We start from the raw sequence: 57,671 nt of genomic DNA, 5'->3' as shown, positions 1-57,671 counted from the left end.
CAGAAAGTCGCTGCCGATAGCCTGGCGGCGCGACTGAAACGCCATATCGGCAATATCCGCCGGCGCAAGTTGCTGGGGAAGGTCGTGAAGCTTGCGCAGTCCCTCTATGTCGGGAACGGTCTCGATATCAAAAACCAGTATGGGAGTCACGCGTGGGATTTCAAAGAAATTGGTAAGCTGGCGTTTGCCGGGGCTGCAGGATTAAAGCCTTATTTCTTATTTTCTGACCCAGGAACCGCTTGCGTTCTGATACCACCATCCTGGCCGAGCCAACTGTATCCAGCGCTGGCCAAAAGTGGAACGTATATCCCCTTCCCATTCTGGATGGCTATTGGCGCGGGCGATTTCCCGGTAAAGAGCATTCCTGTCCTGGTTTTCAGCCGCAATCAAGGTGTTGACCGGTTGGCGTGCCGACAATGGCAGGGCATTGGCGTCATGCATGGCAATAAGGCCGTCATGTGTAAGCCCTACAGCGCCTCTCGAATAATATGGCTCGAGCTGCTTATGGCGCTGCTGCATGCTTTGCTTGAGGCTTGCAATCGCCGGAGTGTCAATTTCGATATTTGCCTGGGTGTAGCCGGAAAGCGGCATCATCGATAGCAGCATCAGCAGTATCAAACGGAAAAGAAAGACCGGATTAGCCATGATATTCGCCTCTACTGTTGCGGTGGCAGCGGTTGCTGCGACTGTGTGGAAGGTTGCGGCGCGATGTCGGAAGGAGTGGATTTATCCCCACCCTCCTGCCCACCTCCCTCCGGCTTCTTGAGTTGCCATACTTCTTCTATTATCTTGTCTGCTGCTTTCTCGGTAGCGGCAGCGGGGAAATAAATATTAATGGTGACACATCCCGATAGCAGTGTGCTCGCCGATATCAACAGCCACGCGTGAAAACTTGTGTTTTTCATATCCATCCTAATTAATGATGGGTTTGGGGCTAACCTGAGTTATTCGCTGCAGCCGGCTCACCAATTCCCACCAATCGACCTCGCGATTATAGCCTATCACTGTAATAGCCGGGATTCCGCCGCCCTTGACGATAAGATAACCGTTCGGCATGGGCTCCGACGCTATCCCGTCCATGTGGCAAATCCCATTGCGTAATGAACAGCTCCAGCCAATTTTTGAATAGCCGAAATCATCAAAAAAATGCAGGAAACTGCGCTGAATTGCAGCTGCGGCACCCATCCCGCCTAAAGAGGAGATATTCTGTACGGCGGCCTGGCTGATGCGGCGCGGATAATTGCCGGGGCTGCTTGTGAGGCTCGCGTCAAACTTTACCGGTTTCCAGTTAAAAAGCTCAAGATCATGCATTGCCACATCCAGGCGGCCCTGCATATTACCGAATGAGAACGTACCCGTGAGCAGGTTGAGATCGAGATTGCGCATATCCACGTCCGCCATAAGTGTTGCGGCAGGCCCCATGGGGTCGAGCGCCTTCAGATTCCATATCAACACTGTGCCGTCGAACACCCTGACAAGCAAGGCGCCCTCCACTTCGACGGTTGAGCCATTGTAGCTGACCCTTGGTATCTCGCCGGATAAAGTACCGTGCATCGGCTGGACTCCCAGCGCTTCGGTCAGCTTCTGCATGGAGATGGGTGAGAGCCCTCCGCTGAATTGCCATTGCCACTCCTGAGCCTGGCCTTCTTTCCTCGACGCGCTGAAGTTCTCAAGCGTCAGCGTGCCGTCGAGCACGGGTACCGTCAATCGCGGGATGCTGAGATTCCACCCTTCCATTTTCAGCGGAATATGCAGCTCGCCAATCGGTATCCGGCCTAACTGACTACTTTGGATGTGGATATCCGCAGTGGTTGGCTCGTGCTTTCCATTTGCGCCTTGCATCTGCCAGGGAATGCGGGCATTGACGCCGCTAAATGCGAAGCGCCCGCGCTCATCCTCCACCGATACATCGCGCAAGTTGACGTCAAGCGATTCGTGGGCGCTGTTCCGGTAACGCCATCTTATTCCGGCCTGCCCGGCAGCTTTCAGATCGGCAAAAGGGGTATTCGCGAGAAACGGTTTCAGCACCTGACTGAACAGCATGGATAATTCGAGATTGTCGGCACTCAAATCGAAATCCCGCAACGTGTTCGCTGGTCGCTCGATCACACCTGATAAATCCATCTCGCCGATACCAGAAAGGACAAGTTTACCCTCGACAATGCGGACGATATTCTCATTCAATTCGCCACTGGCGGTAAGACGCTGGCCCTGCGCGGAGAAATAAAGTGGCTGCCAGAACACTTCACCGCTCGGCCAGTTCACATCAGCATTCCACTTCCATAAGTGGCCCTGCCCGTCCCCTTTACGCACTGCCTTTGCGTTGATTTCGCCACTGATATTTTCGCCAGCATGCAAACCAGTCGCGTCACTAAACCCCAGCCCATCCAACGCCAAGTCCGCATCAATTCCGGCGAGTCCGTCGCCGTCACCGTGCAGCTTGATCGAGCCATTGATTGTTCCTTTTCCCTGAATCGGCGTGGGTAAAATTTCGTTTTCGCCAACCGGTAAAAATTCCGCAATCCGTGAAATATCCCCGTTTGTAACGGTCAGCATACCCCCCCAGGAAGGCTTTCCCCAGTGTGCTGATAGCGTCCAGCTTTCCCTACCCTCACTGGATGAGGTTTGGATTGTTACGTCGAGAATCTTATGGCGGGAAGAAAATTGGAATGATATGAGTAACGGCGCTGACCTTGCCGACGTCAGCACGCCCTCATCACAGCGGACCAAGCCATTATCAATCTGAAATTTATGGCAGGAAAAACGCAGGCCACGCCAGACTTTTCCCTGTATCGCGACTTCATCAAGTTGTATGTCCAGCAATGATTCTTTTGAACCGGTCAGGCTGGCTTGAACCCCTGCGGTATTTAGAAGGGGACTGCGAACATCATCGATCGACAGGGTAATTACAGGATCCGCGTATGCAAACGAAGTAACAGCAAAGAATACTGGCAATATTATGACGAACAGCCTTACCATATAGCCCAAGGTCCACCGTATTAACGCTCCCCTACAGAACCGGGCATTGCTCATGCAATGACGGATGACGTCACGCCATTTCGCCAACCGAATGCATGAGATGCGTCGAAACGCTACGTTCAGGCCGGAAAAACACCTGTGGAAAGGTAACGATCGCCGCGGTCGCATACGATTGAGACTATGGTCGCGTTTTCTATTTCCGTGGAAATCTTGAGCGCCGCCGCCATTGCGCCTCCTGAGGAAATCCCGGCAAAGATTCCTTCCTCGCTCGCCAACCGCCGTGTCATCTCCTCGGCTTCAGCCTGCGAAACGAGCACAATGGCATCTACCTTGCTCGCATCATAGATTTTTGGCAGATAGGCTTCCGGCCATTTTCGGATACCGGGAATTTGCGCCCCTTCTTCCGGCTGAACACCGATAATCTGAACTCCCGGGTTTTTTTCCTTGAAGTACCTGGAGCAGCCCATAATGGTTCCGGTCGTGCCCATGCTACTCACCAGATGGGTAATTCTTCCTTTAGTATCCCGCCAGATCTCGGGCGCAGTGCCCTCGTAATGTGCCCGCGGATTATCAGGGCTGGCAAATTGATCAAGAATGATGCCTCGTCCCTCATCGCGCATGCGGTCGGCCACATCCCGCGCTTCTTCCATGCTGCCCTCTTTTGAGGTCAGTATGATTTCCGCACCGAAAGCCTTCATCGATTGTCGCCGTTCTATGCTCAGGTGCTCAGGCATTATCAGCACAATGCGATAACCCATCACCGCCGCTGCCATCGCCAGCGCGATACCGGTATTGCCGCTGGTAGCCTCGATCAGCGTATCGCCCGGCTTGATATCACCACGCTCTTGCGCACGCGTAATCATCGACAGCGCCGGACGATCCTTTACCGAACCCGCCGGATTGTTACCCTCCAGCTTGGCGAGGACGGCATTGCTGGTATTACCCGGCAAGTGCTTGAGTTTTACCAGCGGCGTATTGCCTACAAAATCTTCCAGGGCTTTGTACATGACGATGTAATTTGCAGAAGGATATGCGGGATTATCGCACACGTTCCGGCTCGCGCGACGACGGGATGGCAGGATGGGGGGGTGCAAGCTGCAACCCATCGCATCAACTGATGGGTTGCGCTCTGCTCCACCCATCCTACCGATACATTTGGTCGTTACCGGATAGCGGACCTGCTTTCCTTCTTGAGCGTTGTCGTGCCGCCAACAGTAATATCCTTGCGAAGCCGTTTCATCGTTGCCGGGCCAATGCCTTTGACATCTTCCAGATTGCCTGGTGACTTGAACGACCCTTTTTTCTTGCGATGATGAATAATGGCTTTAGCCTTAGCCGGGCCGATCCCCTGAAGTGTTTCAAGCTCGGCTTGAGTTGCAGTATTGATGTTGACAACCGCATAAGCTGGGCCGGTAAAGGCGAAGAACATGACAAGAAGCAGGAATACTTTGTTCATGTCTTTTTTACAGTTGGGTAGGATGTATTCAGAGAGATGATTTAACTTCGAGTGCTTCCCCGCCCCGCAAAGGAAGCATCAGAGTGAAAAATAGCATCAGCAACTTCTACTTCTCTCCCAGATCTATCGTTAGAGTAAATTACGGGATAAATGCAGAGTTAAGTGAATTATTCGTCTTGGTTAAAATGATGGAGTTTAAACGTCGTCGATCCCCGTTACAGTTGGTGGCTTTTGACTAATATTTTTACCGGGGAATCGCAGGTAACCTTCAAAACGGAATATCGTCATCCATATCATCAAACCCGCTGCTGCTTCTGGCCGGGGCTTTACTACCAGAAGATGGACTCGGCGCAAAACTGCCCTCATCCCTGTCCGCTCCTTCATAACTGCTGCTCCCCGGCTTGCTGCCCAGCATTTTCATGTCAGTGGCAATAACGTCGGTGGTGTATCGCTCAACCCCTGCCTTATCAGTCCATTTGCGCGTTTCCAGCCTTCCCTCGACATAAACCGGCCGGCCTTTCTTCAAGTATTCCCCAGCAATCTCGGCTAGTTTGCGATAAAAGGTGACGCGGTGCCATTCGGTTTTTTCCTGCTTTTCGCCGTTTTTGTCTTTCCACGTTTCCGTGGTAGCCAGCGTGATGTTCGTCACTGCGTCGCCATTGGGCATGTAACGAGTCTCTGGGTCTTTGCCGAGATTGCCGATGAGTATTACCTTGTTGACTGATGCCATTTAAGCTTCTCCCCCCAATAATTGAACAACGCCTTGCTCGTCAAAACCGCTCATATCCACTTTCAGGTATGCCACGCCTTCGCTCGCCAGCACCAGCGCCTCATGCACACCGGGAAGTGCGGCCAATTGGCGTGATAGCCCGCTAGCTTTGCCTGTATCCATTTCCTGCACATGATACATTCTGGTACGCACGGCGGCAGGCGCTTTCATGGTGGCTGCAAACACCAGCCATAATGCCAGGAGGATACCGCAGAATGCAAACAGCGCAGAACTGCCGTGGTGCTGGTATAGATAGCCGCCGGCAGTTGCGCCTACAAAAGCGCCGAGAAACTGGACACTACTATAGATGCCGATAGCCGTGCCTTTTGCGCCAACTGGCGCAATCTTCGAGATGAGCGAAGGCAGCGTGGCTTCCAGCAGGTTGAATGCGGCGAAGAACACCAGCAATGCAGTGGCGGTGCCCCATAATGAATCGGACGTATACGCCAGCAATACCTGGCTCACCAGCAGGACGGCAATTGAAATGACGAATATTTGCTTGAGCTTTGCCTTTTTCTCGCCATAAATGATGGCCGGAATGATCATGATCATGGAAACAAGCAATACGGGCAGATATACCTGCCAGTGATGGTCTGCCGCCAGCCCGGCGGTGCGCAACGATAAGGGCACAACCAGCCACAGCGCCATCAACACCGCGTGCAGTGCAAAGACGCCGAAGTCCAGGCGCAGCAGTTGCGGATCACGCAATACGTTACCAAAACGTCCGACGGATGCCTCGGTGTCGGAATGAAAACGGCTGATTACCGGATCGGGAACGATTCTTGAAACCACCGTCATCGCCACCAGCGCCAGCACGCCGGTCATGACGAAAATGCCCGGCACGCCAATCAGGCGATTTAATGCGGGCGCGATAATCAGGGAAAGCGCAAAGGTTGCGCCTATCGTCATGCCGATTGCCGCCATTGCCTTGGTGCGATGTTCTTCACGGGTCAAATCGGCGGCAAGGGCCATTACCGCTGCGGAAATCGCGCCCGCGCCCTGAATGATGCGGCCAAAGATAACGCCGTAAATATCGGTGGCGGAGGCTGCGATAAAACTGCCGACAGCGAACAGGATCAGTCCGACGTAAATGACGGGTTTGCGCCCGAACCGGTCTGATAACCAGCCGAAAGGAATCTGCAGTACCGCCTGGGTCAGTCCATATGCGCCGAGCGCAATACCCACCAGGGTATAGTTGCTGCCACCGGGTAGATGCTCGGCATAAAACGCGAATACAGGCAGAATGATGAACATCCCCAGCATGCGCAAGCCATAGATGCCGGCGAGCCCGGCGGTCGCGCGCAACTCTATCGGTGACATTTTCTCGTGGGGGGATGAGGACGACATGAATCAGATTGGGAAAACGCGGAAAGTTGCGTATATTAACAGGTTTGACCGGCACTCAGATAGCCCAGCCTCAGGTTGTTCCGGCTGCCTCTTGTTTCTAGGGCAGCCTGGCTAAAAGTAGTATGTAGCCTTGAGTAACCCATGAGCAGCAACTGGAAGCAATAGATGGAATTCATAAAAATTCGCGGTGCACGCACGCACAACCTCAAAAACATCAGTCTTGATTTGCCGCGAAACAGCTTGATAGTAATCACCGGTTTATCAGGGTCCGGCAAGTCTTCGCTCGCGTTCGACACGCTTTATGCGGAAGGTCAGCGGCGCTATGTCGAGTCGCTCTCCGCCTATGCGCGCCAGTTCCTGCAATTGATGGAGAAGCCCGACGTCGACCTGATCGAGGGCTTATCCCCTGCCATCGCGATCGAGCAAAAAGCCACTTCGCACAATCCGCGTTCCACCGTCGGCACCGTCACTGAAATACACGATTACATGCGGCTGTTGTTCGCGCGGGTAGGCGATCCACAATGCCCCGAGCATGGCATTACGTTGACAGCACAAAGCGTCTCGCAAATGGTCGATCATGTACAACAGTTGCCGCCGGATACCCGCCTGATGATACTCGCGCCGCTCGTCGTGGGGCGCAAGGGCGAACAGATGGATCTGATCGATGAATTGCGTGCGCAGGGTTTCGTACGGCTGCGGGTCGACGGTGAGGTATATGAAATCGATGCGCTGCCCAAATTGCAAAAAAACAAGAAGCATACGGTGGAAGTGGTGGTGGACCGGCTTAAAGTCTCGCCTGAATCGAAGCAGCGGCTGGCGGAGTCTTTTGAAACTGCGCTGCGCCACGCCGATGGACGCGCCTTGGCGGTGGAAATGGATTCGGACAAGGAACATCTTTTTTCAGCCAAGTTCAGTTGCCCGATATGCAGCTACTCGTTGCCGGAACTCGAACCGCGCTTATTCTCATTCAACAACCCCATGGGCGCCTGCCCCAAGTGCGACGGCTTGGGAAAGATCACTTTTTTCGATCCCAAGCGCGTTGTTGCCTTCCCGCATTTGTCGCTGGCATCCGGCGCGATCAAAGGCTGGGATCGGCGCAACCAGTTCTATTACCAGTTGCTGGCCAGCCTTTCCAGTCACTACGGGTTTGATCTGGAAATACCTTTTGAGCAACTGCCTGCGGATATCCAGGACATCGTCCTGAACGGGTCGGGCAAGGAAAAAATCGTATTTTCGTATCTGAATGAGAGCGGTACGCGGAACCAACGGAAACACTCGTTCGAAGGAATCGTTCCCAACCTGGAGCGGCGCTACAAGGAAACCGAGTCGCTCGCCGTGCGTGAGGAATTATCAAAATACCTCAACTCCCAGGCCTGCCCGGAATGTGCGGGCACCCGGTTGCGGCGCGAAGCGCGCCACGTCCATGTAGGCGGCCAGGCGATTTATGAAATCAACGCCCTGCCCCTGAGGGAGGCAAAAGCGTTTTTTGACCAGGTAACACTAACGGGGCATAAATTCGCCATCGCCGAGAAGATCGTCAAGGAAATTTCCAGCCGGATATTATTCCTCAATAACGTCGGGCTGGATTATTTGTCGCTGGATCGTTCCGCCGATACCCTGTCGGGTGGTGAATCCCAGCGCATTCGCCTCGCCAGCCAGATAGGGTCAGGACTGACCGGCGTGATGTATGTGCTGGATGAGCCTTCCATCGGCCTGCATCAGCGTGACAATGCGCGCCTGCTGGAAACACTCAAGAACCTGCGCGATCTCGGCAATAGCGTCATTGTAGTGGAACACGACCAGGACGCCATACTTAGCGCGGATCACGTGGTGGACATGGGCCCGGGCGCAGGCGAGCACGGCGGCTCGGTCATCGCCCAGGGAACGCCCGAGGCCATTCAGAAGAATCCCGGCTCTCTCACCGGGAAGTACCTTTCCCGTGAATTGGCTATCGCCCTGCCTGAAAAGCGCACGCAACCGAAGAACGATCGGTGGCTCAGAATTGAAGGCGCAACTGGCAATAACCTGAAGAACGCCAATCTCTGCCTCCCTGTGGGATTGTTCGTTTGCATAACAGGCGTATCGGGCTCCGGCAAATCTACGCTCATCAACGAAACGCTCTACCACGCCACGGCGCGTCATCTATATGGCAGCGCGGCGGAGCCCGCGCCGTATCAGAGCCTGGATGGGCTGGCCTTTTTTGATAAGGTCATCAACATGGACCAGAGCCCTATCGGGCGAACGCCGCGTTCGAATCCGGCTACCTATACCGGCCTGTTCACGCCGGTCCGGGAATTGTTTTCGGGTGTGCCGCAGGCGCGCGAGCGCGGTTATGGTCCCGGCCGTTTCTCCTTTAACGTCAAGGGCGGCCGCTGCGAAGCCTGCCAGGGCGATGGCATGATCAAGGTCGAAATGCATTTTCTACCTGATATTTATGTCTCATGCGATGTCTGCCATGGCAAGCGCTATAACCGTGAAACCCTGGAGATTCACTACAAGGGAAAGAACATCAACGAAATTCTGCAAATGACGGTAGAACAGGCGCACGAGTTTTTCAACCCTGTGCCGGTCGTGGCGCGCAAGCTGCAAACCCTGCTGGATGTCGGCCTGGGCTACATCACCCTGGGCCAGTCAGCCACCACGCTTTCCGGTGGGGAGGCACAGAGGGTAAAACTGTCCCTCGAACTTTCCAAGCGCGATACCGGCCGCACCCTTTATATTCTCGATGAGCCCACTACCGGCCTTCATTTCCAGGACATCGATCTACTGTTGAAAGTGCTGCATCGGCTGCGTGACCACGGCAACACGGTGGTGGTAATCGAACATAACCTGGACGTGATCAAGACTGCGGACTGGATTATCGACCTCGGCCCGGAAGGTGGCGAAGGCGGAGGGGAGATCATTGCCGAAGGTACGCCGGAGGAAATAGCTGCGAATGAAAGGAGCTTTACCGGCCATTACCTGAAAACCATACTCGTTTCATGACGGGCAGAAGGGATATGAATGCCCATGAGTATGCCCGCCAGCTCCTGGTCGGCAGCTTCAGCGACGCACTCGCCGCAGCCGACCCACTACATATCATGCCCCGCCATCTGCCGGACAGTTTGCTTCCTGCTGGCCGCACGCTGGTAGCCGGCGCAGGCAAAGCAGCTGCCGCAATGGGGCTGGCGGTAGAAAATCATTGGCCGAAAAATGCAGCATTGGATGGAATTGTTCTTACCCGCTACGGTCATGGCCTGCCTCTCGAAAAAATTACGGTAGTTGAAGCAGGGCATCCCCTGCCCGATGAACAGGGCGAGAGCGCTGCGCGAACCCTTCTCGCCGAGGTTAAAAAACTCGGCCCCGATGATTTGCTCTTGTGCCTGCTGAGTGGTGGCGGTTCAAGCCTGCTATCATTGCCGGTAGCCGGCATATCGCTGAGCCAGCTGAGAGTTGTCACTCGGGAACTGCTCGGCTGCGGCGCGACAATTCAGGAAATCAATACCGTGCGCAAGCATCTTTCCGCAGTTCAAGGCGGAAGGCTCGCAGCTTCATGTCGCGCTCCGATACTCGCGCTGATCATTTCCGACGTGACCGGCGATGACCCCACCCATATCGCCTCCGGGCCATGCGCGCCTGATCCCACAACATACCTGGATGCGCTGGCAATAATAGAAGGTTATGAGATACATCCAGCTGGTGCCATCATGGACACGCTGGTGGCGGGTGCTCGGGGCCAGCTAAAGGAGACGCCTAAACCGGGCGATGCCGTTTTCAATCGGGTAGAAAATCGCGTGATCGCGACCGCGCATGTTTCCCTGCTGGCGGCAGCGGAATATTTTCACACTCAAGACATTCCTGCCGTGATATTGGGTGATTCCGTTACCGGCGAAGCGCGCGAAGTTGCCAAGGTATATGCTGCCTTGGTGAAAGAGGTGCGTCAATATGGACATCCCTGGAAACCGCCGGTCGCGCTTATTTCAGGTGGCGAGACGACAGTAACCCTGCGTGCAGAGGAGCCAAATGGACAAGGTGAAAGGGGCGCTGACTGGAACGGACATGGCGGCCGCAATACTGAGTTCCTGCTCTCGCTCGGCATCGAACTCGACGGCGCGGAGGGAGTTTATGCTCTCGCCTGCGATACCGATGGCATAGACGGTACGGAAAACAACGCCGGCGCAATCATCACGCCTGATTCGTTACGACGCGCAAAGGAGGGCGGCGCTCATGCTTCAGCTTTTCTTGCCACCAATAACACCTATACTTTCTTTCAGCAGCTCGATGATCTGATCGTTACCGGTCCCACCCGCACTAACGTCAACGATTACCGGGCGATTCTGGTCTTGTAAGGCAAGGCTTCCCCGTTCTACAGAATCAGTATGATGCGGACTCCATCCTCCCCTTTCAAGCAGATGCTTATAAATGTCACAAAACAGCAATACTATTTACATATCATGGCAATATTAAGGAAAGTCAATACCGAAATCTTACGGGTGGAAGGAAAAGCCGATGGCAGCAACAATTCTGGTAGTGGAAGACGAACCGGCAATCCAGGAATTGATCTCGTATAGCCTGCGGCAGGCCAGACATGTGGTTTGTTCCGCAAGAAATGCAGAAGAAGCGATGGAAATCGTCAATGACGCCCTGCCCGACCTGGTGCTTCTTGACTGGATGCTGCCGGGAATGAGCGGTGTCGAGTTCGCCCGTGTGTTACGGCGAACAACGCGTACCAAAACCATTCCCATTATCATGCTTACAGCTCGCGCTGAAGAAAGCGACAAGGTATCAGGGCTGGAAATCGGGGCCGATGATTACATTACCAAGCCTTTTTCGCCGCGTGAACTGCTCGCGCGGATCAAAGCGGTACTACGGCGGCGCTCCCCGGAAGCTGCTGACGACGTCGTCGAGATCGGGGGGTTGCGGCTCGACTCGGCTGCGCACCGGGTGACGGCAAATGACCGCGAAGTGGTGCTTGGCCCTACCGAATTCCGATTGCTGCATTTTCTGATGACTCACTCCGAGCGGGTATACACCCGCTCGCAACTGCTCGACCAGGTATGGGGAGACCACGTATTCGTTGAGGACCGTACTGTGGATGTGCATATTCGCAGACTGCGCAAGGCCTTGGAACCAGTCAGCAAGGATGGGTTGGTGCAAACGGTGAGAGGATCGGGCTATCGCCTCTCCGCCGGTCTGGCGGCAAGCATGGAATAACATGAAAACAACGATTCAGCTTTATTCTTCGAAATAACTCACGTGTCCGGTTTCTGGGAGCACGTCTGGGAACGAGCGGCCGCCCTTATCCTGATTACTATTGTAAGCGGGATACTCCTGGCGGCCCTGGGCATTGTCACGACGTTGGCATTTTACAGCCTTGCGCTGCTGCTGCTGGTCATTTATCAGTGGCGCCAGCTGAACAGGCTGGACAGATGGCTGCAAACCGAAGAATCCCCGCTACCGGATAGTTTCGGCAAATGGGGCGACGTGTTTGCGCGGCTGAATCGCCTTATGCGCGACCAGCGCCAGAGTCACCAGCATATAAGTTCTGCCCTGGAACATTTGCGCCGCGCCACATCGGCCATGCCCGAGGGCGTGATCATCATAGATGAAATGGATCGTATCGAATGGTGTAATCCTGTGGCCGAAAAACATCTGGCCATAAACTCCACCCTGGACGCCGGCCAGCATATCACCAATCTTGTGCGTCAAACCCAGTTCGCCAAATACCTGGCGGACCAGGATTACACCGAACCCCTGGTAATCAAGCAATCACGGCACCAGGGGTTGACGCTTTCGCTACAGTTCGTGCCCTACGGCAATAAACAAAAACTCCTCCTAACCCGCGACGTGACGCGTTTTGAAAGAATTCAGGCCATGCGCCGCGATTTTGTCGCCAATGTCTCGCATGAACTGCGTACTCCACTAACCGTGATAGGTGGATTTCTGGAAACACTGTCGGACGAAAGCCATTCTGATCCTGAAACGCGTAAGTGGGCGCTAATGCTCATGACAGATCAGACAATGCGTATGCAGCATCTCGTGGAAGACCTGTTGGCTCTATCACAGCTGGAGGATACGGAAAATCTGGTCCGCCAGGAAAACGTGGACGTCCCGGAAATGTTGCGTCAGCTATATGATGAAGCCCAGTCCCTGAGCGCCGGCCGTCATCGTATCAAGCTCGGTATCGATGCCGCCGCAAAATTGCTGGGTAATACGGCAGAGCTTCGAAGCGCATTCAGCAACCTTATCAGCAATGCCATACGCTATACCACCTGCGGCGGCGATATCACGCTTAACTGGACGGTGCGTGATGGGCAAGGGGTATTTTCCGTGCAGGACAGCGGCATAGGGATTGAGCCCGAACACATCCCGCGCCTCACGGAAAGATTCTACCGCGTAGACCGCGGGCGTTCACGTGAAACCGGAGGTACAGGCCTGGGGCTCGCCATCGTCAAGCACGTGCTCACCTGCCATCAGGCGAGGCTGGAGATCAGCAGCGAACCCGGCAAAGGCAGCTGTTTCAGTGCATGGTTTCCCCCCGCACGGCTGATTGTAGGGAAAGATGGCTGAATGCCCGTCTGCTTTGCGCGTGTATAATCCAAATGCAGTGAAATCGTACTGAAACGCAGATAACCGTCGGATGCCTACGCAGAATAAACGGCATCGCTTCGGGAAATCGTGAATTCGCGCTATTGAAAAGCCCCTTTCTCATGTCCAAGCCAGTTCTCGACCTCACGGAAACAACCGTCAGCAGCCAGGATGTCTACGATGGCGAGCTTCTGCATGTGCGCGCCGACCAGGCCCGCCTGCCTGATGGCAAAGTAGCAGTGCGCGAGTACATCATCCACCCTGGCGCGGTCGTTATCATACCGCTGCTCGACAATGGAGAGCTGGTGCTGGAGCGCCAGCATCGCTATCCCCTGCATCGTGATTTCTATGAACTGCCCGCCGGAAAAATTGATCAGGGCGAAGATCCCTTGCTGTGCGCACAGCGGGAACTGCTGGAGGAAACCGGCTACACGGCGAAAAGCTGGCGTTATATCACTACCCTGCATCCCTGCATCGGCTATTCAGATGAAAAGTTGATTTATTACTTCGCCAAAGAACTGGCGTTCGAGGGCGCCAGCCTGGATGACGGGGAACATCTGGAGGTATTTACGCTTACTCTGCCAGCAGCGCTCGACTGGGTAAGGGAAGGAAAAATTACGGATAATAAAACCGTTTCCGGCCTGTTCTGGGCGGAAAAGCTGTTGCGTGGCGAATGGTAGCAAATTGCCTCCCCTAGCGATTTTGACTCGTTTACATTTCCTCAAGCTGTGGTATTCCCACTCCAGCGCACTGCGTCATCCGCCAATGAGGCCGCTCCTTCGCCAAGTGCAGGGATATTCAAGCGATCAGGCCCTGGTATTATCGTATTCTGATTACAATTGCTTCCGAATTAGTCCCGGGAAAACGTGGGTCTGCCATAACAATGTGTTCTACTACCGTCCCCAATGACAAGAGAGTATTCCTGAACCTGGCCACGTCCCCGCAAAAGGTGAGACGGCACGCCGGCTGAGCGATACGAAGAATTTCGTTCTTGCCTTTTTCGACAGAACCATCTTTTGAAATAGGAGCATCCCTCAAACAGATGTCGCTCGCACATCGGTGAGGAAGGCTGGATGTCAAAGGCCGGAAAGGCCCTGGGAAAAAATTAGGCAGGAAATCTTCAAATCCAAGATATTTGGTCTCGCCCTCGCCGCCAAGATTAATTTTCCTCCCACCGCCCCTGGGATTCACGGGTGTTCCGAAGTGATTCACCAGGAAAGAAACCGTACCGCCGGCCCCTTGCCGGAACGCGCCGATCGGACACTTGCTGTGATCGTGAGGGGCGCCTGCAAGGGTTGTCGAAACGAATCTATCTTGCGCAGGGCTCTCATTTTCAAGGACGTCCATCTCTGTATCCAGACTCTGGATCGTCCTCTTCCCGACGATATCGTCTGCGCTCGTTTGCCAAGGCTGAAGAATTCGTCGAGACGGATTATTTTTGTATGCCTTGACCGCGGCAGCAGTTTTAGGGCCATATAAACCATCTACTTCCAAATTGAAGTTTTCTCTGCCCGGGCCTCTGCTCAGTTCATTTAGTGCGGTTTGAATTTTCTTGACGTGCTCACCGCGGGCGCCCGGTGTGAGATGAGCTGCGTCACTAATCAAGCAAGCTTCAAGCTTGGGATCCGCTGTTGGTGTTGTGAACAGTTTGGATATCAGTGCCATTCGGTTTACTCTCTTCCTCTTTCCGTGTGGCAACTTGATTAAGGCCGCACAAATTTATTATGGGTGAAAATTACCATTTGTCTATCCTACTTCGCAAAGGTTGCCAGTAAAGCCGCTGGGCAAGCAAAAAGTGGGGGCGGACACAGGGCTGGACGCGATTATTTCACTCTGGAATACGATACTGAGAATAGCCGCTCACCAGTCGTTTACGGTATAGTCATTCCGATTTGAAAAACCGGCAGCATGCGACGGCCCCATGAAAATAGTAAGCCGAAGCTGTTCCATCCAGAGTAATTGGCAGTGATGAAAACAAGTAGCGCGGCGCGCCAGGATTTTTCTACGCTCCCTCCCGACCGCGTGTTGAACGCGCTGGAAAGCGTGGGCTTCCGCAGCGATGGCCGCCTGCTGGCGCTCAACAGCTACGAGAACCGCGTCTACCAGGTCGGCCTGGAAGAGGGCGCGCCGCTGGTCGCAAAATTCTATCGCCCCGCACGCTGGACGGATGCGGCGATATTGGAAGAACACGCCTTCGTTCAGGAGTTGGCCGAGCGTGAAATTCCTGTCGTGCCCGCGTTGGTGCTGGATGGAAAAACCCTGCACGCTTTCGAGGGATTCCGCTTCGCTGTTTTCCCAAAACACGGCGGCCGTGCGCCCGAGCTGGAAGACCGCCACACGCTGGAATGGATGGGGCGCTTTCTCGGACGCATCCACGCCATTGGCGCATTAAAGCCATTTCGCGAACGTCCCTTGCTGGATATCGCCAGCTTCGGCGAACAACCGCGCGACTACCTCCTAGCGCATGAATTCATTCCAGCGGATCTCATTGCGGCCTATCGCAGTGCCGTGAATCAGGCGCTGGATGGCGTACGCCACTGCTTTGAGCGCGCCGGTGAAGTGCACGCCTTGCGCCTGCACGGCGACTGCCATGCGGGAAACGTGCTTTGGACGGACGACGGTCCCCACTTCGTGGATTTTGATGACAGCCGCATGGGGCCGGCGGTGCAGGACTTGTGGATGTTATTGTCGGGGGACCGCTCCGACATGGTACGGCAACTGGCCGATGTGCTGGCGGGATATGAGGATTTTTGCGATTTCGACGAACGCGAATTGCACCTGATCGAGGCGCTGCGCACGCTGCGCCTGATCCATTACGCTGCATGGCTGGCGCAGCGCTGGGATGATCCCGCTTTCAAGCAGGCGTTCCCGTGGTTCAACACTCAACGCTACTGGCAGGATCGCGTCCTTGAGTTGCGCGAACAGATCGCACTCATGGATGAGCCGCCGCTGTGGCATGCGTAAAATTCCCGGGGGTGTTCGTGTTGTGTCTCCGAAAAATCCACCTAAAACGTTCAGCTGAGTCTTGCAGCTTCTATATATGGATATAAACGCGGAAACGATGCGCTGTCCGTGTGGCTGTGCGGAAGAAACGGCGAAACAACGAGGAACCGGGCGGCGCGCCCTTTTATCGGACCGCAGCAAGAAATATCCCGACTGCTGTGGCCGTTACCTGGATGACGGCGAAGCAGCGCCCACTGCAGAAGCACTGATGCGCTCGCGCTATACCGCCTATGCCCTTGGCCGTGAAGATTATCTGCTAGGAACCTGGCATCACAGCACACGTCCCGCTTCACTTGAACTTGCGAGCAAATCCCGCAACAAGTGGCTGGGGCTGGAAGTGAGGCGTCATGAACAGCTAGAGCCGGATAACGCCTTGGTAGAATTTGTGGCGAGGTACAAGGTGGACGGCCGGGCGCATCGTTTGCATGAAATCAGCCGCTTTATGCGCGAGGCCGGGAAGTGGTTCTATATTGATGGCGAAATCTTATGAGGTTCTGTGAGCAAGCTACCCGCTCCTTAAGCGTTGCAAATGCTGCAGGCATGTCATTGTGCTGAACGCAGTAAACGATAAAGTCGCCGCGCTTCTTCTTCCTTGAGCGTGTCGTTGATTTCACGCATGATACTATTCATGTCGACCGGGCTCTCGATTTGCTTAAAGCAACCTGTCAGGACACTCTCCGGGTGGAGTTTGCTGCTTTGGTAGAGCGCCCATATCTCCCTGCCATAATCGGTGGCCAACAACTCAGGCGCAAAGCGGCCGAAGTAAGCAGCCAGATTTTCGGCATCCCGCAGCAGCATTTTCAAAGCCTGGTTAGTGGCCGCGGCGTCAATAGCCTGGGGAAGATCGATAATGACGGGACCGGTGCTGTCGACCAGCACGTTGTATTCGGACAAATCGCCGTGAATGATTCCCGCGCAGAGCATGCGCACCACCTGCCTGATCAATATGAGGTGATATTCACGCGCCAGCTCCGCGGTGAGCGTCAGATCGTTGAGCCGCGGGGCGGCGTTGCCCTCAAGGTCCATCAACAGTTCCATCAGCAGTACACCTTCATGGAAGTTGTACGGCTTGGGCACGCGGACACCCGCAGCCGCCAGTCGGTACAAGGCGTCTACCTCGGCATTTTGCCAAGCCTCTTCCTGCGCTTTGCGCCCATAGCGGGTACCCTTTTCCATGGCACGCGCACGACGGCTGTTTTTTACCTTACGACCTTCGGTGTAGTTCACGCTCTGGCGAAAACTGCGCTTATGGGCTTCTTTGTAAACTTTCGCACAGCGTATCTCTTCTCCGCAGCGCACGACGTAGACCGCGGCTTCCTTGCCACTCATCAGCTGACGGATGACCTCATCGACCAGGCCATCCTGAATCAGCGGTTCAATTCTTTTCGGGGTTTTCATTGATAGCGAACGGTCTTCCGGGTTAATTCCGGGCTGCCATCCAACTCAACTTCTGAAATCGGCCTACTCCGCAAAGAATTCCCGGACCTTATCCATCCATGATTTGGCACGGGGGCTGTGGCGAGAACCGTCTTCCTGATTGAGCATTTCCAACTCCTGCAGCAGCTCCTTCTGACGGGCGGTAAGTTTGACCGGGGTTTCCACCACGACATGGCACAGCAGGTCTCCCTGCGTATTGCTGCGCACGCCCTTGATACCCTTGCCGCGCAGCCGGAATATTTTTCCACTCTGGGTTTCCGCCGGTATTCTGATTTTGGCATGGCCATCCAGCGTGGGAATCTCGATTTCACCCCCCAGTGCGGCGGTGGTGAAACTGACCGGCATTTCACAGTGCAAGTCGTTGTGGTCGCGTTGAAAGACGGCATGAGGCGATAGATGGATAACCACATACAAATCCCCCGGAGGACCATTGTTGACCCCGGCTTCGCCCTCGCCGGACAAACGGATGCGGTCGCCTTCATCCACGCCGGCAGGAATTTTTACCGATAGGGTCTTATGGTGTTTGACTCTTCCCGAACCGCTGCACGTGGCACAAGGGCTTGAAATAAATTTGCCGCTGCCATGGCATTTTGGGCAGGTTTGCTGAATGGAAAAAAACCCCTGCTGCATTCTTACCTGACCATGGCCATTGCAGGTAGGGCATGTAACGGGCGACGTACCCGGCTTTGCGCCGCTGCCATGGCAAGTGCCACAAGCGTCCATCGTCGGTATGCGGATTTTGGTTTCCGTTCCGCGTGCTGCCTGCTCCAGCGAGATTTCGAGGTTGTAGCGCAAGTCCGCGCCACGATAGACATTAGCATGTCCTCCGCGTCCCCCGAAGAGGTCGCCGAATATGTCGCCGAATGCGTCGGCAAACCCTTGCGCACCCGCTCCACCCATGTTGGGGTCTACACCAGCATGCCCATGCTGGTCGTATGCAGCCCGCTTCTTCGGGTCCGCAAGTATTTCGTACGCTTCTTTGGCCTCTTTGAAGTACTCCTCGGATTTTGGATTATCCGGATTCCGGTCCGGATGATGTTTCATCGCAAGCTTGCGATAGGCTTTTTTTATATCCTCTTCGCTGCTGTCGCGGTTGAGGCCCAGCACTTCATAGTAATCGCGTTTGCTCATATGGATTTTCTTGGAAATTGGAAGCGTAGAGGATTATTCAACGCCTGGTACCTTGCTTCTCCAGATAAATGCCAAAACGCAGGATGCGGAAGAAGCATTATCTTCGCATCTCTGCGCTTCAGCCTGGTGCGCCTGCTTATTTCTTGTTTTTTACTTCCTCAAACTCGGCATCCACTACTTCGCCTTCTACCGGTTTTTCACCACCGCCCTGATGGGCGCCTTCGTCGCCGGCGCCAGCGCCAGGCTGCCCCTGCTGGGCCTGTTCCTGCGAATACATCTTCTCCGCCAGTTTATGCGATACCTCGGCCAATGCCTGGGTTTTTGCCTCGATGACGTCCTTGCTGTCGGATTTCAACGCCTCTTCCGCCTCCTTCAGCGCTTCCTCTATTTTCAATTTTTCTTCGTCATTCAGCTTTTCTCCATGCTCCTTCAATGTTTTTCTCACGGAATGAATCATGGCGTCGCACTGATTGCGGACAGTGACAAGCTCCACCGTTTTGTGGTCTTCCTCGGCGTGCGCCTCGGCGTCCTTGACCATGCGCTGCACCTCTTCATCCGACAAACCTGAGCTTGCCTGAATCTTGATTTTATTCTCCTTGCCGGTGGCCTTGTCTTTGGCCGACACGTGCAGTATGCCGTTGGAGTCAATGTCGAATGTCACCTCGATCTGCGGCATGCCGCGCGGCGCAGGGGGAATATCGCTCAGATTGAATTGCCCCAGGCTCTTGTTGCCGGAGGCCATCTCCCGCTCACCTTGCAGCACATGAATCGTCACCGCGGTCTGGTTTTCCTCCGCAGTGGAAAACACCTGTTGCGCCTTGGTCGGAATAGTGGTGTTTTTCTGGATCAGTTTGGTCATTACGCCGCCCAGGGTTTCGATACCCAGCGATAACGGGGTAACATCCAGCAGCAATACATCCTTTACCGCACCCTGCAGCACCCCGCCCTGAATGGCCGCTCCAACTGCAACCGCTTCGTCCGGATTGACATCCTTGCGCGGTTCCTTGCCGAAAATTTCCCTGACTTTATCCTGCACCTTGGGCATGCGGGTTTGCCCACCCACCAGAATGATGTCCTCAATGTCCGATATCTTCACGCCGGCATCCTTGATTGCGGTGCGGCAAGGCTCTACGGTTCGCTCTATGAGCTCTTCCACGAGGCTTTCCAGCTTGGCCCGGGTAATTCTCACTGCCAAATGTTTGGGACCCGAGGCATCGGCGGTAATGTAGGGCAGATTGACCTCGGTCTGCTGACTGGATGAGAGTTCGATTTTTGCTTTTTCCGCGGAATCCTTCAAGCGCTGCAAGGCGAGCATATCTTTTTTCAAATCTATGCCGTTTTCTTTTTTGAATTCATCCACGAGATATTCGATTACGCGGGAATCGAAATCCTCGCCACCAAGGAAAGTGTCGCCATTGGTCGCGAGTACCTCGAATTGGTGCTCACCCTCCACTTCCGCGATTTCGATAATGGAAATATCGAAAGTGCCCCCACCCAGGTCATATACGGCCACCTTCCGGTCGCCTTCTTTTTTATCCATGCCGAAAGCCAGTGCCGCGGCAGTCGGCTCGTTGATGATGCGCTTGACTTCCAGGCCCGCTATGCGGCCGGCGTCCTTGGTTGCCTGGCGCTGGGAATCGTTGAAATACGCAGGAACGGTAATTACGGCTTCGGTCACTGGCTCACCCAGATAATCCTCCGCGGTTTTTTTCATTTTTATCAGCACTTGTGCGGAAATTTCCGGCGGAGCAATTTTCTTGCCGCGCACTTCTACCCAGGCGTCATTATTGTCAGCCTTGACAATATTATAGGGCACCATTTTGATGTCCCTTTGCACCATCTCCTCGTTGAAGCGGCGCCCGATCAGGCGCTTTATCGCAAACAGGGTATTTTTGGGATTTGTGACAGCCTGTCGTTTTGCGGACGCACCCACCAGAATTTCACCGTCTTCGGTGTAGGCAACGATTGAAGGCGTTGTACGCGCCCCCTCCGAGTTCTCTATTACCTTGGGCTTCCCGTTCTCCATGACCGCCACGCACGAATTGGTGGTGCCGAGGTCAATGCCAATAATTTTTGCCATGATTGGATCCTTGTTAGTAGTTAGTATCGATATTCGGCTATGCGAAATATCCGTCTTTGCGAAAAATGGGGATTAAGATTCGAATTTCAAGTCTCTTTAGCCTTGGAAACCATCACCAGTGCAGGTCGAATCACACGGTCGTTCAGAACGTAACCTTTTTGCATCACATGCACTACAGTGCTGGGAGGAAGGTCCGAGTCCACCACGGACATGGCCTGATGCAGATGCGGATCGAATTTTTCACCCTGAGGATTAATCACCTTGATATTGAATTTTTCAAAAGCAGCCGTGAGCTGCCTAAGCGTCAATTCCATTCCGCTTTTGAAATTTTCGACTGTCGCATTTTCCACTGCCAGTGCAGCATCCAGGCTGTCCATCACCGCGAGCAGTTCGACGGAAAAATTCTCGATCGCGTACTTGTGGGCATTTGCAATGTCGATCTGCGCTCGTTTTCTTATATTCTCGGCGTCTGCCTTGGCGCGTAGCCAGGCGTCGTAATGTTCCGCGGCGTCCAGTTCGGCTTTTTTCAGTAACTGTTCCAGACTCGGCATCGACTCCACCTCGGGCTTCCCTGTCTCGCTGGCCTGGGCCTGACCCTGTGGCGGGCTCGTTTCTCTCTTCGTGTCGGACAGCTCGGGCTGGTCTGATTGAGGTTGTTTTACATCTGTCATGGGCTCCTCCTGATTTCTGTTCATGATATATCGGGATGGGTTTGCTAATTTCAAGCTCCGGAAAAAATCATTGGAGATTGAGCAGTGCCTACCCTGTAGAATGGGCAAGAATATCCCAATGGTACCAACGGTACTTTAGGGCCAGTGGGCATACGCTCGCGTATGAGCGAGATGGAAAATATACGAAAAAACCGCGCAAGAATCAGCTGTTTTCAATCCCGATTTTCCGGGCCAGCATAGCTGCTTCGCCCACGTAATTCTGCGGCGTCATTTCGCGCAAACGTATTTTTTCACTCTCGGGAAAGGCAAGGCGGTCAATAAATCCATGCAGCGTATCCTTGGTGATGCCGCTTTTGCCGCGAGTCAACTCTTTCAGCTGCTCATAGGAATCCGGAATACCGTAACGGCGCATCACAGTCTGGATCGGCTCTGCCAGAACTTCCCACGCATTCTCCAGATCTTCCGCCAAACGCTCCGGGCTGACTTCCAGCTTGTTCAATCCCCTGCTGCAAGAATCATAGGCCAGAAAGGTGTGCCCCGACACAACGCCCATATTTCGCAGCACGGTGGAGTCGGTCAGATCGCGCTGCCAGCGAGAAAGTGGAAGTTTCTCGCTCAAGTGGCGCAACAGCGCATTCGCAATACCCAGATTGCCTTCCGAGTTCTCGAAATCTATCGGGTTGACCTTGTGTGGCATGGTTGACGAACCGATTTCATCTTTTCTGGTTTTTTGCTTGAAATAGGCTAAAGAAATATACCCCCACATGTCGCGGTTGAAATCCAGCAATATGGAATTAATACGGGCATATGCGTCAAACAGCTCAGCCATTGCGTCATGCGGTTCGATCTGGGTCGTATAAGGATTGAATGTCAGACCAAGTTTCTCTACGAAAACCTGCGCGAATTTTTCCCAGTCAAAAGCGGGGTAGGCAGCCACATGTGCGTTGTAATTGCCCACGGCACCATTTATTTTTCCGGGAATGGCTACGCTGGCCAGCCGTTCGCGCCCGCGTAGCAGGCGATAGGCAAAGTTGGCAAACTCTTTGCCCACCGTAGTGGGTGTCGCAGGTTGACCATGAGTGCGCGCAAGCATGGGGATATCGGACATTTCATGCGCCATCTGGATGAGTTTGCCGATGACCTTATCCAGTGCCGGCAACATGACTCTCTCGCGGCTGTGCATCAGCATCAATCCGTGGGAGAGGTTGTTGATGTCTTCGGAAGTACATGCGAAATGGATGAATTGTGCAGACCTGGCAGCCTCGACATTTCTCGTCAGACGCTCTCTGAGCCAATACTCGACCGCCTTCACATCATGGTTGGTCTTTGCCTCTATAAGCTTGACCGCTTCTGCGTCAGTTTCCGAGAAACCCGCCGCAACGTCGTCAAGTTCTGCGATGGTCTCGATAGCAAGCGGCGGCGCCTCAGCGATGCCTGTTGCATTACACAAGGCCTTGAACCACTCTATCTCCAGGTAAACACGGTACCGGATCAGCGCGAATTCACTGAAGTAGGGTCTCAAGGCCGCAACCTTGGCGCTATAGCGCCCATCCAGAGGAGAGAGTGCGGTAAGAAAAGATGAAGATGAATTCATATTCTGATTTCAGGTTGTTCATCAGGGGGGCCATTCTAACATGGGCAACGCGCCTCCAGCATTCGCCGGGACCGTGCACGGCGTCGCGGAAAGTCTATATAATGCGGCCAGACAACTTCGGCAAGGCTGGCCATGAAGCTCATCGGATCCCTCACTAGTCCTTATGTGCGCAAGACGCGCATCGTCCTGGCTGAAAAGCATATTGGTTACAATTTTGAACTGGAAGCGCCCTGGGATTCGGATAGTCACGTACCGGATTACAATCCGCTGGGGAAAGTGCCGATATTGATAATGGACGATGGGACCAGCCTGTTCGATTCACGCGTGATCGTCGAATATCTTGACAACATGAATCCCGTATCCCGTCTCATTCCGGAATCCAACCGGCGGCGCATCATGGTAAAACGCTGGGAGGCATTGGCGGATGGTATCTGCGACGCTGCCGCCGCGATGTTCCTCGAGCGCAAACGCCCTGAACCAAGTCAAAGTACGGAATGGATCTCGCGCCAGCAGACAAAAGTAACGAGGGGTCTGCAAGCAGCCGCCCACGACCTGAGCGATAAAAAATGGTGCGACGGCAATATCTACACCCTGGCCGACATTGCACTGGGGTGCGCACTGGGTTATCTGGCCTTTCGATTTTCCGAAATTGAGTGGCGCAATACCTATCCCAATCTTGCCGACCTTTCCGAGCGCCTGGAGAAGCAAGCGCCATTTATTGAAACAGCCCCGAGAGGCTGACCGAGCTGCCGGTCTACACGGATGTATTTGAGGAACTCTCCGAGCAGGTCAGTTCCTCCAGTTGTTGCAACGCCGCATCCCGCGAAACTTGCTCAGCCACCCTGATACTGATCGGTAATCACTCCGCCGCCCAGGCATACCTTGCTCTCGTACACAACTACTGATTGTCCCGGCGTCACCGCCCATTGCGGTTCAGCAAATTCAATCTCGCATTTGCTTTGATCGACATGCGCGATTGCGCACGGCGCATCAGTCTGACGATAACGGATCTTGGCCGCATACACCCAGTTGCAATGAGGTGGCCGGCCACTTATCCATGTCAGATCGGTTGCTGTAAGCGCGGGACTGAATAGGTCGGGATGATCATGACCCTGCACGACTGTCAGAATATTGCGCGCCATGTCCTTGCTTGAGACGAACCAGGGTTCGCCATCCCCATCCCTTGTTCCACCTATGCCCAGACCCTGCCGCTGGCCGATCGTGTAATACATCAGGCCGGCGTGCTTGCCCATGACAGTACCGGTTGGAGTCCGGATTTCACCTGGTTCATCCGGCAAATAACGATTGAGAAACTCCCGGAAAGGCCGCTCGCCAATAAAACAGATTCCAGTGCTGTCTTTCTTGCAAAAATTCGGTAGTCCCTGATCCCTTGCGATCTTTCGTACATCGCGTTTATAAAGATGGCCGATAGGGAATAAGGTTCTGGATAACTGCGCCTGGTTCAGGCGATAGAGAAAATAGCTCTGGTCCTTGGTGCCATCTTCACCTTTCAGCAACTGGAAGATTCCGTTTGTTTCGCGTACCTGGGCATAATGTCCCGTGGCAATGTAGTCAGCTCCCAGCCCGGTTGCGTGTTCGAGAAAGGCCTTGAATTTGATTTCAGCATTACATAGCACATCCGGGTTCGGGGTGCGGCCAGCTTTGTACTCCGCCAGGAAATGATTGAACACACGCTCCTTGTACTCGGCCGAGAAATTTACCGCCTCCAGGGGAATTCCAATGATATCCGCTACGGATGCGGCATCAATCAGATCCTGGCGGGACGAGCAATATTCATCGTTATCGTCGTCTTCCCAATTCTTCATGAAGAGACCGATTACCTCATAATCCTGTTGCTTCAGCAGCAATGCGGCAACCGACGAATCAACGCCGCCAGACATTCCGACCACTACACGCGCTTTGCCCATGATTCAATCGTAATGAGTAAGAATTTCCAGAGAGCACTGCTTTCCTGCCAGGTGATCGTCGATACATCGCATCACCAGAGGGCTGCGATGACAATAAGCCATTTGGCGGATTTCATCGATACCGAACCATCCTGCCCGCACGATACCGGTATCCAGTGCCTGATCGGGATCATGGTCGATGACAGAACCCGTAAAAGCAAAGCGGATAAAAGTAATGTTATCCGCCTGAGAGTGCCAGTGATAAATTCCAAGGACCGCTTGGGGCACAAAAGTGTAAGCCGTTTCTTCCAGGGTTTCCCGAATTGCACCCGCAATGATCGATTCGCCCGGCTCCAAATGGCCCGCTGGCTGATTAAAGAGTATGCCACTACCGGTCTGTTCCTCAACCAGCAGATATTTCCCGTCCTTTTCGACTACCGCAGCAACCGTGACGTTAGGTTTCCAGATCATGATCCTGTTTTACCTACCTTTTAATGAGAGCAAATGAATGCTTGAGCTGCAACGAATGCAGGGGCGAATCTTATCGTATAATCGATGGCTTTGCCGCCACTCATTCTTATCCATTTTATTAACCCGGGAGATACCATGTACCAGCACATCAGCACACCAGCAGAAGGCGCAAAAATCCGCGTAAACGCAGATTTTTCCCTGAGCGTGCCGGATAACCCTGTTATTCCCTATATCGAAGGCGATGGTATCGGCGTGGACATCACGCCTGTGATGAAAAAAGTAGTGGATTCGGCGGTTGGGCAAGCTTATGTCGGCAAGCGCAAGATTTCCTGGATGGAAATTTATGCCGGGGAGAAATCCACCCGCGTGTACGGGGAAAACGTCTGGCTGCCGGAGGAAACGCTGCAAGCTGCGAGGGAGTACGTGGTCTCTATCAAAGGGCCGTTAACTACCCCTGTGGGCGGCGGCATCCGCTCTATCAACGTGGCGCTGCGCCAGGAACTGGATTTGTATGTCTGCCTGCGTCCGGTACGTTATTTTCCAGGTGTGCCAAGTCCCGTAAGACATCCGGAAAAAACGGATATGGTGATTTTCCGCGAAAACTCCGAAGACATTTATGCGGGCATTGAATGGGAAGCGGAGTCGGAGAATGCAAGGAAGATCATCAATTTCCTGACGACGGATATGAGCGTGACCAAGATACGCTTCCCTCAAACATCTGGCATCGGTATCAAACCGGTATCGAGGGAAGGCACCGAGCGGCTGGTACGCAGGGCAATACAGTACGCGATAGACAACAAGCGCAGCTCGGTCACACTGGTGCACAAAGGCAACATAATGAAATTCACCGAGGGTGCATTTAAAAATTGGGGCTACGAGTTGGCCGCGAGAGAATTCGGAGCGACCTTGCTTGATGGCGGCCCCTGGATGAAGCTGCCTGAAGATAAGGGAGGGGTCGTTATCAAGGATGTGATCGCGGACGCTTTCCTGCAACAGATTTTGCTGCGTCCGGAGGAATACGACGTAATCGCTACACTGAACCTCAATGGCGACTATATTTCGGACGCATTGGCGGCGCAAGTAGGCGGTATCGGAATAGCGCCAGGCGCTAACCTCAGCGATTCGATTGCAATATTCGAAGCAACCCACGGGACCGCACCAAAATATGCTGGCAAGGATCAGGTCAATCCAGGGTCAATCATTCTCTCGGCAGAGATGATGCTGCGGCACATGGGTTGGATTGAGGCAGCCGATCTGGTTATCAAAGCAATGGAAAAAACGATCCAGGACAAGATTGTGACCTATGATTTTGCGCGGCAAATGCCGCAGGCCCGGAAGGTCTCCTGTTCAGCGTTCGGTCAGGCACTGGTTGACCACATGGCCGGTTAAATGCTCTGCTTATAACGAAAAAAACCCCCTGCCGATTTCACGGCAAGGGGTTTGTATAATTCTGTAATAGGATTACAGACTGATCACGGCTAGCCGTGCCAGAATGGAATCGTTAAGCAGACTGAATGTTTGATGCTTGTTTGCCCTTGGGACCTTGTGTAACTTCAAAACTCACTTTTTGACCTTCTTTAAGAGTTTTGAATCCGGACATATTGATTGCGGAAAAGTGTGCAAACAAATCTTCGCTGCCATCATCGGGAGTAATGAATCCAAAACCTTTAGAGTCATTAAACCATTTTACTGTACCAGTTGCCATTATTGCTTCCTATATTAAAAAACGGGCCGGAAACCCGAACACTGTTTGAGTTTCAAGACCGCAAACGGCTGTAACCGGTACTGCAGAGAACTTGAAGCCAAACGCCAAGAGTTGTTTTACGCAAATCCGATGTTCAAGTCAAGTAGCCGGTGCACTTATTTTATAGAAATGCAGCAGAATAATTTTCTAAAGGTACTTGAATATTTCACCGTAATCATCAAATATATCAATAGAGAGAGAATAAATAAGACAGGGAGGGGTTAGGTTATATTTCTGCTCCAACTGGTGAATAGCGAGACAGGAAATGAAAGCAGGAAATCATGGAGATGTTGTACTGGAGGCTAAAAAGAGTAAACTCAAGCCGCCACCCATGTTCAAGGTGATCTTGCTGAATGACGACTTTACGCCTATGGATTTCGTAGTGGCCGTGCTACAGATTTTTTTTTCCAAGAATCGAGAACAGGCAACGCAAATCATGCTCAAAGTACATATGGATGGAGCCGGAGTATGCGGAGTTTATCCCAGTGATGTGGCTACCACCAAGGTTGAACAGGTGGTCGCATTTGCGAGGCAGCATCAGCATCCGCTAAAGTGCGTGATGGAGGAGACCTGAAATGATTGCTCAAGAGTTGGAAGTCAGTTTACACATGGCATTCGTGGAGTCGCGACAGAAGCGTCACGAGTTCATTACGGTCGAGCATTTGCTACTGGCTTTGCTCGACAACCCGACCGCTGCAGAGGTACTGCGCGCGTGTTCGGTCGACATGGACGATTTGCGCCGGCTTCTGACCGAGCATGTGACTGAAAATACCCCTACAGTGGGTGGCAGCGGTGAAGTGGATACACAACCTACCCTGGGTTTTCAGCGCGTCATCCAGCGTGCGATCCTGCATGTCCAGTCTTCCGGAAAAAAAGAAGTCACCGGCGCCAATGTACTGGTAGCGATATTTGGCGAAAAGGATTCCCATGCCGTTTATTTTCTTCATCAGAAAGGCATAACGCGGCTTGATGTCGTCAACTATATCTCCCATGGCATCAGCAAGGTGCCTCAAGGGAGTACCGCCAAAACCGACAGCGAGGGTGATTCCGAGCAGGAGATGAGCGCGGGCGGCGCATTGGAAAGCTACGCGGTAAACCTCAACTCGCAGGCGCTTGCGGGCAAGATCGATCCATTGATCGGGCGTGAGCGGGAACTGGAACGCCTGATACAGACGCTATGCCGGCGTCGCAAGAATAATCCGTTGCTGGTGGGTGAAGCCGGCGTCGGAAAAACCGCTATCGCGGAGGGGCTGGCGCGGCGGATTATCGATAACGATGTGCCGGAGATCCTTGCGCATCACCAGGTTTATGCTTTAGACATGGGCGCACTGCTGGCCGGCACAAAATACCGCGGTGATTTCGAGCAACGTCTGAAGGCCGTACTCAAACAGTTGCTGGAGAGCACGAATTCCATTTTGTTCATTGATGAGATTCATACGCTGATCGGCGCGGGCGCTGCTTCCGGCGGCACGCTGGATGCTTCCAATCTCCTGAAACCCATACTGAACACCGGACAGCTGAAATGCATTGGCGCGACCACCTATAGCGAATATCGCGGGATTTTCGAGAAGGATCACGCACTCTCACGCCGCTTTCAGAAAATTGACGTACTTGAACCGAGCGTGGAAGAAACCGTTTCCATACTTCGCGGCCTGAAAGCCCGGTACGAAGCGCATCACGGCGTGAAATACACAGCCGTTGCCCTGACCACGGCGGCGGAGTTGTCGGCACGCTTCATTAATGACCGGCATTTGCCCGACAAGGCGATAGACGTGATAGATGAGGCAGGTGCGGCGCAGCGCATTTTGCCCAAATCCAAGCAACGCAAGATAATCAGCAAGCACGAGATCGAAGGCATTATCGCCAAGATTGCGCGAATTCCGGCACAAAACGTTTCCAGCGATGACCGCAACACGCTGAAGACGCTGGATCGAGACCTGAAAGCGGTGGTGTTCGGCCAGGACAAGGCCATCAATGCGCTTACAGCGGCGATCAAGATGGCAAGAAGCGGCTTGGGCAATCCACAAAAACCGGTCGGATCCTTCCTGTTTTCCGGTCCTACCGGGGTTGGCAAAACCGAAGTGGCGCGGCAGCTGGCTTATGCTCTCGGGATTCATTTGCATCGCTTCGACATGTCGGAGTACATGGAGCGGCACGCGGTTTCACGCCTTATTGGCGCACCGCCGGGATATGTCGGCTTCGATCAGGGAGGCTTGCTCACCGAGGCTATCATCAAGCAGCCATATTCCGTACTGCTGCTGGATGAAATAGAAAAGGCTCACCCTGATATTTTCAATATCCTTCTCCAAGTGATGGACCATGGCACCTTGACGGACAACAATGGCCGAAAGGCGGATTTCCGCAATGTAGTGATCATCATGACCACGAACGCGGGCGCAGAAGCGCTCAGCAAATCCTCCATGGGCTTCACCACGGGTGCGCAGCTGGGCGATGAGATGGCGGATATCAAGCGCATGTTTACGCCTGAATTCCGCAACCGGCTGGACGCGATCATTTCTTTCGCATCGTTGGATAGGGAGGTGATTCTGCGTGTGGTCGATAAATTCCTCATGCAACTTGAGGCGCAGCTGCACGAGAAGAAAGTGGATGCGATATTCACCGATGCGTTGAGAGAATATCTTGCCCGGAATGGCATCGATCCTCTCATGGGTGCGCGGCCAATGGCACGGCTCATTCAGGACACCATCCGAAGCGCCCTGGCGGATGAGCTGCTGTTCGGGCGGCTTGCCAATGGCGGCAAAGTGACGGTGGATATTGGTGCCGACAACAAGGTGGAACTTCAGTTCGAGGAAGAAGCGGCAGCCGCCGTGTAACCTTGAGCGCAACAAAACAGTTGAAACAAAAAAGGCGCGATTCGCGCCTTTTTTGCGTTGAATACCCCTGAGCAACTGCCGATTTCTTTTGGATCAAGCGCGAGAAGGAGAAATCATGCAGGCTCCTCGCCTATTTGTCGGCCTCATACTTGAAAGATAAATTAACCCTGGCGCGATATGCAATCACTTTACCCTCCTCAATCACCATGTCCAGCTTGACTATTTCCGCTACCCTTAAATCCCTCAAAGTCTGTGACGCTGTCTCGACGGCATTCCTTGCAGCATCTTCCCACGATGTCTTGCTGGTCCCGATTATCTCCGTTATTCGATAAACGCTATCTCCTGCCATGATTTTTCTCCTTCTGTGAGTGAGCACAACGAGACACCGAGCGAACCCAGCGCATCAACCTTCCCTCTATAACCCTGGTTTATGACTCAGTTTATAATTTTGGGCTCGCAAGCGCAATCGGCGCTATTACAACCGCAACAAGGTAAAACGATTTATACAGCAGTGATGAGCGGTAGGGGTACGATATCGAGTAACATACACGCTGCTATTTGTACTTGGCTCTAGCCGGCCTCAACCCGCTCGGCGATGTATCCAAGCGCATCATCCACCTGATCAATGAGGATCAGGCACAGCTCTCCGGCTTTAAGGTTGGCAAAAGCGGCATCTATGGCGCCAAATTCGCCGCGTATCTCCTTGACGTCACGGGCGCGTTTCGCATTCTCCAGCCCCTGTCGCAACAGGCTCAGCACTTCCCCATCGGCACGGCCCCGCTGACACTGGTCCTGGTAAAGCACCACTTCGTCAAAAGCATCGCCGAGGATTTTAGTCTGTTGGCGAATGTCCTCGTCGCGGCGATCTCCCGCGCCGCTGATCACTACCGAGCGGCGCTTCGCCGGCATTTTTTCGATGGCGTGCACCAGCGCACGGATTGCATCCGCGTTGTGGCCGTAGTCGGCAATAAGCGTGGCGCCCCGGTGACGGAAAAGATTGAAACGGCCAGGTGCAGTTATCGTGTCGTTGACAAAATTGGCCAGACCTGCACGTATCACTTCCCAATCCAGACCAAGGGCCCAGCCCGCCCCGGTAGCCGCCATTGCGTTTTCGACCTGGAATGCGATAGCGCCATTCTGCGTAAGCGGGACTCCCGCCAACGGTATGCGATATTTGGTCCCCGCTTCCGAAGCGACAATTGCGCCACCATCGAGATAGATCACGCGCTTCCCTTGCGCACGATGCCTGGCAATCACTGCATTGTCCGGATCGCGGGCGAAGAAGGTAACCATACCGGGGCAATGGGCTGCCATGCTGGCAACGAACGGATCAGCCGCGTTCAGTACCGCGATACCTTTGCCCGGTGTAACATTTTGAACGACGATACGTTTGACGGCAGCCAGGTCCTCCACTGTATTGATGTATGAGAGGCCGAGATGATCCCCCATGCCGATATTGGTTACCACTGCGACATCGCAGCGGTCGAAGCCCAGGCCCTCGCGAAGCAGGCCACCTCGTGCTGTCTCGAATACCGCGGCATCGACATCGGGGTGGAGCAATACTTTTTTCGCACTCTTGGGACCGCTACAGTCCCCGGTATCAACGCGTTGCCCTTCGATGTAGACACCGTCAGTGCTGGTCATGCCGACGCGCATGCCTTGGTATTCAAGGATATTGGCGATAAGGCGAACCGTAGTCGTCTTGCCATTGGTACCTGTCACCGCCACAACCGGGATACGCGCTTGATCGCCGTTTTTGAACATGCTCGCAATGATCGCTTCTCCGACCGCCCGCCCCTTGCCGAACGAGGGCTGCAAATGCATGCGAAGGCCTGGTGCTGCGTTAACTTCAATAACCGCGCCATGCCCTTCCAGCGGCTTTGACATGTTATTACAAACGATATCAACTCCGCAAATGTCGAGGCCGATCATTTCTGCGGCTGCTTCAACACGGGCCGCGAGCTCGGGATGAACATCGTCGGTAACGTCAGTGGCTGTTCCACCGGTCGAGAGATTTGCATTATTCCGTAGCAGAACACGTTCACCTTCTGCCGGTATGGAATCAGCGGTCAAGTTCTGGGTCGCCAGATGAGCAAGTGCAATTTCGTCGAAATGGATTTTTGTCAGCGCGTTGGCATGGCCTTCCCCGCGTTGCGGGTCGCTATTTATCTGCTCCACCAGTTGCCCCACGCTGTGCACCCCATCACCAATAATTTGCGGCGGATTGCGCCGCGCAGCTGCTATCAGCTTATTGCCAACCACCAGCATCCGGTAATCCTGGCCTTGAATGTAACGCTCGACAAGAACGTTGCCGCTGACCTCAGCCGCGACAGCATAAGCGGCTTCCACCTGCTCCCTGCTCATGAGGTTCACGCCCACTCCCCTGCCCTGATTGCTGTCCAGCGGCTTGACGACGACGGGGGCGCCAATCTCGCAAGTGGCGTTCCACGCATCTTCCGCGCTGGCCACCCGGCGCCCAGCCGCAATGGGGATCCCGGCAGCGTCGAGCAAAGCTTTGGTCAATTCCTTGTCCTGCGCGATCGACTCTGCCACTAAGCTGGTCAGACAGGTCTCAGCAGCCTGAATACGACGCTGGCGGCTACCCCAGCCAAACTGAACAATGCTTCCATCAGTCAACCTGCGGAAGGGAATACCACGTGCGACAGCAGCGCGAACCACTGCATTCGTGCTGGGTCCGAGACGTATTTCCTCATCCAGTTCACGCAAACGAGCTACTGCATCGTTCAGATCAAAGGGAGCGTCCTCATTCGCTGCATTGCACAACGTTTCGGCGAGATCGAAGGCAAGCCTGCCAACCGCTTCGTCACTGTACTCTACAATAACCTGATATATGCCGGCTTCCAGCGTGGGAACCGTTTTGCTAAAGGTCACCACGCAACCGGCCTCAACTTGCAGACCGAGCGCAACACGTTCAAGTACATGAGCCATGGTTCCAGGTTCATGAGGAGATCCGGACTGGAGCAAATCGATCTGGGGGAATCGATCGCGTAGGCGAACAGGGAAACCAGGTATTTCTCCAATGAGACATTCAGTTGCGCCGCACGAAACGATCGCCTCTATAGCTGTGTTACGGCTCCATAAATTGGGACCGCGCAGCGCGTGGACGCGTGATACTTTCATGGACGGTTCTCCTGGTGTTTCTCGTTCATCCGGAGGTGTTACTGATTCAGTTTTCACGCGTCGTCAAACACCAGAGAAGTTTTCGATTCCGGTACGTATGAGAGTAAATCCGGTACGTATGAGAGCCGGTTCGATATCGAGGGCCCATGCAGCCCCTACTGCGGCGAGAACGTTCTCGGCTTCGTAAATTGTACGTCCGCCTGCGAGTGGAATATCGGCTAATTTACACAGCGAAAGTTCGCTGAAGCCGGTAACGAGGAAAATTTCCCCATCGCGAACTATTACTGCCCGTTTGCCTTTCACGCCGTTTATACCCGCTGTACCGTTCAAGCAATGCTCTTGTATAACCGTCGATTCGGGATCGAGGCTGAAATATATGACCTCCCCGTTGCATAGCCCGGCCATTTCCACAAGCATCGCCTCCCCGGCATTCAGCACTGCCGCGCCTGTGGGCAGCACGACATCCACCTGAGTGCGCAGTACGTCGAAAACCTGTTTGGGAGTTTCGATGTATTGCCCGTAATGACGCGTCAGGTCGACATTGGTAATGACGCCAACATGGCAACCGTCGTAGGCGAGCCCCTCACCCTGCATGCTTTCACTGCCGTTTTCAAAAACAGCGGCTTCAATCGAACGATTCATGAGGATATTGTGGGCTGCTTTCCATTTGGCATGGTCGCCCTTATAGACTTGTCTGCGGTCGAGATAGAAGCCATCGCTGCACGCAAGTCCGGTGCGTTTGCCGGTTTGCGCCAGCAGTTGAGCAACAAGGTGCGCTACCGCTGTTTTACCATAACTGCCGGTGATACCTACAACAGGGATACGGCCATCGTCCTGGTTTGGAAAGAGATGGTCGGCAATAGCCGCGCCAACGGGACGTGGCCGGCCAATTACCGGCTTGATATGCATCAGCAGGCCGGGACCGGCATTGACTTCAACAATCGCCCCCCCCTGTTCCGCAAGCGGACGTGAAATATCCCTCGTCACGAGGTCGACGCCGGCGATATCCAGGCCCACAATCCTGGCTGCAAGTGAGGCAGCGGCGGCGATGCTCGGATGCACTTCATCCGTGACGTCGAAAGCATGATTGCCGTTACGCTGAATCAGGACTTCCAGGCCGGCCGCTGGTACTGAATTGACCGTGAGGCCCTGGCGGGCGACTTCCATCATCGTTATGCCATCTATGCTGACAAGATTCAGAGGGTGATCTTCAGTGGTCCCGCGGCGGGGATCCGAATTGATCTGGTGCCGGATCAGATCACCAACGGTCGATTTACCGTCGCCGGTAACCGAGACCGAGTCGCCGCGACTTGCGGCAACGAGGCGTCCGCCCACTACGAGCAAGCGGTGTTCCGTACCCTGAACATAACGTTCTATTAATACGCCGTCACCCTCTTCCAAAGCCACACGATACGCGGACTCGACTTCTTCACGCTTGCCTAGCTCAATGAACACGCCACGCCCATGATTGCCGTTGCTCGGCTTGATGACCACTGGCAGCCCAATTTCCTGAGCAGCTTGCCAGGCGTCTTCAGCGCTGTTGACGATTCGGCCTTCCGGCACGGGAACGCCACAAGACTGAAGCAATGCCTTGGTCAAATCCTTGTCTCGGGAAATGCTCTCGGCAATGGCGGGAGTACAGTCCGTTTCGGCTGTCCAGATGCGCCGGCTTTTGGCGCCGTAGCCGAGTTGTACGAGATTGCCTTTGGCGAGAAGACGGATGGCGGGAATGTTGCGGCTCGCGGCAGCTTCGACGATACAGGCGGTCGATGGACCCAGCCAGAGCGACTCAACCATGTCACGCAGGCGTGCAATGGCGTGCTCTACATTGTAGGGCTCATCGCCGGGCGAATATCCCATCGCTCTCAGCACCAGTTCGCGAGCCGCGGAAAGGGCGCTCCGTGCAATACCCTCATGCCAGGCGCTAACCACTACCTTGTAGACGCCGCGCAGGGAGGTTTCCCGGGCCCTGCCAAAGCCGCCGGGCATCCCAGCGAGGTTTTGCAGCTCGAGCGTAACGTGCTCGAGAATGTGCCCCGCCCAAGTGCCGTCCTTGAGCCTACGCAAAAATCCGCCAGGCTCGCCGTAGCTGCAACGGTGTTCAATCAGCGAGGGCAACCAGGAGGACAGGCGTTCGTAAAAGCCGGGGATGGTGTCGGATGGAAAGTCTTCGAGTTCGCCGATATCGACAACTGCCTCAAGCACCGGGCGGCAGGTCCAGATATTAGGGCCGTTAAGGTGGCGAATCTCTATAAATCTGATATCTCTACTAACTGCATCAGCGTTTGTCGAGTCACTGCTCGTATCTGCATAGGCCAGCATAAAATAGGATTCTCGCGGGAAGTTAGTCAAGATCGAACTAACGCTGTTGACGGGAATCGGTTTACAGCCGGGCTGATCAATCCTGTTGAACACAAACCTACTGGCAGGTTGTTGAAACAAAATTCGGACTCCCGCTCTTTCATCCTGGACGCCCTCGCTCCCAAGAGCCAGGCCGCACGGTAACGGTTGGCTCGTTTGCCACTAAGTTTTATTGATGGCTAGTGTGGCCGTTTTTGGCAGCCGTTTGCCGAACGTCGTCTGATTAAGTTTGAGGCATTAAATTGTTACGCTCACCCTGTTGCCTCGTGGGTTTTAATCCCGAACGCTCGTGCAACGAGCACGTCTACGGCCACTCATTACTTGCCGGTACAAGCCGCCAGGCGAGAAAGATTAAAGCATTTATCATGCCAGCCTAATAGATGATAATAAACAGTAGCTTGAACTAAAGATAAACCCGCTCCTGTCTCTATTTGCCGACAGCTACAGCCTCAAGCGATGTTAAATGACTGGTGCAATAGAAGTTTTACTGTCTCCAAGTCCCGACAGCTCCGTTCAATGCCAGCGAGACTACAAGTCCTCGCGTCGCCGCAGCCCGCAACAGCGCTCCATAGCTAGTAGCATCGCATGTCATTGAGACTTACGCCGCTTTTCACCTATGAGGAAGTATGCTAACTTTCTATGGGGCCCTAATTTCTGCCCCCCCTTCGATATATCCATATCTTATTTCAGGAGGCCTTCTGTGAGCACATCTGCGTTCCGGTTACTGCAATCAGCCCCTTTCATTTCAGCCCTTTTCCTGTCCGGTTTACCCGCGGCGCATGCCGGTCCGCTGGATAACATCCTTGCGAGACTGGAACGGCAAAGTCCCATTGACATTCGCTCGGACAATACCTATTTCAGTAAACTGCCTGATTTGAATTTTACATTAAGCTCCGATACATCCCTTGATATCGTCAATAACGGCTCACCCGATCATGAATCAACGATCAGAGCCAATATCAACGTAGGCGACGGTGCGTTGAAGCTTTCCGGTCATAAATGGGATTTGGCGCAGTTTCACTTCCATGCTCCTTCAGAGCATTTACTCAATGGCCAGGCAAGTCCAATGGAAATGCACCTGGTATTCACCGATTCCGCCGATAATCTGCTAGTCGTAGGCAGATGGATCAAAGAGGGTGGCCATAACAGCTCCCTTGATCCGATTTTCTCTGATTTACCGCAGACTACCGCCGACGTAAACCACGTCGACCACTTCGATCTGAATACGCTTGTGCCAGATAATCTGAATTCTTTCCGCTACTCCGGTTCACTGACGACTCCTCCATTTTCTGAAGGTGTAACTTGGGTCGACCTGGCTCAACCGCTGTATATGTCAGAGAATCAAATTGACGCCTTCGAGTCGCTATTTCCCGAAGGCAATACGCGTGAGGTCCAACCACTTAACGGGCGCCTTATACTCACCGATGTGCCGGGATTCGCCGAACCCTGGCTTGCGACTGATGCGCTCGGCTCGCTTGTTCCTGGGATTAACATCGAGGGGCTTCCGCTCACCGCTGATGTATCAAACGTCGCTGCGGCCGTTCCGGAACCGGAGACATATGCCATGCTGCTGGCTGGACTGGGACTAATCGGTTTTACAGTGCGTCGCGGAAAACGACAGCATCGTGGATTGGACCTGTCCGTATAACAACGGGAAGCTCTTGCCAACGTCCTTGTCGAACCGGTTTGAGCGAGTGATGGGAAAAACCACCATCCATGAAAACCGGGAGCCGACGTACTGACTTACAGCAAGAGCTTTCAGCTTGCGCATCTGTCCGATGGGTATAAGCAAGAGGCAGACTGCCCCATTTTGTCCTTTGGACGACGGTGATGAACTTCGGGAGAAAGCGAGTGTGTTTGAGATGGGAATCAATCTACGAGAAACAATGGGAAGCCCGATCACAAGGTATATCACCAAGGTTGGGTGACTCTCTGCTACTCGAAGCAGCTTTATTCATAGATCGGGTTAAAGAAAGCGATCCAGTATTTTCCGGCTGTGATGATCGAGCGCAAAGCGGTCCCGGACCAGGAAGTGGATGCCCTGGCTATCTGTGATCAGCAACGCTGGCGGCATCAACCGGCGAATATATTCCTCCCCCTTGAGAATGAAGGACGTCTTGCCGCGGTCGGTATCCACGTACCAGGTACTGGGTGTAGCATAATTCGAAACATCGCGAATGCGCGTCACTTCCGGCATGAACTCGCGCTTGGCGAGATCGGCTTCGATCAGCTCACGCACTTCGCCCGGCAGATCATTCAACTGGTCGATCCAGGCAAGTTCATGGCCGTATCTGTCAATCAGCGCGATACCTTCATCCGGCGCGCTGATTGGAAATGCACGGGCCGGAATTATACCGTCGTACGTTTCGCCATCTGCCCCGGTAAACACCAGTCGTCCGAATGCGTTGCGGCTCAGCCTCAAGGTTGTTTTATCAATCATTCCCGGCCTTCCTCGACCTTGCGATCAATCTCCGGTCTGCGCGAGTCAGGTTCAGTATCCACGTTGCGGGCCTGAGCCTGATAGAGACGGTAATAATGGCCTTCGCGTGCCATCAATTCCTTGTGGTTGCCGACCTCGACAATGCTTCCGCGGTCCAGGACGATCAGCCGGCTGGCATCCCGCAGGGTGGAGAGGCGGTGGGCAATGGCAATCGTTGTACGACCGCGCACCAGGTTTTCAAGCGCTTTCTGTATTTCTTTCTCTGTGGTCGTATCGACAGAGGAAGTAGCCTCGTCGAGGATCAGGATACGCGGATTGATCAGTAGTGCGCGCGCGATCGATATGCGCTGGCGCTCACCTCCCGAAAGAGCCTGTCCCCGCTCGCCCACCAGGGAGTCGTAACCGTAAGGCAGACGCAAAATAAATTCATGAGCGTGAGCAGCCCTGGCTGCGGCAACAATCTCCTCTCGCGGCGTGTCGGGTTTGCCGTAAGCAATGTTTTCGGCAATGGTCCCGAAAAACAGGAAGGGCTCCTGAAGAACAAGGCCGATGTGCTTGCGGTATTCGGCTACTCGCAGCGAACGGATATCCACTCCATCCAGAAGAATTGCACCTTCCGTGACATCGTAAAACCGGCATATAAGGTTGACGATCGTGCTCTTGCCGGATCCGCTATGCCCTACCAGGCCGATCATTTCCCCCGGCTCTATGATCATGCTGATGTCTCGCGTCACACTCCGCGTGCCATAGCGAAATCCCACGCCGCGCAATTCGATCCGCCCCTCGACCACGGGCAGGTGCACGGGCTGAGCAGGTTCGGGAACACTGGAAACGTGATCAAGTATTTCAAAGATACGTTTGGTGCCTGCTGCCGCTTTTTGTGTAAACGAAACAATGCGGCTCATCGAATCGAGCCGCATGTAGAAACGGCTGATGTAAGCCAGGAACGCGGTCAGTACGCCAACCGTGATTTCGTCTTTTGATACTTGCCAGATACCGAAGACCCACACGACGAGCAGGCCAATCTCGGTCAGCAGTGTAACGGTCGGCGTAAATAACGACCAAACCTTGTTGACGCGGTCGTTGACTTCCCGATTGCGCTCGTTTGCTGCCCGGAAACGCGTTGCTTCACGCTTCTCCTGCGCAAACGCTTTGACAACCCGTACCCCTGGAATGGTGTCGGCAAGCACGCTGGTAACCTCGGCCCACGCACGATCGACCTTTTCAAATCCTGTGCGCAATCTGTCGCGTACCAGATGGATCAGCCAGGCGATGATGGGCAGCGGCACCAGGGTTACCAGCGCGAGCCAGGGATCAATCGAAACCAGAATGATTACCGTCATGCCAATCATCAGCACGTCGGTCGCGAAATCAAGCAGGTGCAGTGACAAAAAAATGTTGAGGCGATCGGTTTCCGAACCAATCCGCGCCATCAGGTCGCCAGTGCGTTTTCCACTGAAATAGGCATGCGAGAGTTTAAGAAGATGTTCGTAGGCGGCAGTGCGCAGGTCGGCTCCGATGCGTTCGGAAACCAGCGCCAGCATGTAGGTGCGCGTCCAGCCCAGCGCCCATGCCATAATTGCGGCGCCAAGCAGGCCGGTCAGATAAAATATGACCAGATCAACATCGATGGGCTTGCCGTTCTGATAGGGAATCAGCACGTTGTCCATCAACGGCATGGTCATGTATGGTGGCACCAGCGCCGCTGCCGTGCTGCCCAGCGTCAGCAAGAAACCGGTGAGGAGCCGCCATTGATAGGGTTTGGCAAAACGCCACAAGCGCAACAGCGTCCACGTCGAAGGTGGCGTCTCGGCTTCCCTGCTGCACGCGGCGCACTCTTCCTCACCCGGTAATAGCGGCGCATCCAGCGGCCAATGACACTTGGGGCATCTAGCCTGGACTGCCGGGGGGGGTAGTTCGCCGGTAAACCGATAAGCAAGTTGTTGGGTAAATTGCTCGACCAGACGTCCGGCTGCGGTATCGCTCGCAAGCGTATAATGCCAGCCGGCAAGCAGCGAGTTCTCGTCAACAAGCTCGAGGCTGCCTACGCCCGAATGGTCGGAACGCGCAAGCGTCAATCCCTGCCGATACGGCCAGCCCTGCCAGGTTTCGCCCTTCTCGGCAGTGGCTAGCAACCGCTTATTGGTAGCGACTACCAAGCCTGGTGAAAAATACAAGTGGGCGTCCAGATCGGTTTCCATCCAGGCGAGAACCCTCTCTCCATCCAGGAGCTGAGATTCAATGCGGGTAGCCCAGGTTGACGGAAAGGTTAGCGACAACATACCGGACGGGTTGCAACGGAAGCGATCAGGGAGAGTCTGGATTTTGGCATTGGTTAACGCGGTGTAGAGAGTAAGAAATATTGCTGTCAAAAAATAACCGGATCGCCGCCATCCGTCCAACACGTCCTGTCACGCGAGTGAGGCGATTGACAACGCGAAGTCTCACGCCTTGCCCAATGCCAATCTCGTCATTTCTGTTCCTTCCTATTTTAATTGAATCACGGCGCCCCTGCTTCAGCGATGCACCCGTTAATTAACCTGAGGTTTTGGGAAGATGATGCGCCGCTGCATTATGCCCTATCGAACATGTTATGTTACTTGCATTGGCGCCCGGAGCGGGTATCAACACCTTTCCGAACACCTATAATGGCCCCTGCAGTCACTGCTCCCAATCCCCCCAAAGTCAGCAAAGACAGCGGCTCGCCCAGAAGGGGCACGGCAGCGAGTGCCGATATAACCGGGACAAAAGCCATCAGCAAGCCTACTGTTTGGGATCCAAGGCGGCGCACTGCGAAGGCATAGAGCAGCATTGCGACAAAAACGACCAATACACCCTGATACATCGCCTGAACGGCAATTTCGCTTATCGGTGCCTGTCCCAGTGTACTTGGCAGGAACAACCACCAGACTGGCAGATACACTATTGCGCTACCGAGTGTGGTGGCCACCGTTGCGGCAAGGGGCTCTACCGGATAACGGCCAAGCAGCAGCGTAAACACCGCCCATGATGATGAACCGCACAGAAAAAGCAGATCCCCGAGAATTTGCACCCGGGTGAGTTCGGGACCGCGCGAAATCGAGTCGGTGGCGGTCAATACGATACCCGCGAACACAACAACCAACGCAATGCGACGCTCTTTTAACGGTTTTTGGCCAAGCCACAGCCAGCCAATGATCGCCGTCAAAAATGGCAGTGCGCCAGGCAAGAGGACCGAAGCATGAGCAGCAGGCGCCATCCGAAACGCGGCATATACGGCAACAGCATAAGTAATGCCGCCAAATAGCGAAAAGAGCACGATAACCCGGAGTGGCGGTAACGATATCCGGGGCAGGAAAAAGACAGCAACTGACGCCCCCAGGCCGAAACGCAGTAAAGCAACATCCCAGCTTGTCAGCACGCCACCACCGCCGTGCCGCGTGACAAGAATGAAACCTGTCCAGATGCATATGGTAAGGAAAACCGCAATCCAGCCGCTGCTGGAACGTGCTGCTGCGCTCGTGGTATTAAACACTGTCGGCGAGGTTCCGGAATAAAAAGATTACTGGAAACGCGAGGGGCCGCAATGCTTGCGCAGCAGTGGAAAGATTTGCCATGAATTGCGGAAGGGAAAGACCGTCATGGCCCTCCGGACACTTTCCATCAAACCCCGGGTTTGTCCTGAATAATGTGCTTGCCACGGAGCCGGCAAAATCAGGTGTTGAAAGGCTGTTAAACCGGAGCCGTTCGCAGCTTTGAACTGCTTAGCGCTTTTCTGATATTTTCGAGGGCAGCTTCAATGATATGGCGCGGCGCGCCAATATTCATGCGCATGAAGCCGCTGCCTGCCTCCCCGAACAGCGTGCCAGGGCTCATGCCCACGCGGGCTTCATGTACGAAGAAATGCCTCAGTTGCACGTCGTCCATCCCTGACGCGGTCATCAGCGCGCGGCAATCGAGCCAGATTAGGTAAGTCCCCTCTGGTTCGATAAACCGGATTTCCGGAAGGTGCGCCGATAGATATCCGGCGACGAAATCACGGGTTTTCTGCAGATAAACCAGCAACTCGTCCAGCCATGCTTCGCCTTCGCGATAGGCGGCCTCGAAAGCAACGATACTGAAAGGGTTGGATGCGCTGACATGCATCGTATCGAATACCCCGGTAAGCTTTTTTCGCGACTCGGGATCGGGTACAACGAGAACGGAAAGATTCAGCCCCGGAATATTGAATGTCTTGCTGGGCGCAACCGCCGTTATGACATTCACTCTGTTCCCCGCCGCTTCCGCCAGCATCGACAGTACCTGGTGCTGGTTTCCAGGATAGGCCAGATCGGCATGAATCTCATCGGAAAATATTGTCAAATCGTGTCTTTCAGCGACTTGGAGGATACGTTCCAGCTCCTGCCTGCTCCAAACCCGGCCGACCGGGTTATGCGGTGAACATAGCAGCAACAGGCGTGCTCCCTCTGCGCATTGCTCCAGATGATCGAAATCGATGCCATAGCGGCAGTTCCTCAAGCGCAACGGATTGTGTGCCAGTTGCCTGCCGGTACTGGTAACCGCCGAGAAAAAGGGGAAATACACTGGCGGCTGTACGACGACCTGCTCACCGGGTTCCGTGAAGGCCATGATGGACGCATGCAGTGACGGTACTACGCCCGGGCACATCATGACCCAGTCACGATGAATCTTCCAGTCATGACGTTGTTTCAACCAGTCTGCCAACGACTCGTACAAGCCATCCGGATAGATGGTATAGCCGTAAACAGGATGGGCGGCCCGGCGTGAAAGCGCCCGGGGCACAGCCGGAGGCGCAGCGAAATCCATGTCCGCCACCCATAAAGGAATGACGTCCGTTTCGCCGAACATGCTGTGGCGGGCGTCATATTTCAGGCTTGCGGTGCCGGTCCGGTCGATTTCGCTGTCGAAATCATGGATTGAAGCATGGCTGCCGCTCAAGCAACTCTCTCCCAGATTGTCACTTCGGAAATCGTATGCTGGAATTTGCGCCGGGTTTCACGAATGATGAATGGAACTTCCCTTGGACCCTGGATCAGTCTGAAATACTTGCCCAGCATCTCTTTCAGACCGTCAAGCGTACCGAAACTTTCGCCATCACGCTTGAATCCCCCAACCCATGCTTCCCGCTTGGTATGTTCCTCCAACCAGGTATACGGCGAAGCAATCAGCAAAACGCCACCAGGGTTGAGACGCGTTTGTATGGTCGTGAGTAGCTTGGACGGGTCGTACAGGCGATCGATCAGATTGGCAGCGAGGATGAGGTCATAACCGGCAAACAAGGGTTTGAGATTACACGCGTCACCCTGAAAAAACGCCACCTTATGCTTGACGCTATCCAGACCGAGGCCCGACAGCGTCCGCTCCTTGTAAGAAACAAGCTCTCCCTCATCCGTTAGCGTATATCGCAACCTGCCCTGGTCAGCTAACTGGACGCCTTGCCCGATGAAGCGGGCGGAAAAATCGATGCCCGTCACTTCGTCGAAATGCCGCGCCAACTCGAATGTGGCGCGCCCCGAGGCGCAACCAAGGTCAAGCGCCTTATGTTGCGGTTTATCGCCCATCGCAGCAACAGCAAGTTCAGCCAGGGTTTTTGGAAAATTTGGCACGCCGAAATATGTATCCCCGTAATGGAATTCGGCATATTCAGAAAGTAATTTATCGGTTTCGTATTGAGACCCCTGCTGTATGGAAGGCGCGGCGTTTGCAACCACGTAGCGAAACCCGGCATGCTGAAAGAAATGACGCCGGAACGCGTAGCGAGCACTCTTCAGCGACTCATTGCCGCATGAAATCCAGGACCCCCCTTTCATGAGATTATGCCGGCCATCGAAAGTGGGTGCGCTGAAATCATCATAATGGGGATGAACGTCAAAACCCTCGAACGGATAGATGGGCGTTTCGGTCCATTGCCAGACATTGCCGACGATATCGTAAAATTCTCCCTGGGGAAATTCGTTCACCGGATGACTGGACGCACAATGGTCAAGGTGAATATTGGCGGGCGCAGGCTCCGCGCGCGGGACTTCGGATAACGCGGCAACATCATAGAGCCGGTACCATTCGTCTTCCGTCGGCAATCTGTACGATAGGCCGCTTTCTGCTGCTTTCCAGTTACAAAAGGCCTTGGCTTCGTGATAATTCACCTCAACCGGCCAATCCCACGGCATGGATATTTCTTTTGTCATCAAACGCAATCGCCACTGGGAGCCTTGCCTGACCCAAAAAACAGGATGCTCCGCCCGGACATGACGCCGCCAGGCGCGGCCTTCCTCTTCCCAATAGTTTTCTGCGCCGTAACCATTCGCCTGAACAAAGCCGAGAAACTCCTGGTTGCTCACCAGATACTTGCCGGCCTGAAACGCTGCCACTTCCGCAACGTGGCTGCCATATTCATTATCCCATCCGAAGACAGGATCAGATTTGTTTTTGCCAAGATGCACCGTGCCCTCAGATATATCGATTAGCTGATTTTCGGGCGCCTGCCCTGTTTTGCGGTAAGGTTCCCAGGCGGGATGAGGAATGACGTATTCCAACGCATGCTGCCGGATCAGGACGGACGAGGTTTCGAGATGGATGCGCTCATGCTCGATACCCATCACAATTGTCCACCATGGACTATCCCAGCCAATTGGCAAGGTGAGAGGAGTTTCCCTTATCAGCCGGTCAACAATATCTCGTATCTTCGTTCGATAAAGCCGCACCTCCTCGATCAAAGGCCAATCGTAATGGGTTGTATTCAGGTCGTCCCAACTCATTTCATCGACCCCCACCGCGAACATGGATTCCAGTCTGGGGTCAATTCGCTCGGTGATCAACCCGGCAAGCAGCAGTTTGTTTGTAAAGAAGGTCGACGTATGTCCAAGGTAGAAGATCAGGGGATGGCGCAATGAGATCGGTTTCTTATAATAGGCTTCACCGTCGCGCAGTGTCTCGAAGAGTTGCTCGTAGCGGTCCAGTGTGGCATGAAAATATTCACGTATCTCCTCGCGCTTCGCTTCAACGTTATCGCCTGCAAGAATAGGACTTCGTGGAAAAAGCTGTTTGGGCATCATGCGTAACTTGGGGTTTTCGGAAGCGGACTGAAGGGGCGTTATAGTTTTTCGTGCATTCAAAGTCATATTCAACCTCGGGTTCGAATTGCCTCAATAAAAAATAAACGAAGTGTACACCTGGATACGTTGCCTCAACATTGCCTTGAATCGAATCGAAGGAAAATCGGGGTATCTGAACAGTGACTTAAAGCGCGGCCTGGCAGCACGCATTAGATCGCTGTGATAATCAGATCAAGATGAAGGACAGCATTGTCTTCGCTTTCGATCATAAATCACCGGAATGAGTTCCTCAATTCTCGAGATCAGGTGGCATAGTAGAGTTTATCGAGTTTATTATACCGATGCATCGTTACTCGATGTAACCGCTGCTCCACTCCGGCATCTCATGCCATCTCCATCCTCTAAAGCATCAGGTAGAGCGTGAGCAAGAGAGTACACTCAAACAGGGAAAAAATGAATGATCCCAACGTATCGGCCCGCAACACTTTGGTTACATCTCAGTTCAGCCTGACTCTGCCCCTGACGACGTCGTGCAGGATGAAACCATGCTGTCGGCAGCGCCTGACACCGCCAGCAATACCTTTCTCGTCGAGTGCCTTCAGGCTGGGGCATCGTAGTATGCGGAAGGCGCTGTGCCGGGCTGTGGCAATAGCCTTTTCCATAACAGGCTGTCTTCCGGTTCCATTATGGGCGGGAAGCGAGCGTGTCGACATCGCGCGCTTCTCGCACGGCGATCTAAGCGGTTGGCAGCCCAAAATATTTACCGGCATCACCCGCTATACTCTGGCGAGCAAGAACGGGCGATCCGTCCTGCACGCGGACAGCAGCGCGGCCGCTTCGGGGCTCTATCGCGAGGTAAGTATCGAACTCGGCGAGACACCTGTCCTCAATTGGACATGGCAGATCGGCGACGTACTGAAGGGGGCCGACGAACGCACTCGCGCCGGTGACGATTACACCGCGCGTGTCTACGTGATTTTTTCCGGCGGTGTCATGTTTTGGCGCACGCGCGCTCTCAATTACGTGTGGTCCAACAATCAGCCAATCGGCGCCGACTGGCCTAATGCTTACACCGGCAATGCGCGCATGATAGCGGTAGAGTCCGGCTCCGGCCGGGCCGGGCAATGGATAAGTGAGCGCCGCGACGTGCGGGAAGACTACCGGCGCGTATTCGGCGAGGAACCGGGTCGTGTCGACGCCGTAGCGATAATGACCGATACTGACAACACAGGCGCAACTGCAACAGCGTGGTATGGCGATATCTGGTTCAGCGTAGAGTAGCCCCCAGAACGTCCTGGCGAGACTGAGGTACCATCTTCATTTTTTGGTAGCAGGAAGATTTATTCCATAGGGAGATTAATGTCATATGGGGGTGCGCAGCAGTCACACGAAAAAGCGCGTGGCACAACTCCGGCATTCGCCTAGACGTTCTGTCCTGGTCTATGCCTGGCAGAGCAAAAAAGCTCAGCTTCATACGCAACCGCTCCCGCGAACGAAGACTTAAGGTGATGCTGGAAGAACCGGAGCTTCGCCACGAACGAATCGCAGGAGATGGTGTGGATCTTCACGTCGTGACTGCCGGGACGGGGCCGCCCATCATTCTTCTCCATGGTTTTCCCGAGAACTGGCGCTCCTGGCGGCTGCAAATCCCGGCGCTGGCAGCCACCGGTTTCTCAGTCCTTGCACCAGACCTGCGCGGATATAACCTTTCGGACCGGCCTGCAGAACAAAGCGGTTACCGGTTGAATCATCTTGTTGCAGATGTTGCTGCTCTGGTACGCTCAACTGGATATGCACGCGCATGCATTGCCGGGCATGACTGGGGTGGCATCATCGCATGGACGTTTGCTGGCCAACACCCCGAATTGGTGGACAAACTTGTTATTCTCAACGCACCTCATCCCAAAATTTATCTCGAAAAAGTGCGATATCCGCCCCAAATGGTCAGGAGTTGGTATGTGCTCTTCTTTTTATTGCCTCGCTTACCCGAGTTTGTTCTTTCGGCAGGGAATTATCGGGCGATCCGCAACATGTTCAAGCGCGGTCCTGCCCGAAAGGAAACTTTCAGCGACGTGGATATCGAGGAATATGTCGTGCCTCTCTCACAGCCTCGCGCACTCAACGCCGCTCTTGACTACTATCGGGCCAACCTGAAGATTGCCACTCTGCGTACGTTCGCCCGCTCGGCTCCCATTGGTGCGGAAACACTGGTGATTTGGGGAGAACATGATCCCGCCCTGGGAATCGAATTACTCGAGGGACTGGACGAGGTGGCGCCCCGCGTTCGCATTCATCGGATTTCGAGTTCCAGTCATTGGGTGCAAAATGAAGCACCCGCGGAAGTTAATCGTATTCTCATACCTTTTCTGAAAGACTCATCTTAGCTGAAGCTGTCCCTCTATCCCTTGAACGGTTACGGGAATCATCCTCTACAATAACAGTCTTAAAGTACGTGTTTTTATTCCAGATTCGACTATGCTTGTAGCGAGGGTTCGTTGGGAATCCTTTGGCGAAGTACCAGACAAACGCGGCGATAGCGCCATGTTTCATAATGGAAGGGGAAAAGACATGAGACCGTATTTATTGTTAGCGTGCATATCACTGGGCGCGTGCGCCGGGCTGCCCCCGGCTGTCAAGAATGTGCCCGTTGCAGATATTACTTACAGCGAGGTAAGCCAGAACCCGAATAGCTACAAGGACACATCGGTTCGGTGGGGCGGAGTGATTATCGATGTGGAGAATGAGGAAAACTTCACTCTCGTGCAAGTCTTGTCTTACCCTCTCAATTTTACCGGCCGGCCGCAGTTGACCAAACCAAGCGAAGGACGCTTTGTTATTAAAAGCTCCACTTTTCTTGACCCTGCCGTTTATGCGAAAGACAGGGAAATTACCGTGGCAGGAAAAATTGAGGGCGATATCGAGCGTATGATAGGAAAAAAAACCGTGAGGTTGGCTTTGCTCTCTTCCAAAGCCATTTATTTGTGGCCTGTTTATCAGCCTGATCCGTATGGTTACGGGTACAGGGGCTATGGTGGTTATGGCTTTAGCCCATACTTCGGATATGGATATTATGGCAGCCCGTTTTATTGGGGGGGATACTACCGGCCATATTGGTAAGAGATGAGCATTGCATCCCTTTTCCAGCTATCACCCGGCATATCATCCAGAGTCGTTCCCTTATCATTTTTTCTCCGCAAGCTTAACGACGGCATCCGATCCCGGATGCCGTTTTGTCTATTCCGTCCCCTTCGGTAAACGGATCATACGTTCCTGGCTTCGGCGATGCGCAAACTTCTGCTTGTTTCTCTAATAGGCCTGTTTTTCATTTTCCCGCTGGCGCTGATCGCCATGCTGTCGCTGGCCATTGAAGACCATCCTCGCATCGATCGCAAGGTCATTCTCACGCCGGAGCATATAGGGCGCGCGAAACAGATCGTGGATGCGCATCGCTACTGGATACATCCCGGCACGTTGGTTGCAGCGAGGGTAACGTCCGCCGATGCTGATCTCGCTGCGAACTATCTCGCGCACCGCCTTGGGAAGGGCAGCGCGCAGGTTACACTGACCGATCGCGAGGCGATTATCCGTCTGAGCCTCCCTGTATCCGGAACGCTACCTGGCAGCTACGTGAACCCGTATCTCAACCTGCAGGCGTCCGTTGTCGAGGCAGGCGCCATACCGCAACTTCGTTCAGTTCAAATTGGAAAGCTCTCGCTGCCGGATACGCTTACCGACGCAATCGTGCCTCAGCTCGTGCGGTGGCTGCGGCGAAGCCCGGAATATCGGGCCGCATTCGACGCGCTCCATTTGGTGAGAGTCTCGCAGAAAGAGTTGAGTGTAGTTTATCGTTGGGAGGATGGTTTTTCTCATGAAATGAGAGCTTCCATGATTAACGAAGAGGAGCGTGAGCGGCTGTTACGTTATCAAACCCTCTTGGCCGCGAACAGCAAAAAAACCGGGAGTGTAATATCTCTGGCGGAACTTCTGCCGCCATTGATGCGCATCGCGGCAGAGCGCTCGTCAAGCAGCGATGCATTGGCGGAAAACCGCGCAGTGATTTTAGTCGTAGCATTTCACGTGCTGGGCATTTCTCCAGAGCGAATCTTTCCGGCAGCATTAACAGCCTGGCCTCGCACTGCGCCTCAAGACGTTACACTGGATGGACGCGACGATTTTGCAAAACACTTCATGGTGTCAGCCGCAATCGCCGCCTACGCCGATACCGCCTTATCGGACGCGATAGGCTTGTATAAGGAGATCGAAGATTCCCGCCACGGGAGCGGTTTCTCGTTCAATGACATTGCCGCCGATCGTGCCGGTACCAAATTCGGTGAACAGGCCGTGGCAAGCAAGGCTTCGGCAAGAAAGCTTCAGAACCGTATCCTGTCGGGATTGGATGATGGGGATTTAATGCCCGCCTGGTCCGACCTGCCCGAATTCATGCCCGAGGCCGAGTTCAAGAGACGGTTCGGCGGGATTGACGCGCCGGCATACCGGAAAATGATGCAGAAGATAGAGCAACGGGTCGCAGCTCTGCCCTTATTGCGATGAACTCTCCCGCGCCTGCGGGCAATCCTTCTTGCCGTTCAGGTGAAGCATGGATAACACGGTAAAACAGGGCCGGAGTATCGCGGGAAGCCGGGCACCGCCAAGGTCATCAAAGGAGTTTGGTTGCACCAGGTTGCTTAACCTGGTGTGCCACCCATGCGTGCAATCTGTGCGTATCGCTTTTTACAATCTATTCAGGAATGTTGAAATGGCCGGCCAGGTCCATTCATCAATTTCCCGTTCACCCAGAGGATCAGGGAGTTTGGAGGGTAATTTATCGTCGTCTCCATGAATCAGCAGTACAGGCATCCTGGCATCGTAAGCACAGCGCAGCTCCCACAACTGGCCGTCGGCCCTGACAACGTTTTTTGTAACAAGGGCAATCACACCGTCGCAGCCACTCACTTTCTCCCGGCATTCTTCCTTCCAGGCCGGTTCCCAGGACTGCTTTATCGGCATCTCCACAAAAGAAAAACCTGTTTTCTCCTTGTTCAATTGCTCAATAAGTTTGTCGTGCGCTTTAATATCCCTGAGCGAAAAGCTGATAAAGACTTTATTCGTTGAACCCATTAATTACCTCCCTCGAGTGTTATTGAGTGTTATTGTTACCAGCTACGTAGTGGACATTCCACTAATCAACCCATTTGACCTGCCAACACCTGCCCGCTGCGATCCCTGATAGATCAGGCGCCGGAATTGCGACGGGCGGTGACCTGGATTTCGATACGCATGCGGGGATCGGACAAGCCAGCCGCGATCATCATTGCTGCGGGCCTGATCTGCCCAAGATATTTGCGGAAGGTCGGCCAGCACTTCGGAAAGTCAGCGGTATCAGGCAACACATATGTCACCCGGACAATATCTGTCAGGCTCGCTCCCGCTTCGTTAAGAGCCTGCTGGATATTCTTGAAACATTGCTCGGCTTGTTCCACAAGATCATCGGAAATGCTCATCTTGCTGTAGTCAAATCCCGTCGTGCCGGAAACAAAAATCCAGTCCCCATCAACCACAGCCCTTGAGTAGCCGATCTCCTGCTCGAATGTGGAACCTGAACTTATCAACTGGCGCGCCATCACAACTCCCTAGTGAGAAAAACACTGGTTCTTGTCCGACACGACTGTGCAGGCGTATCGCATTTGCTGGACGCTCCCTGCCCGGTTGAAAACGTATTCGGCTCTCAACGCTTTAAACTGGGCATCAGTGAAAGAAATTGCTTGCGCCACGTGGCGCTCCTCGTTCCAGAACCTGACCCTGCAAAAGTCGGGCTCGGACCTGCATATCTTGCTCAGTGCCGCTCCATAAACGGCTGTGTCCATATCCCGCTTGCTATCAATCAGAACCATATGGATGTAGTTCTTCGAGCTCCCGAGCTGAACCGACCGGACAAGACGCCAGCCATCGCCGTGGGGCAACTGCTGTGGCTGTGATTGTTGCTGCTGATTCAGCTGCGGCTGTGTCTGCGCCGGCGGCTGCTGTAATGCGGCAGAGGCTGACGACGACAAGGCAAACGCGACGATGGCCACATATATAATTCTTTCGTTCATGAAAATACTCCTTAGCTAAGTTTCCCCGTACCCTGCAACCCCCCGCACCCACATACCGCGGCAATAAACAGTATCGCCCCCGAGTTACGAGAGTATTCAGCGGAAATGCATCCGCACACCATCAGCGGCCCCGCATCGGATTCCAGGAAAGTGTACCCAAAAGTGCAACCATCTGAAACTTTCTGTTGTTTGCCACGTGATGCGTTCAATTTAGCTGTCGTTGCCCTGAACGCCGCGGGAGTAACACCCAGAGTCATTGAATGGATCGAATTTATTCTATCAACAAAGAAAGTCATCAACAAGGAAATCGCATTCCTGTTGTGTTGAGCGCGATACGCCGATCAGACTACCGCACGCCGTTGATCATAACGTCACTATCCGTGATTTCTTTATCACTTGGGCCGCGCCCTGAACGGAGCAGGGGGAGAGCCATGCCCGCCTGGATGTCGAACTTATTTACATTACTGGGAAGAATGTTCCTTTACGCCTTAAAAATCCATGATTTGGGCTCTGGCATGAAACTTGCTCGCTTACTATTTGTATCGCGGATTATATCTTGCTCCGGTAATCCTCGAGCTAGCCGATCTCTTTAGCAGCGCCAATATGAACTTGTCCCTTTCCCTCTCTGCGGAACACGTAGGCAGATACGCCCGGATAATCCAGGAATGGATAACCGTGCGTCGACACTATGATCTTTTCATATGGCTGCAGGGAGAAATACAGCATTACCTTCCCCACGAAATCATGCTCGCCGCCTGGGGGAATTTCAATGCGAATTTGATCAGTCACGACATCATCTCTCCTTTATTAGGGGTGAGAACAGAGCATTCCGACGTGAGGAGCTTATCCCCCCTCCTCCAGGGTTTGTTTAATCGCTGGATAGAATTGGGCAAGAAGCCTTATACCCTGGGCGTGGGCGAATCCGGCTTTTTACTCGAAGAGCGCGGCTTGCAATGCGCGCTCGGCGTGGCGCTGCAAGGGATGCAGTCTATCCTGATACATGGTGTCAGCGATAAGCGCGGCCAACACGATAGCCTCTATATAATTTTCAGTTCCAGAAAGAACATCGGCACTTCTTCGGTGAATGCCATCGGGGTAATGCTTCCATATCTGGACGCCGCGTTGGGCAAGATCGATCCCTTGCCCTGCGCCCGACAAGCGCTTCTTTCTTCAGAGAGCGGGGAAAATTATGGTTTGAGTGCTTGTGAAATCGAGATAATGAGTTGGACGAAGCTGGGTAAAACAACGTTTGAAACCGCTGCTATATTGGGAATCAGCACATTCACGGTAAAAAACCACCTCCGAAACATTTTCAAGAAACTGCATGCCCACAATCGCAGCCAACCGCATCAAGGGTAGAGCAGACGCCTCTTGGGCGATGCATCGCCCTGTCACGCTTCAACCGACCCTTCCGGCCATTTCTTTTAACCACGAAATCGTGCTGGGAGCGCCGCCCTCAGTCGATGCGCTGGGAGCAGGAATAAATCCCGGCATTCGATTTATTACTGATGGGGCAGCGCCTGCGCCATTGGACGAAATTGCAGATGATAGAACATATTCAGGTAGCGTATGGTTTCTTCATGTTCCAGATTGCTGACAAATTTCCAGAAACCATAAATGCGCGATAAAGTCATCATTCGCTCTGCATAAAGGCGCCATGTATAACGTGAGTCGACGCGTTTCAGCGCATTTCGGGATATATTGTCCCAAACAGCGGGGTCGGCTGCCGAGCGCTCAAAGAAGTCCGCCATCGCGGCGGCCGCTGCGGCACCATCGTTAGGGTCAAAATGATAACCTGATACTCTGTGCTCTATGATCTCCCGCGGGCCGCCGTAACAAGTGGCGAATACCGGCAGACCCGAAGCCATGGCTTCGATAATCGTCAGTCCGAATGCCTCAAACCGGGCCGGCTGTACGAAAATTCCCCGCCGGTCCGCGATATGCCTGTACACTTCCCCTGCAAGATTCTTTTCCAGGCGCGTGCCGAGCCAGCGCATGCGCCCTTCCAGCTGATACTCATTCATTATTGCATGCATGTGCTCGATCTCGGCGCGTTCCTCGCCATCGGTGGAAGCAGCGGGATCGACATGGCCGCCAATCACCAAAAGATTGGCCGCCTCCGAGAGACGCGCACATTGCGCGAACCATGCGGCAAGGCCTGTCAGGTTCTTGACCAGATCGAGGCGAGCCATGGTAAAGATCAGCGGTTTGGCAGGGTCACTGAAATGGCCGCGCCATGGCACCCCGGGATCACTTTCATACAAAAGACGTTCAATGGCGGGTAGCAGCGAGTGCAGACGGCGCTCGCGATCGAGATAGGAAAAATACACCTCGGCATCGGCGCCAGGCGAGACGATATTGAACTTGGGGTCGAAGAGATCTATGCCGTTCATTACGCGATATAAACCGGGCATTGTGTAGTTCTGATAGGTTTCGTATTGGCCCACCGTATGCGCCGTGCCCGCAATTTCCTGGTACGTACTGGTAATAATGAAATCAGCGCTGTTCATGGCGATGAGATCAGCGGTATATTGACAATTGAAGTGGTATTGGCTTTCGCTCTCCCGCCAGTGCAAGGCCGAATGCAGATATTTGCTCTGCTCCAGCGCGTGCGCAATGTTGCATTGCGTTACGCCAATTCGTTTGGAAATCACCGAGGCCACCAGGTTTCCATCAGAGTAATTGCCGATTATCAGATCCGGACGTCCGCTGAGCTGTGCCAGTGCTTCGCGCTCGATGTCATGTCCAAAATGCTCCAGATAGGGCCAGATTTCGAAACGCGATATCCACGAGCGAACGATTTCGCCATTTGTCTTGCGAAATGGCACACGCACGATCCATGAATTCTGGGTACCGTGAATCTTTTCCAGGGGCTGGTTGCACAATGTGTCCCCTGCATCGGGAATCAGGCGCGTACCTACCAGGATTTTTGGTTGTGCCACTATCCCCTGCAGTATCAGACGCTCGCTCATTTCACGCTCCAGCGCCCGAACCTGGTCAAGAATATAAACTACCTGGCCTCCCGTATCCGGCAGTCCCAGGACATTGTCCTGTCCGAAATATCCGTGAGGAGAAAGGATCAACAGCTTGGAAATCATCGGGATGCGCGCCAGGAAATTCTCGAGTATCTGGGGCGACGGCGCTTCGAAAAGGTCCACCAGCAGGCTCATCGTTTCACTTACACGCGTGACGCAATTTCCCCAGCCTGGCGCAAAACCCAACCCGCTCAAAGGCTCGGCAATCACCTCCCAAGGCGTATCGCCGGGATGTTTGTCGAGCAGTCCGAGCGCGCGGCGCAAACCCGTGCGCAGTGCCGCGACATCCGCGAAGTTGCCGCTGAGCATCAGTTGCTTGCCATCCATCGAATGCACGGCTAAAAAGCGCAACAGTTTGGCTGTACCCAGGCCGAGTTGGCTAAACAACGTGCTTGATAGTTGTTTATTGAGAAAAATGACACCTTGACCTATCGATCGAATTTCCTTGAGTCTGGGGAAGCCGCGGTTAAAAGGAGCAAAATCCAGTTCCAGCACAGGTTCATTCGTTCCATCAGGATTTACCAGCAATTCCTTGAAAGCCAGGTAATCCGTCACGTTGATAGGCATGGGTATAAGCTGTTGCTGATGAATGGACATGAAATGCCAGCTTCCGGCGCCTTCACGTAATGCCATATATACCAGGGGAGGCCGGCATACCGCCTCCTGAGCGATATTAACGATATCGTGCAGTGGCGTCTCGACAAGAGGGGATGGATGCTCCGCAACCAAGGCGTCAAAAGCGGCCTTCAGATCCGATCTCAGCAAGAGCGGGCGCTCGAGTTCGAACCATCTGCTTATCAGCGCGTACAAATCACTGCGATGTTCCACAGCCCAAGTTTCAAATTGGTGAATCATTCGCATTCTCCATGATTGATGTGCCAAATTCGTAGTGCGCCATCCCTTCGGCGATGCCATCGGCGTAAGCCGCGCGGGCAAAATAAATTTGCTCATTCCCTCTCAAACTTGCAAGCTCGGGACTGTGATTGGCAACTATTACGCCAAGGGTATCGCCGATCAGCATCTCCTGATCGTTGCCGGAATCACCCGCGACCAGAAAAGCATGTAATGGCAGACCCCACTTATAAGCGAGATAACGTATTGCCCGTCCTTTGGAAGCGCGCAGTGGCAGAATGTCGAGATACGTCTGCCGTGAATAGATCAGATGTGCGGACAGATTTTTTGTTCGCAATAAAGCACGGATCCGGGAAATTGGCGGCAGTTTTTCGGGATCCACATTGTAGCTGAGCTTGAACTCACGCTGATTTTCCGCAGCTTGCAGCGTGAGTCCGGGTACTTCGCGCAGCGCCTCTTCGACAGCCTCGCGACGCCACAAATATTTGATGAAGTTTTGCCATCCTATATCGGGCCGCAGTTCGGGGCCATAATTGATCTCGCTGCCTACCGAAGTAATGAACACATCAGGCAAGGGCACGCCCCATTCTTTCAATATCTTTACCGTGCTTTCCAGTGTTCGGCCCGTGGCGACGCCGAAGCCCAGATTTGGCGGCGTTGCGCGCAAGATGGCAAGAAAACGGCGCAAGGCCGCACGATCACCCAGCAGCGTATTGTCTATATCGCTGATGAGCATATGCGAGACCAATGGCAACGGATGGCGTTGCGGCCTCTGGTATATGGCCATATTGCGGCGAATCTGCTTGCGTTCGTGATGCAGCAAACGGAACAGAACATGCAGGTATTTCTTGACGTGCGCATCCCAGGTATAGTGATTCCTAACTCCCGTAATTCCATTGCGAGCCCACTGGCGCCAACGACGCGCATCAGCCAATGCGTACTCGATCGCGGCGGCTATGGCATCCGCATCCAGGGGATTCACCAGCACGCCGTTTTTACAGTTCGCTACAATATCGCGGGGCCCTCCATCTTCGGTGGCGACGACCGGAAGTCCGCTGGCGGCGGCTTCAATCAAGGTAAGCCCAAATGGCTCGGTAAGCGCGGGATTAACGAATATTCCGCGGCGCTGAGCCGCAAGCCGGTAGAACCCGGCGATATTGGCTGGCTTATGGTGCTTGGGCAGCGCAACTTTGCCCCAGAGATCATAACAGTCGATATCAAGCAATAGATTGGTCATTACTTCGTTCTGCGCCGCATCCAGTTTGCGGATGTCCTCGCGGTTGCCGGCTATGATGGCAAGGTTGGCTTTCTCATGCAACTCCGGAGAACTGCCGAATGCGGCGACCAAAGCGCCGAGATTCTTCCGCATCTCCGGACGGCAAATGGCGAGTATGAGTGGCTTGCGCGGCTGCACGAGAAAGCGGTCAATAAGCCTTGCGGCTTCCGGGTCGGGCGGCATTTGACGACTGGGAGGAGCAAAACGCGAGATATCGGTTCCCGGGGGAATAACGACGGAGCGTTCGGGCTGGTAATTGGTATACAAGCCGTATTGCTCGACACTCTCTTGAGGTGTGCTGGTAATGATCAGGCTGGCATGTTGCAGGATGGCTTCCTCGGTAGCTATTCGCCGGTAGAAGCTGAACTGGCGCTCCAATGCCTGAGGTTTACGGCCCTGTGCGAGCAGGCGTTGCTGCTTGCTTCGCCCTAGCGAATGGCCGGTATGAATCTGCGGGATGCCCAGGAGTTGGGAAAGCTGCATTCCCACATACCCTGCGTCGGCATAATGGCTGTGAATGACATCCGGCAGGCGCTTCTGCTCACGCAGAAAAAGCAATGCACGATCCACAAGCTGGTCGAGATAGGGCCAAAGGCTTTCCTTGCGCAGGTAGCGGCGAGGCCCGCAATGAAGACGAATAATCCGCGCATTATCGCCAAGCATCTCTTCAGGACTGGCGTAGTCAGCCGATACGGCGGAATCCTCAATGCGTCGAGTCAGCAGATCCACCTTTCCGACCTGCCGCTGCCGGGCCAGTGCCCGCGCCAGCTCGACCACATATAGCACTTGGCCGCCGGTATCCGCATCACACCCCAAATCCAGGTCATTCCCCCGGATCAAGCCGTGCAGGCTTATCATCAGAACATATAATTCATTCATCTGTGCACGAACCATTCGTCGATGAATGGCTTATAAAAATTATTGTGTTCCGGAATCGCCCCCCGTATCCCGCAAATCGCCCCCGCAAAATGATGCGCCCGCTGCAAGGTGACGGGCATGGCCCAGCCCTTCAGCAGGCCGAGCATGAAAACAGCAGAGAATGCGTCGCCCGCCCCAACCGTATCCAGTACTTCCACTAGCGAATCCGGCGTCACCGCTGTCACTTGAGTGGACTCGTCCAGCCACCAGGCTCCCGCCGCACCGCATGTAACCAGCATCCCGCGCAGTTTATATCGGTGGATCAGTGCTTGTGCCTGATCCTCGGGAGATGTTTCCTCCAGATTAAGTAGTCGAGCAAGACGTTCGAGCTCGCCGTCGTTGGCTTTCACGATATCAGCATGCTGCAACGACCATTCCAGGCGATCCGCGTACACCCATGGATCACGCAAGTTGACATCGAAGAAGCGCTGACCGCCGGCGGCACGCAACATGTGGCGCAGGGCTCGATGCGAATTGGCGCGCTGGGCCAATGTTCCGAAGTAGACCAGTTCCG

The 57,671-nt window shown here is 54.0% G+C and carries 48 protein-coding genes (2 of these 48 running past the window's edge); 17 read left to right on the top strand and 31 right to left on the bottom strand.

Annotated elements, in window-relative coordinates; translation table 11 throughout:
- From BMZ14_RS10390 to BMZ14_RS10355, 8 genes are all read right to left on the bottom strand, one after another.
- Positions 1 to 150, bottom strand: partial view of a 3'-5' exonuclease gene (locus tag BMZ14_RS10390; protein WP_074797260.1) — the start only. 636 nt of this gene lie to the left of the window's left edge; 150 of the gene's 786 nt are visible here — the first part of the coding sequence; it begins with the start codon at positions 148 to 150; its stop codon lies off the left edge, out of view.
- Positions 151 to 216: 66 nt separating this feature from the next.
- Complete coding sequence (locus tag BMZ14_RS10385) at positions 217 to 645, bottom strand: YdbL family probable chaperone protein (protein WP_074797258.1); 429 nt, start codon at positions 643 to 645, stop codon at positions 217 to 219.
- An 11-nt stretch (positions 646 to 656) separates the two neighbouring features.
- Positions 657 to 905: a hypothetical protein gene (locus tag BMZ14_RS10380; protein WP_074797324.1), complete on the bottom strand. Its 249-nt coding sequence runs from the start codon at positions 903 to 905 to the stop codon at positions 657 to 659.
- 7 nt (positions 906 to 912) lie between these two features.
- Positions 913 to 2,556, bottom strand: coding sequence for a YdbH domain-containing protein (locus BMZ14_RS10375; RefSeq protein WP_256208562.1), 1,644 nt, complete (start codon positions 2,554 to 2,556; stop codon positions 913 to 915).
- 542 nt (positions 2,557 to 3,098) lie between these two features.
- Positions 3,099 to 3,986 (bottom strand): cysteine synthase CysM, encoded by an 888-nt coding sequence (gene cysM, locus BMZ14_RS10370; protein ID WP_074797255.1) that lies wholly within the window; start codon positions 3,984 to 3,986, stop codon positions 3,099 to 3,101.
- A gap of 155 nt (positions 3,987 to 4,141) precedes the next feature.
- Positions 4,142 to 4,435: a ComEA family DNA-binding protein gene (locus BMZ14_RS10365; RefSeq protein ID WP_074797253.1), complete on the bottom strand. Its 294-nt coding sequence runs from the start codon at positions 4,433 to 4,435 to the stop codon at positions 4,142 to 4,144.
- Between the two features lie 268 nt (positions 4,436 to 4,703).
- Positions 4,704 to 5,165, bottom strand: a complete 462-nt coding sequence (gene ssb / locus BMZ14_RS10360) for a single-stranded DNA-binding protein (RefSeq protein ID WP_074797250.1) — start codon at positions 5,163 to 5,165, stop codon at positions 4,704 to 4,706.
- Positions 5,166 to 6,551, bottom strand: a complete 1,386-nt coding sequence (locus BMZ14_RS10355) for an MFS transporter (protein ID WP_256208560.1) — start codon at positions 6,549 to 6,551, stop codon at positions 5,166 to 5,168.
- A 165-nt stretch (positions 6,552 to 6,716) separates the two neighbouring features.
- Between BMZ14_RS10355 and uvrA the strand changes: the two genes are divergently transcribed.
- From uvrA to BMZ14_RS10330, 5 genes are all read left to right on the top strand, one after another.
- Positions 6,717 to 9,536 carry an excinuclease ABC subunit UvrA gene (uvrA, locus tag BMZ14_RS10350; protein WP_074797246.1) on the top strand — a complete coding sequence of 940 codons (2,820 nt, stop codon included), beginning with the start codon at positions 6,717 to 6,719 and terminating at the stop codon, positions 9,534 to 9,536.
- Complete coding sequence (locus BMZ14_RS10345) at positions 9,533 to 10,879, top strand: glycerate kinase type-2 family protein (protein ID WP_256208559.1); 1,347 nt, start codon at positions 9,533 to 9,535, stop codon at positions 10,877 to 10,879. The genes uvrA and BMZ14_RS10345 overlap by 4 nt, the downstream gene beginning before the upstream one ends.
- Before the next feature lie 160 nt (positions 10,880 to 11,039).
- On the top strand, positions 11,040 to 11,744 hold the full coding sequence (gene phoB, locus BMZ14_RS10340; RefSeq protein ID WP_074797244.1) for a phosphate regulon transcriptional regulator PhoB: 705 nt from the start codon (positions 11,040 to 11,042) through the stop codon (positions 11,742 to 11,744).
- A 42-nt stretch (positions 11,745 to 11,786) separates the two neighbouring features.
- The gene (gene phoR, locus BMZ14_RS10335; RefSeq protein WP_074797242.1) at positions 11,787 to 13,100 is read left to right on the top strand and encodes a phosphate regulon sensor histidine kinase PhoR; all 1,314 of its coding nucleotides are present in this window, start codon (positions 11,787 to 11,789) and stop codon (positions 13,098 to 13,100) included.
- Between the two features lie 140 nt (positions 13,101 to 13,240).
- On the top strand, positions 13,241 to 13,798 hold the full coding sequence (locus tag BMZ14_RS10330) for an NUDIX domain-containing protein (RefSeq protein WP_074797240.1): 558 nt from the start codon (positions 13,241 to 13,243) through the stop codon (positions 13,796 to 13,798).
- A gap of 139 nt (positions 13,799 to 13,937) precedes the next feature.
- Here BMZ14_RS10330 and BMZ14_RS10325 read toward each other — a convergent pair whose 3' ends face one another.
- The gene (locus BMZ14_RS10325) at positions 13,938 to 14,783 is read right to left on the bottom strand and encodes a peptidoglycan-binding domain-containing protein (RefSeq protein ID WP_074797238.1); all 846 of its coding nucleotides are present in this window, start codon (positions 14,781 to 14,783) and stop codon (positions 13,938 to 13,940) included.
- A gap of 303 nt (positions 14,784 to 15,086) precedes the next feature.
- On the opposite strand from BMZ14_RS10325, the gene BMZ14_RS10320 reads away from it, so the two are divergent.
- Both BMZ14_RS10320 and BMZ14_RS10315 read left to right on the top strand, forming a co-directional pair.
- Positions 15,087 to 16,082, top strand: a complete 996-nt coding sequence (locus BMZ14_RS10320; protein ID WP_074797236.1) for a serine/threonine protein kinase — start codon at positions 15,087 to 15,089, stop codon at positions 16,080 to 16,082.
- Positions 16,083 to 16,143: 61 nt separating this feature from the next.
- Complete coding sequence (locus BMZ14_RS10315) at positions 16,144 to 16,611, top strand: YchJ family protein (protein ID WP_256208558.1); 468 nt, start codon at positions 16,144 to 16,146, stop codon at positions 16,609 to 16,611.
- 53 nt (positions 16,612 to 16,664) lie between these two features.
- Here BMZ14_RS10315 and BMZ14_RS10310 read toward each other — a convergent pair whose 3' ends face one another.
- The 5 genes from BMZ14_RS10310 to purB form a co-directional block, all read right to left on the bottom strand.
- Positions 16,665 to 17,519: a PA4780 family RIO1-like protein kinase gene (locus BMZ14_RS10310; RefSeq protein ID WP_074797232.1), complete on the bottom strand. Its 855-nt coding sequence runs from the start codon at positions 17,517 to 17,519 to the stop codon at positions 16,665 to 16,667.
- Positions 17,520 to 17,582: 63 nt separating this feature from the next.
- The gene (gene dnaJ / locus BMZ14_RS10305) at positions 17,583 to 18,689 is read right to left on the bottom strand and encodes a molecular chaperone DnaJ (protein ID WP_074797230.1); all 1,107 of its coding nucleotides are present in this window, start codon (positions 18,687 to 18,689) and stop codon (positions 17,583 to 17,585) included.
- A 136-nt stretch (positions 18,690 to 18,825) separates the two neighbouring features.
- Positions 18,826 to 20,769, bottom strand: a complete 1,944-nt coding sequence (dnaK, locus tag BMZ14_RS10300) for a molecular chaperone DnaK (RefSeq protein WP_074797228.1) — start codon at positions 20,767 to 20,769, stop codon at positions 18,826 to 18,828.
- 86 nt (positions 20,770 to 20,855) lie between these two features.
- Positions 20,856 to 21,440: a nucleotide exchange factor GrpE gene (gene grpE, locus BMZ14_RS10295; RefSeq protein ID WP_074797226.1), complete on the bottom strand. Its 585-nt coding sequence runs from the start codon at positions 21,438 to 21,440 to the stop codon at positions 20,856 to 20,858.
- A 202-nt stretch (positions 21,441 to 21,642) separates the two neighbouring features.
- Positions 21,643 to 23,034 carry an adenylosuccinate lyase gene (purB, locus tag BMZ14_RS10290; protein ID WP_074797225.1) on the bottom strand — a complete coding sequence of 464 codons (1,392 nt, stop codon included), beginning with the start codon at positions 23,032 to 23,034 and terminating at the stop codon, positions 21,643 to 21,645.
- 132 nt (positions 23,035 to 23,166) lie between these two features.
- On the opposite strand from purB, the gene BMZ14_RS10285 reads away from it, so the two are divergent.
- Positions 23,167 to 23,775 carry a glutathione S-transferase gene (locus BMZ14_RS10285; protein ID WP_074797223.1) on the top strand — a complete coding sequence of 203 codons (609 nt, stop codon included), beginning with the start codon at positions 23,167 to 23,169 and terminating at the stop codon, positions 23,773 to 23,775.
- 92 nt (positions 23,776 to 23,867) lie between these two features.
- Here BMZ14_RS10285 and mnmA read toward each other — a convergent pair whose 3' ends face one another.
- Positions 23,868 to 24,962 (bottom strand): tRNA 2-thiouridine(34) synthase MnmA, encoded by a 1,095-nt coding sequence (mnmA, locus tag BMZ14_RS10280; RefSeq protein ID WP_074797221.1) that lies wholly within the window; start codon positions 24,960 to 24,962, stop codon positions 23,868 to 23,870.
- Between the two features lie 3 nt (positions 24,963 to 24,965).
- On the bottom strand, positions 24,966 to 25,412 hold the full coding sequence (locus tag BMZ14_RS10275) for an NUDIX hydrolase (protein ID WP_074797220.1): 447 nt from the start codon (positions 25,410 to 25,412) through the stop codon (positions 24,966 to 24,968).
- Positions 25,413 to 25,547: 135 nt separating this feature from the next.
- Between BMZ14_RS10275 and icd the strand changes: the two genes are divergently transcribed.
- Entirely contained in the window at positions 25,548 to 26,801 is a 1,254-nt protein-coding gene (icd, locus tag BMZ14_RS10270; RefSeq protein ID WP_074797320.1) for an NADP-dependent isocitrate dehydrogenase, read from the top strand.
- 112 nt (positions 26,802 to 26,913) lie between these two features.
- Here the strand turns inward: icd and BMZ14_RS10265 are convergent, their stop codons facing one another.
- A complete protein-coding gene (locus tag BMZ14_RS10265) occupies positions 26,914 to 27,117 on the bottom strand; it encodes a cold-shock protein (protein ID WP_004174375.1) in 204 nt (67 codons plus the stop codon).
- Positions 27,118 to 27,421: 304 nt separating this feature from the next.
- Here BMZ14_RS10265 and clpS point away from each other — a divergent pair, with 304 nt between their 5' ends.
- Positions 27,422 to 27,730 (top strand): ATP-dependent Clp protease adapter ClpS, encoded by a 309-nt coding sequence (gene clpS / locus BMZ14_RS10260; RefSeq protein WP_074797219.1) that lies wholly within the window; start codon positions 27,422 to 27,424, stop codon positions 27,728 to 27,730.
- A 1-nt stretch (position 27,731) separates the two neighbouring features.
- A complete protein-coding gene (gene clpA, locus BMZ14_RS10255) occupies positions 27,732 to 29,990 on the top strand; it encodes an ATP-dependent Clp protease ATP-binding subunit ClpA (protein WP_074797218.1) in 2,259 nt (752 codons plus the stop codon).
- Positions 29,991 to 30,120: 130 nt separating this feature from the next.
- On the opposite strand, the gene BMZ14_RS10250 is transcribed toward clpA, so the two are convergent.
- From BMZ14_RS10250 to BMZ14_RS10240, 3 genes are all read right to left on the bottom strand, one after another.
- A complete protein-coding gene (locus tag BMZ14_RS10250) occupies positions 30,121 to 30,339 on the bottom strand; it encodes a dodecin family protein (RefSeq protein WP_074797215.1) in 219 nt (72 codons plus the stop codon).
- A gap of 221 nt (positions 30,340 to 30,560) precedes the next feature.
- Complete coding sequence (gene cphA, locus BMZ14_RS10245; protein ID WP_074797213.1) at positions 30,561 to 33,131, bottom strand: cyanophycin synthetase; 2,571 nt, start codon at positions 33,129 to 33,131, stop codon at positions 30,561 to 30,563.
- 63 nt (positions 33,132 to 33,194) lie between these two features.
- Entirely contained in the window at positions 33,195 to 35,453 is a 2,259-nt protein-coding gene (locus tag BMZ14_RS10240) for a cyanophycin synthetase (RefSeq protein WP_074797210.1), read from the bottom strand.
- A gap of 739 nt (positions 35,454 to 36,192) precedes the next feature.
- Here BMZ14_RS10240 and BMZ14_RS10235 point away from each other — a divergent pair.
- Positions 36,193 to 37,140, top strand: coding sequence for a carbonic anhydrase family protein (locus BMZ14_RS10235; RefSeq protein ID WP_074797208.1), 948 nt, complete (start codon positions 36,193 to 36,195; stop codon positions 37,138 to 37,140).
- A 318-nt stretch (positions 37,141 to 37,458) separates the two neighbouring features.
- On the opposite strand, the gene BMZ14_RS10230 is transcribed toward BMZ14_RS10235, so the two are convergent.
- The 5 genes from BMZ14_RS10230 to ovoA all read right to left on the bottom strand — a co-directional run bounded on the left by BMZ14_RS10230 (position 37,459) and on the right by ovoA (position 44,981).
- Positions 37,459 to 37,932 (bottom strand): cyanophycin metabolism-associated DUF1854 family protein, encoded by a 474-nt coding sequence (locus BMZ14_RS10230; RefSeq protein ID WP_074797207.1) that lies wholly within the window; start codon positions 37,930 to 37,932, stop codon positions 37,459 to 37,461.
- A complete protein-coding gene (locus tag BMZ14_RS10225) occupies positions 37,929 to 40,214 on the bottom strand; it encodes a cyanophycin metabolism-associated ABC transporter (protein ID WP_074797204.1) in 2,286 nt (761 codons plus the stop codon). The genes BMZ14_RS10230 and BMZ14_RS10225 overlap by 4 nt, the downstream gene beginning before the upstream one ends.
- 314 nt (positions 40,215 to 40,528) lie before the next feature.
- On the bottom strand, positions 40,529 to 41,446 hold the full coding sequence (locus BMZ14_RS10220; protein WP_074797202.1) for a DMT family transporter: 918 nt from the start codon (positions 41,444 to 41,446) through the stop codon (positions 40,529 to 40,531).
- 197 nt (positions 41,447 to 41,643) lie between these two features.
- A complete protein-coding gene (locus tag BMZ14_RS10215; RefSeq protein ID WP_256208557.1) occupies positions 41,644 to 42,870 on the bottom strand; it encodes a MalY/PatB family protein in 1,227 nt (408 codons plus the stop codon).
- Positions 42,867 to 44,981 carry a 5-histidylcysteine sulfoxide synthase gene (gene ovoA / locus BMZ14_RS10210; RefSeq protein WP_074797318.1) on the bottom strand — a complete coding sequence of 705 codons (2,115 nt, stop codon included), beginning with the start codon at positions 44,979 to 44,981 and terminating at the stop codon, positions 42,867 to 42,869. The genes BMZ14_RS10215 and ovoA overlap by 4 nt, the downstream gene beginning before the upstream one ends.
- Before the next feature lie 456 nt (positions 44,982 to 45,437).
- Here ovoA and BMZ14_RS10205 point away from each other — a divergent pair, with 456 nt between their 5' ends.
- The 4 genes from BMZ14_RS10205 (at position 45,438) to BMZ14_RS10190 (ending at position 49,535) form a co-directional block, all read left to right on the top strand.
- A complete protein-coding gene (locus BMZ14_RS10205) occupies positions 45,438 to 46,265 on the top strand; it encodes a DUF3047 domain-containing protein (protein ID WP_256208556.1) in 828 nt (275 codons plus the stop codon).
- Between the two features lie 161 nt (positions 46,266 to 46,426).
- Positions 46,427 to 47,368, top strand: coding sequence for an alpha/beta fold hydrolase (locus BMZ14_RS10200; protein WP_143071955.1), 942 nt, complete (start codon positions 46,427 to 46,429; stop codon positions 47,366 to 47,368).
- A 184-nt stretch (positions 47,369 to 47,552) separates the two neighbouring features.
- Positions 47,553 to 48,101 carry a Slp family lipoprotein gene (locus BMZ14_RS10195; protein ID WP_074797196.1) on the top strand — a complete coding sequence of 183 codons (549 nt, stop codon included), beginning with the start codon at positions 47,553 to 47,555 and terminating at the stop codon, positions 48,099 to 48,101.
- A gap of 165 nt (positions 48,102 to 48,266) precedes the next feature.
- On the top strand, positions 48,267 to 49,535 hold the full coding sequence (locus BMZ14_RS10190) for a YfiM family lipoprotein (protein ID WP_074797195.1): 1,269 nt from the start codon (positions 48,267 to 48,269) through the stop codon (positions 49,533 to 49,535).
- Positions 49,536 to 49,715: 180 nt separating this feature from the next.
- On the opposite strand, the gene BMZ14_RS10185 is transcribed toward BMZ14_RS10190, so the two are convergent.
- The 3 genes from BMZ14_RS10185 to BMZ14_RS10175 all read right to left on the bottom strand — a co-directional run bounded on the left by BMZ14_RS10185 (position 49,716) and on the right by BMZ14_RS10175 (position 51,076).
- Positions 49,716 to 50,102: a Rossmann-fold NAD(P)-binding domain-containing protein gene (locus BMZ14_RS10185; RefSeq protein ID WP_074797193.1), complete on the bottom strand. Its 387-nt coding sequence runs from the start codon at positions 50,100 to 50,102 to the stop codon at positions 49,716 to 49,718.
- A gap of 113 nt (positions 50,103 to 50,215) precedes the next feature.
- Positions 50,216 to 50,605, bottom strand: a complete 390-nt coding sequence (locus BMZ14_RS10180) for a RidA family protein (protein WP_074797191.1) — start codon at positions 50,603 to 50,605, stop codon at positions 50,216 to 50,218.
- Positions 50,606 to 50,614: 9 nt separating this feature from the next.
- A complete protein-coding gene (locus BMZ14_RS10175; RefSeq protein WP_074797189.1) occupies positions 50,615 to 51,076 on the bottom strand; it encodes a hypothetical protein in 462 nt (153 codons plus the stop codon).
- A 603-nt stretch (positions 51,077 to 51,679) separates the two neighbouring features.
- On the opposite strand from BMZ14_RS10175, the gene epsA reads away from it, so the two are divergent.
- Positions 51,680 to 52,435 carry an XrtB/PEP-CTERM-associated transcriptional regulator EpsA gene (gene epsA / locus BMZ14_RS10170; RefSeq protein ID WP_143071954.1) on the top strand — a complete coding sequence of 252 codons (756 nt, stop codon included), beginning with the start codon at positions 51,680 to 51,682 and terminating at the stop codon, positions 52,433 to 52,435.
- A 143-nt stretch (positions 52,436 to 52,578) separates the two neighbouring features.
- Here the strand turns inward: epsA and BMZ14_RS10165 are convergent, their stop codons facing one another.
- The 3 genes in view from BMZ14_RS10165 to BMZ14_RS10155 are tightly spaced (each overlapping or abutting the next) and all read right to left on the bottom strand, a layout consistent with a single transcriptional unit that may run on beyond the window.
- Positions 52,579 to 54,966, bottom strand: a complete 2,388-nt coding sequence (locus BMZ14_RS10165; RefSeq protein ID WP_074797187.1) for a sucrose synthase — start codon at positions 54,964 to 54,966, stop codon at positions 52,579 to 52,581.
- Positions 54,950 to 57,118, bottom strand: coding sequence for an HAD-IIB family hydrolase (locus BMZ14_RS10160; RefSeq protein WP_074797312.1), 2,169 nt, complete (start codon positions 57,116 to 57,118; stop codon positions 54,950 to 54,952). Before BMZ14_RS10160 ends, BMZ14_RS10165 begins: the two co-directional genes overlap by 17 nt.
- On the bottom strand, positions 57,115 to 57,671 hold the 3' portion of the coding sequence (locus tag BMZ14_RS10155) for a carbohydrate kinase family protein (RefSeq protein ID WP_074797185.1). Its footprint extends 355 nt past the window's final position; the window shows 557 of its 912 coding nt (coding positions 356–912); the start codon falls outside the window, past its right edge — the gene reads right to left on this strand; its stop codon occupies positions 57,115 to 57,117. The genes BMZ14_RS10160 and BMZ14_RS10155 overlap by 4 nt, the downstream gene beginning before the upstream one ends.

It is taken from the genome of Nitrosospira briensis, assembly GCF_900115125.1.
Classification (GTDB): domain Bacteria; phylum Pseudomonadota; class Gammaproteobacteria; order Burkholderiales; family Nitrosomonadaceae; genus Nitrosospira; species Nitrosospira briensis_A.
This window is presented reverse-complemented; position numbering and strand designations above follow the sequence as displayed.

Bases quoted from the DNA above. Each gene is read 5' to 3' on its own strand.
- BMZ14_RS10320 (WP_074797236.1), top strand. From the start codon at position 15,087: ATGAAAACAAGTAGCGCGGCGCGCCAGGATTTTTCTACGCTCCCTCCC.
- BMZ14_RS10185 (WP_074797193.1), bottom strand. From the start codon at position 50,102: ATGGGTTCAACGAATAAAGTCTTTATCAGCTTTTCGCTCAGGGATATT.
- BMZ14_RS10285 (WP_074797223.1), top strand. From the start codon at position 23,167: ATGAAGCTCATCGGATCCCTCACTAGTCCTTATGTGCGCAAGACGCGC.
- BMZ14_RS10200 (WP_143071955.1), top strand. From the start codon at position 46,427: ATGCCTGGCAGAGCAAAAAAGCTCAGCTTCATACGCAACCGCTCCCGC.
- BMZ14_RS10195 (WP_074797196.1), top strand. From the start codon at position 47,553: ATGAGACCGTATTTATTGTTAGCGTGCATATCACTGGGCGCGTGCGCC.
- cysM (WP_074797255.1), bottom strand. From the start codon at position 3,986: ATGTACAAAGCCCTGGAAGATTTTGTAGGCAATACGCCGCTGGTAAAA.
- BMZ14_RS10190 (WP_074797195.1), top strand. From the start codon at position 48,267: ATGCGCAAACTTCTGCTTGTTTCTCTAATAGGCCTGTTTTTCATTTTC.
- epsA (WP_143071954.1), top strand. From the start codon at position 51,680: ATGAACTTGTCCCTTTCCCTCTCTGCGGAACACGTAGGCAGATACGCC.
- BMZ14_RS10345 (WP_256208559.1), top strand. From the start codon at position 9,533: ATGACGGGCAGAAGGGATATGAATGCCCATGAGTATGCCCGCCAGCTC.
- BMZ14_RS10265 (WP_004174375.1), bottom strand. From the start codon at position 27,117: ATGGCAACTGGTACAGTAAAATGGTTTAATGACTCTAAAGGTTTTGGA.
- BMZ14_RS10250 (WP_074797215.1), bottom strand. From the start codon at position 30,339: ATGGCAGGAGATAGCGTTTATCGAATAACGGAGATAATCGGGACCAGC.
- uvrA (WP_074797246.1), top strand. From the start codon at position 6,717: ATGGAATTCATAAAAATTCGCGGTGCACGCACGCACAACCTCAAAAAC.
- BMZ14_RS10355 (WP_256208560.1), bottom strand. From the start codon at position 6,551: ATGTCGTCCTCATCCCCCCACGAGAAAATGTCACCGATAGAGTTGCGC.
- BMZ14_RS10385 (WP_074797258.1), bottom strand. From the start codon at position 645: ATGGCTAATCCGGTCTTTCTTTTCCGTTTGATACTGCTGATGCTGCTA.
- BMZ14_RS10330 (WP_074797240.1), top strand. From the start codon at position 13,241: ATGTCCAAGCCAGTTCTCGACCTCACGGAAACAACCGTCAGCAGCCAG.
- BMZ14_RS10165 (WP_074797187.1), bottom strand. From the start codon at position 54,966: ATGATTCACCAATTTGAAACTTGGGCTGTGGAACATCGCAGTGATTTG.
- ovoA (WP_074797318.1), bottom strand. From the start codon at position 44,981: ATGCCCAAACAGCTTTTTCCACGAAGTCCTATTCTTGCAGGCGATAAC.
- BMZ14_RS10380 (WP_074797324.1), bottom strand. From the start codon at position 905: ATGAAAAACACAAGTTTTCACGCGTGGCTGTTGATATCGGCGAGCACA.
- ssb (WP_074797250.1), bottom strand. From the start codon at position 5,165: ATGGCATCAGTCAACAAGGTAATACTCATCGGCAATCTCGGCAAAGAC.
- BMZ14_RS10375 (WP_256208562.1), bottom strand. From the start codon at position 2,556: ATGCTGACCGTTACAAACGGGGATATTTCACGGATTGCGGAATTTTTA.
- BMZ14_RS10180 (WP_074797191.1), bottom strand. From the start codon at position 50,605: ATGGCGCGCCAGTTGATAAGTTCAGGTTCCACATTCGAGCAGGAGATC.
- clpA (WP_074797218.1), top strand. From the start codon at position 27,732: ATGATTGCTCAAGAGTTGGAAGTCAGTTTACACATGGCATTCGTGGAG.
- phoB (WP_074797244.1), top strand. From the start codon at position 11,040: ATGGCAGCAACAATTCTGGTAGTGGAAGACGAACCGGCAATCCAGGAA.
- BMZ14_RS10225 (WP_074797204.1), bottom strand. From the start codon at position 40,214: ATGTTGTCGCTAACCTTTCCGTCAACCTGGGCTACCCGCATTGAATCT.
- BMZ14_RS10160 (WP_074797312.1), bottom strand. From the start codon at position 57,118: ATGAATGAATTATATGTTCTGATGATAAGCCTGCACGGCTTGATCCGG.
- grpE (WP_074797226.1), bottom strand. From the start codon at position 21,440: ATGACAGATGTAAAACAACCTCAATCAGACCAGCCCGAGCTGTCCGAC.
- BMZ14_RS10275 (WP_074797220.1), bottom strand. From the start codon at position 25,412: ATGATCTGGAAACCTAACGTCACGGTTGCTGCGGTAGTCGAAAAGGAC.
- dnaJ (WP_074797230.1), bottom strand. From the start codon at position 18,689: ATGAGCAAACGCGATTACTATGAAGTGCTGGGCCTCAACCGCGACAGC.
- mnmA (WP_074797221.1), bottom strand. From the start codon at position 24,962: ATGGGCAAAGCGCGTGTAGTGGTCGGAATGTCTGGCGGCGTTGATTCG.
- BMZ14_RS10205 (WP_256208556.1), top strand. From the start codon at position 45,438: ATGAATGATCCCAACGTATCGGCCCGCAACACTTTGGTTACATCTCAG.
- BMZ14_RS10325 (WP_074797238.1), bottom strand. From the start codon at position 14,783: ATGGCACTGATATCCAAACTGTTCACAACACCAACAGCGGATCCCAAG.
- BMZ14_RS10240 (WP_074797210.1), bottom strand. From the start codon at position 35,453: ATGCTGGCCTATGCAGATACGAGCAGTGACTCGACAAACGCTGATGCA.
- BMZ14_RS10365 (WP_074797253.1), bottom strand. From the start codon at position 4,435: ATGAACAAAGTATTCCTGCTTCTTGTCATGTTCTTCGCCTTTACCGGC.
- clpS (WP_074797219.1), top strand. From the start codon at position 27,422: ATGAAAGCAGGAAATCATGGAGATGTTGTACTGGAGGCTAAAAAGAGT.
- purB (WP_074797225.1), bottom strand. From the start codon at position 23,034: ATGAATTCATCTTCATCTTTTCTTACCGCACTCTCTCCTCTGGATGGG.
- icd (WP_074797320.1), top strand. From the start codon at position 25,548: ATGTACCAGCACATCAGCACACCAGCAGAAGGCGCAAAAATCCGCGTA.
- BMZ14_RS10310 (WP_074797232.1), bottom strand. From the start codon at position 17,519: ATGAAAACCCCGAAAAGAATTGAACCGCTGATTCAGGATGGCCTGGTC.
- BMZ14_RS10230 (WP_074797207.1), bottom strand. From the start codon at position 37,932: ATGATTGATAAAACAACCTTGAGGCTGAGCCGCAACGCATTCGGACGA.
- cphA (WP_074797213.1), bottom strand. From the start codon at position 33,131: ATGAAAGTATCACGCGTCCACGCGCTGCGCGGTCCCAATTTATGGAGC.
- BMZ14_RS10175 (WP_074797189.1), bottom strand. From the start codon at position 51,076: ATGAACGAAAGAATTATATATGTGGCCATCGTCGCGTTTGCCTTGTCG.
- dnaK (WP_074797228.1), bottom strand. From the start codon at position 20,769: ATGGCAAAAATTATTGGCATTGACCTCGGCACCACCAATTCGTGCGTG.